50 protein-coding genes and 1 pseudogene (2 of these 51 only partly in view) are annotated in these 57,370 nt (G+C 55.3%); 21 read left to right on the top strand and 30 right to left on the bottom strand.

The window, feature by feature from the left end; translation table 11 throughout:
• The 3 genes in view from ACR0B7_RS11500 to ACR0B7_RS11490 are tightly spaced (each overlapping or abutting the next) and all read right to left on the bottom strand, a layout consistent with a single transcriptional unit that may run on beyond the window.
• Window positions 1-890, bottom strand: partial view of an acetoacetate--CoA ligase gene (locus ACR0B7_RS11500; protein WP_480681512.1) — the beginning only. 1,093 nt of this gene lie to the left of the window's left edge; the window shows 890 of its 1,983 coding nt (coding positions 1-890); the start codon lies at window positions 888-890; the stop codon falls past the left edge of the window.
• Window positions 887-2,107, bottom strand: a complete 1,221-nt coding sequence (locus tag ACR0B7_RS11495) for a serine hydrolase domain-containing protein (RefSeq protein WP_170416090.1) — start codon at window positions 2,105-2,107, stop codon at window positions 887-889. Before ACR0B7_RS11495 ends, ACR0B7_RS11500 begins: the two co-directional genes overlap by 4 nt.
• On the bottom strand, window positions 2,104-2,406 hold the full coding sequence (locus tag ACR0B7_RS11490; RefSeq protein WP_170416088.1) for a Clp protease/crotonase-like domain-containing protein: 303 nt from the start codon (window positions 2,404-2,406) through the stop codon (window positions 2,104-2,106). The genes ACR0B7_RS11495 and ACR0B7_RS11490 overlap by 4 nt, the downstream gene beginning before the upstream one ends.
• 146 nt (window positions 2,407-2,552) lie before the next feature.
• Between ACR0B7_RS11490 and ACR0B7_RS11485 the strand changes: the two genes are divergently transcribed.
• Complete coding sequence (locus tag ACR0B7_RS11485; RefSeq protein ID WP_170576778.1) at window positions 2,553-2,843, top strand: hypothetical protein; 291 nt, start codon at window positions 2,553-2,555, stop codon at window positions 2,841-2,843.
• A gap of 107 nt (window positions 2,844-2,950) precedes the next feature.
• On the opposite strand, the gene ACR0B7_RS11480 is transcribed toward ACR0B7_RS11485, so the two are convergent.
• From ACR0B7_RS11480 to ACR0B7_RS11460, 5 genes and pseudogenes are all read right to left on the bottom strand, one after another.
• Window positions 2,951-3,112 (bottom strand): molybdopterin-binding domain-containing protein, encoded by a 162-nt coding sequence (locus ACR0B7_RS11480; RefSeq protein ID WP_170416084.1) that lies wholly within the window; start codon window positions 3,110-3,112, stop codon window positions 2,951-2,953.
• A gap of 293 nt (window positions 3,113-3,405) precedes the next feature.
• A complete protein-coding gene (locus ACR0B7_RS11475) occupies window positions 3,406-3,891 on the bottom strand; it encodes a winged helix-turn-helix transcriptional regulator (RefSeq protein ID WP_170416082.1) in 486 nt (161 codons plus the stop codon).
• Between the two features lie 171 nt (window positions 3,892-4,062).
• Window positions 4,063-4,304 (bottom strand): annotated as a pseudogene (locus ACR0B7_RS11470) (IS6 family transposase); the annotation flags it as partial.
• A gap of 278 nt (window positions 4,305-4,582) precedes the next feature.
• Window positions 4,583-5,650, bottom strand: a complete 1,068-nt coding sequence (locus ACR0B7_RS11465; RefSeq protein ID WP_170485920.1) for a ParB N-terminal domain-containing protein — start codon at window positions 5,648-5,650, stop codon at window positions 4,583-4,585.
• On the bottom strand, window positions 5,643-7,028 hold the full coding sequence (locus ACR0B7_RS11460; RefSeq protein ID WP_170485919.1) for an AAA family ATPase: 1,386 nt from the start codon (window positions 7,026-7,028) through the stop codon (window positions 5,643-5,645). The genes ACR0B7_RS11465 and ACR0B7_RS11460 overlap by 8 nt, the downstream gene beginning before the upstream one ends.
• A gap of 579 nt (window positions 7,029-7,607) precedes the next feature.
• Here ACR0B7_RS11460 and ACR0B7_RS11455 point away from each other — a divergent pair.
• Window positions 7,608-8,867, top strand: coding sequence for a replication initiation protein (locus ACR0B7_RS11455; protein ID WP_170485918.1), 1,260 nt, complete (start codon window positions 7,608-7,610; stop codon window positions 8,865-8,867).
• 15 nt (window positions 8,868-8,882) lie between these two features.
• On the opposite strand, the gene ACR0B7_RS11450 is transcribed toward ACR0B7_RS11455, so the two are convergent.
• Window positions 8,883-11,189, bottom strand: coding sequence for a Tex family protein (locus ACR0B7_RS11450; protein ID WP_170485917.1), 2,307 nt, complete (start codon window positions 11,187-11,189; stop codon window positions 8,883-8,885).
• Between the two features lie 64 nt (window positions 11,190-11,253).
• Entirely contained in the window at window positions 11,254-12,276 is a 1,023-nt protein-coding gene (locus ACR0B7_RS11445; protein ID WP_170485916.1) for an Ldh family oxidoreductase, read from the bottom strand.
• Window positions 12,277-12,459: 183 nt separating this feature from the next.
• On the opposite strand from ACR0B7_RS11445, the gene ACR0B7_RS11440 reads away from it, so the two are divergent.
• Window positions 12,460-13,542 carry a helix-turn-helix domain-containing protein gene (locus ACR0B7_RS11440; protein WP_170570524.1) on the top strand — a complete coding sequence of 361 codons (1,083 nt, stop codon included), beginning with the start codon at window positions 12,460-12,462 and terminating at the stop codon, window positions 13,540-13,542.
• Here ACR0B7_RS11440 and ACR0B7_RS11435 read toward each other — a convergent pair.
• A complete protein-coding gene (locus ACR0B7_RS11435) occupies window positions 13,515-14,405 on the bottom strand; it encodes a LysR family transcriptional regulator (protein WP_170576779.1) in 891 nt (296 codons plus the stop codon). The two genes, ACR0B7_RS11440 and ACR0B7_RS11435, sit on opposite strands and share 28 nt — an antisense overlap.
• Before the next feature lie 105 nt (window positions 14,406-14,510).
• Between ACR0B7_RS11435 and ACR0B7_RS11430 the strand changes: the two genes are divergently transcribed.
• Entirely contained in the window at window positions 14,511-15,395 is an 885-nt protein-coding gene (locus ACR0B7_RS11430; protein ID WP_170485913.1) for a phytanoyl-CoA dioxygenase family protein, read from the top strand.
• Window positions 15,396-15,403: 8 nt separating this feature from the next.
• On the opposite strand, the gene ACR0B7_RS11425 is transcribed toward ACR0B7_RS11430, so the two are convergent.
• Window positions 15,404-16,708 carry a UDP-glucose dehydrogenase family protein gene (locus tag ACR0B7_RS11425; RefSeq protein ID WP_170559551.1) on the bottom strand — a complete coding sequence of 435 codons (1,305 nt, stop codon included), beginning with the start codon at window positions 16,706-16,708 and terminating at the stop codon, window positions 15,404-15,406.
• A 158-nt stretch (window positions 16,709-16,866) separates the two neighbouring features.
• On the opposite strand from ACR0B7_RS11425, the gene gmd reads away from it, so the two are divergent.
• Both gmd and fcl read left to right on the top strand, forming a co-directional pair.
• On the top strand, window positions 16,867-17,991 hold the full coding sequence (gmd, locus tag ACR0B7_RS11420) for a GDP-mannose 4,6-dehydratase (RefSeq protein WP_170485911.1): 1,125 nt from the start codon (window positions 16,867-16,869) through the stop codon (window positions 17,989-17,991).
• On the top strand, window positions 17,954-18,979 hold the full coding sequence (gene fcl, locus ACR0B7_RS11415) for a GDP-L-fucose synthase (protein WP_480681506.1): 1,026 nt from the start codon (window positions 17,954-17,956) through the stop codon (window positions 18,977-18,979). The genes gmd and fcl overlap by 38 nt, the downstream gene beginning before the upstream one ends.
• A 33-nt stretch (window positions 18,980-19,012) precedes the next feature.
• Here fcl and ACR0B7_RS11410 read toward each other — a convergent pair whose 3' ends face one another.
• From ACR0B7_RS11410 to ACR0B7_RS11380, 7 genes are all read right to left on the bottom strand, one after another.
• Window positions 19,013-20,089 carry a DUF2793 domain-containing protein gene (locus ACR0B7_RS11410; RefSeq protein ID WP_170576780.1) on the bottom strand — a complete coding sequence of 359 codons (1,077 nt, stop codon included), beginning with the start codon at window positions 20,087-20,089 and terminating at the stop codon, window positions 19,013-19,015.
• A gap of 327 nt (window positions 20,090-20,416) precedes the next feature.
• On the bottom strand, window positions 20,417-21,310 hold the full coding sequence (gene galU, locus ACR0B7_RS11405; RefSeq protein ID WP_170416057.1) for a UTP--glucose-1-phosphate uridylyltransferase GalU: 894 nt from the start codon (window positions 21,308-21,310) through the stop codon (window positions 20,417-20,419).
• Between the two features lie 315 nt (window positions 21,311-21,625).
• The gene (locus ACR0B7_RS11400) at window positions 21,626-23,431 is read right to left on the bottom strand and encodes an ABC transporter ATP-binding protein (RefSeq protein ID WP_170485909.1); all 1,806 of its coding nucleotides are present in this window, start codon (window positions 23,429-23,431) and stop codon (window positions 21,626-21,628) included.
• A gap of 1 nt (window position 23,432) precedes the next feature.
• Window positions 23,433-24,362 (bottom strand): ABC transporter permease subunit, encoded by a 930-nt coding sequence (locus ACR0B7_RS11395; protein WP_170416053.1) that lies wholly within the window; start codon window positions 24,360-24,362, stop codon window positions 23,433-23,435.
• Window positions 24,363-24,372: 10 nt separating this feature from the next.
• The gene (gene oppB / locus ACR0B7_RS11390) at window positions 24,373-25,296 is read right to left on the bottom strand and encodes an oligopeptide ABC transporter permease OppB (protein ID WP_170389023.1); all 924 of its coding nucleotides are present in this window, start codon (window positions 25,294-25,296) and stop codon (window positions 24,373-24,375) included.
• Window positions 25,297-25,362: 66 nt separating this feature from the next.
• Complete coding sequence (locus tag ACR0B7_RS11385) at window positions 25,363-26,991, bottom strand: peptide ABC transporter substrate-binding protein (protein ID WP_170416051.1); 1,629 nt, start codon at window positions 26,989-26,991, stop codon at window positions 25,363-25,365.
• 399 nt (window positions 26,992-27,390) lie between these two features.
• The gene (locus ACR0B7_RS11380; protein WP_170485908.1) at window positions 27,391-28,626 is read right to left on the bottom strand and encodes a lytic murein transglycosylase; all 1,236 of its coding nucleotides are present in this window, start codon (window positions 28,624-28,626) and stop codon (window positions 27,391-27,393) included.
• Between the two features lie 185 nt (window positions 28,627-28,811).
• On the opposite strand from ACR0B7_RS11380, the gene ACR0B7_RS11375 reads away from it, so the two are divergent.
• Genes ACR0B7_RS11375 through ACR0B7_RS11350 form a run of 6 tightly spaced genes read left to right on the top strand, consistent with a single transcriptional unit; the run spans window position 28,812 to window position 35,344 of the window.
• Window positions 28,812-29,774 carry a cytochrome ubiquinol oxidase subunit II family protein gene (locus ACR0B7_RS11375; RefSeq protein WP_480681502.1) on the top strand — a complete coding sequence of 321 codons (963 nt, stop codon included), beginning with the start codon at window positions 28,812-28,814 and terminating at the stop codon, window positions 29,772-29,774.
• Complete coding sequence (locus ACR0B7_RS11370) at window positions 29,771-31,861, top strand: cbb3-type cytochrome c oxidase subunit I (RefSeq protein ID WP_170485907.1); 2,091 nt, start codon at window positions 29,771-29,773, stop codon at window positions 31,859-31,861. The genes ACR0B7_RS11375 and ACR0B7_RS11370 overlap by 4 nt, the downstream gene beginning before the upstream one ends.
• On the top strand, window positions 31,858-32,490 hold the full coding sequence (locus tag ACR0B7_RS11365) for a cytochrome c oxidase subunit 3 (protein WP_170485906.1): 633 nt from the start codon (window positions 31,858-31,860) through the stop codon (window positions 32,488-32,490). Before ACR0B7_RS11370 ends, ACR0B7_RS11365 begins: the two co-directional genes overlap by 4 nt.
• Window positions 32,483-32,809, top strand: coding sequence for a cytochrome o ubiquinol oxidase subunit IV (locus ACR0B7_RS11360; protein WP_480681499.1), 327 nt, complete (start codon window positions 32,483-32,485; stop codon window positions 32,807-32,809). Before ACR0B7_RS11365 ends, ACR0B7_RS11360 begins: the two co-directional genes overlap by 8 nt.
• Window positions 32,810-32,840: 31 nt before the next feature.
• The gene (locus ACR0B7_RS11355; protein ID WP_170416043.1) at window positions 32,841-33,824 is read left to right on the top strand and encodes an HlyD family secretion protein; all 984 of its coding nucleotides are present in this window, start codon (window positions 32,841-32,843) and stop codon (window positions 33,822-33,824) included.
• Window positions 33,821-35,344: a DHA2 family efflux MFS transporter permease subunit gene (locus ACR0B7_RS11350; protein ID WP_170416039.1), complete on the top strand. Its 1,524-nt coding sequence runs from the start codon at window positions 33,821-33,823 to the stop codon at window positions 35,342-35,344. The genes ACR0B7_RS11355 and ACR0B7_RS11350 overlap by 4 nt, the downstream gene beginning before the upstream one ends.
• On the opposite strand, the gene ACR0B7_RS11345 is transcribed toward ACR0B7_RS11350, so the two are convergent.
• Window positions 35,341-35,703 carry a FluC/FEX family fluoride channel gene (locus ACR0B7_RS11345; protein WP_170559543.1) on the bottom strand — a complete coding sequence of 121 codons (363 nt, stop codon included), beginning with the start codon at window positions 35,701-35,703 and terminating at the stop codon, window positions 35,341-35,343. The two genes, ACR0B7_RS11350 and ACR0B7_RS11345, sit on opposite strands and share 4 nt — an antisense overlap.
• A complete protein-coding gene (locus ACR0B7_RS11340; protein ID WP_480681497.1) occupies window positions 35,700-36,107 on the bottom strand; it encodes a fluoride efflux transporter FluC in 408 nt (135 codons plus the stop codon). Before ACR0B7_RS11340 ends, ACR0B7_RS11345 begins: the two co-directional genes overlap by 4 nt.
• 179 nt (window positions 36,108-36,286) lie before the next feature.
• Here ACR0B7_RS11340 and ACR0B7_RS11335 point away from each other — a divergent pair, with 179 nt between their 5' ends.
• From ACR0B7_RS11335 to ACR0B7_RS11325, 3 genes are all read left to right on the top strand, one after another.
• The gene (locus ACR0B7_RS11335) at window positions 36,287-37,867 is read left to right on the top strand and encodes an FMN-binding glutamate synthase family protein (protein WP_170559541.1); all 1,581 of its coding nucleotides are present in this window, start codon (window positions 36,287-36,289) and stop codon (window positions 37,865-37,867) included.
• A 61-nt stretch (window positions 37,868-37,928) separates the two neighbouring features.
• A complete protein-coding gene (locus ACR0B7_RS11330) occupies window positions 37,929-38,468 on the top strand; it encodes an RNA polymerase sigma factor (RefSeq protein ID WP_170416033.1) in 540 nt (179 codons plus the stop codon).
• Window positions 38,465-40,402, top strand: a complete 1,938-nt coding sequence (locus ACR0B7_RS11325; protein WP_170576781.1) for a VWA domain-containing protein — start codon at window positions 38,465-38,467, stop codon at window positions 40,400-40,402. The genes ACR0B7_RS11330 and ACR0B7_RS11325 overlap by 4 nt, the downstream gene beginning before the upstream one ends.
• A 29-nt stretch (window positions 40,403-40,431) precedes the next feature.
• On the opposite strand, the gene ACR0B7_RS11320 is transcribed toward ACR0B7_RS11325, so the two are convergent.
• From ACR0B7_RS11320 to ACR0B7_RS11305, 4 genes are read right to left on the bottom strand one after another with little or no spacing between them, the layout of a single operon-like run.
• The gene (locus tag ACR0B7_RS11320) at window positions 40,432-41,082 is read right to left on the bottom strand and encodes an ABC-type transport auxiliary lipoprotein family protein (protein WP_480681494.1); all 651 of its coding nucleotides are present in this window, start codon (window positions 41,080-41,082) and stop codon (window positions 40,432-40,434) included.
• On the bottom strand, window positions 41,079-42,395 hold the full coding sequence (locus ACR0B7_RS11315; protein ID WP_170416029.1) for an MlaD family protein: 1,317 nt from the start codon (window positions 42,393-42,395) through the stop codon (window positions 41,079-41,081). Before ACR0B7_RS11315 ends, ACR0B7_RS11320 begins: the two co-directional genes overlap by 4 nt.
• Window positions 42,396-42,400: 5 nt before the next feature.
• On the bottom strand, window positions 42,401-43,216 hold the full coding sequence (locus ACR0B7_RS11310; protein ID WP_170389034.1) for an ATP-binding cassette domain-containing protein: 816 nt from the start codon (window positions 43,214-43,216) through the stop codon (window positions 42,401-42,403).
• 1 nt (window position 43,217) lies between these two features.
• The gene (locus ACR0B7_RS11305; protein ID WP_170416025.1) at window positions 43,218-44,342 is read right to left on the bottom strand and encodes an ABC transporter permease; all 1,125 of its coding nucleotides are present in this window, start codon (window positions 44,340-44,342) and stop codon (window positions 43,218-43,220) included.
• A 237-nt stretch (window positions 44,343-44,579) separates the two neighbouring features.
• Here ACR0B7_RS11305 and ACR0B7_RS11300 point away from each other — a divergent pair, with 237 nt between their 5' ends.
• The 3 genes from ACR0B7_RS11300 to ACR0B7_RS11290 all read left to right on the top strand — a co-directional run bounded on the left by ACR0B7_RS11300 (window position 44,580) and on the right by ACR0B7_RS11290 (window position 48,803).
• Window positions 44,580-46,112, top strand: coding sequence for a sulfatase-like hydrolase/transferase (locus tag ACR0B7_RS11300; RefSeq protein ID WP_170416023.1), 1,533 nt, complete (start codon window positions 44,580-44,582; stop codon window positions 46,110-46,112).
• Window positions 46,113-46,236: 124 nt separating this feature from the next.
• Complete coding sequence (locus tag ACR0B7_RS11295) at window positions 46,237-48,102, top strand: PAS-domain containing protein (protein ID WP_480681611.1); 1,866 nt, start codon at window positions 46,237-46,239, stop codon at window positions 48,100-48,102.
• The gene (locus ACR0B7_RS11290) at window positions 48,102-48,803 is read left to right on the top strand and encodes a response regulator transcription factor (protein ID WP_170389038.1); all 702 of its coding nucleotides are present in this window, start codon (window positions 48,102-48,104) and stop codon (window positions 48,801-48,803) included. Before ACR0B7_RS11295 ends, ACR0B7_RS11290 begins: the two co-directional genes overlap by 1 nt.
• A 118-nt stretch (window positions 48,804-48,921) precedes the next feature.
• Here ACR0B7_RS11290 and ACR0B7_RS11285 read toward each other — a convergent pair whose 3' ends face one another.
• Window positions 48,922-49,470 carry a beta-barrel domain-containing protein gene (locus ACR0B7_RS11285; RefSeq protein ID WP_480681491.1) on the bottom strand — a complete coding sequence of 183 codons (549 nt, stop codon included), beginning with the start codon at window positions 49,468-49,470 and terminating at the stop codon, window positions 48,922-48,924.
• On the opposite strand from ACR0B7_RS11285, the gene ACR0B7_RS11280 reads away from it, so the two are divergent.
• Window positions 49,469-50,314, top strand: a complete 846-nt coding sequence (locus tag ACR0B7_RS11280) for a dockerin type I domain-containing protein (RefSeq protein ID WP_170485901.1) — start codon at window positions 49,469-49,471, stop codon at window positions 50,312-50,314. The genes ACR0B7_RS11285 and ACR0B7_RS11280 overlap by 2 nt on opposite strands.
• A 49-nt stretch (window positions 50,315-50,363) precedes the next feature.
• Here the strand turns inward: ACR0B7_RS11280 and ACR0B7_RS11275 are convergent, their stop codons facing one another.
• From ACR0B7_RS11275 to ACR0B7_RS11260, 4 genes are all read right to left on the bottom strand, one after another.
• The gene (locus tag ACR0B7_RS11275) at window positions 50,364-51,374 is read right to left on the bottom strand and encodes a DUF2955 domain-containing protein (RefSeq protein ID WP_170576782.1); all 1,011 of its coding nucleotides are present in this window, start codon (window positions 51,372-51,374) and stop codon (window positions 50,364-50,366) included.
• The gene (locus ACR0B7_RS11270; protein WP_170416016.1) at window positions 51,364-52,428 is read right to left on the bottom strand and encodes an HlyD family secretion protein; all 1,065 of its coding nucleotides are present in this window, start codon (window positions 52,426-52,428) and stop codon (window positions 51,364-51,366) included. Before ACR0B7_RS11270 ends, ACR0B7_RS11275 begins: the two co-directional genes overlap by 11 nt.
• Window positions 52,425-53,504, bottom strand: coding sequence for an AI-2E family transporter (locus tag ACR0B7_RS11265; RefSeq protein ID WP_170416014.1), 1,080 nt, complete (start codon window positions 53,502-53,504; stop codon window positions 52,425-52,427). The genes ACR0B7_RS11270 and ACR0B7_RS11265 overlap by 4 nt, the downstream gene beginning before the upstream one ends.
• A 188-nt stretch (window positions 53,505-53,692) precedes the next feature.
• Complete coding sequence (locus ACR0B7_RS11260) at window positions 53,693-54,019, bottom strand: potassium channel family protein (protein WP_170416012.1); 327 nt, start codon at window positions 54,017-54,019, stop codon at window positions 53,693-53,695.
• Window positions 54,020-54,278: 259 nt separating this feature from the next.
• On the opposite strand from ACR0B7_RS11260, the gene ACR0B7_RS11255 reads away from it, so the two are divergent.
• Together ACR0B7_RS11255 and ACR0B7_RS11250 are read left to right on the top strand one after the other, a co-directional pair.
• Window positions 54,279-56,690 carry a DUF3141 domain-containing protein gene (locus ACR0B7_RS11255; protein WP_480681488.1) on the top strand — a complete coding sequence of 804 codons (2,412 nt, stop codon included), beginning with the start codon at window positions 54,279-54,281 and terminating at the stop codon, window positions 56,688-56,690.
• Window positions 56,687-57,370, top strand: partial view of a bifunctional enoyl-CoA hydratase/phosphate acetyltransferase gene (locus tag ACR0B7_RS11250; RefSeq protein WP_170416010.1) — the beginning only. The gene runs 711 nt beyond the window's last position; 684 of the gene's 1,395 nt are visible here — the first part of the coding sequence; the start codon lies at window positions 56,687-56,689; the stop codon falls past the right edge of the window. Before ACR0B7_RS11255 ends, ACR0B7_RS11250 begins: the two co-directional genes overlap by 4 nt.

Genomic DNA, 57,370 nt, shown 5'->3' with positions numbered 1-57,370 from the left:
CGCTTGGCGTTTTCCAGCAGCACGCCGCCATGGCCATGCACGATGGGTTTCGGGTTGCCGGTGGTGCCCGAGGAATAGACGATCCACAACGGATGATCGAAAGGCACTGGTGTCGCAGCGTATTCTGCATCGCCCTGCGTTAGCGGGGCAAACTCCTGCGCACCCTCGGGGGCGGCGCCTGCCACGGGCACCCACAGCGTCTGCTCAAGAGATGGCAACCCAGCGCGGATGGTTTCCAGCAAAGGACGGCGGTCAATGTCCTTGCCTGCATGGGTATAGCCATCTTGGACGATCAGCACCTTTGGTTCGATTTGTTGGAACCGGTCCAGAATTGCGACGTGGCCCATATCCAGTGCGCAAAGAGACCAGATCGCACCAAGGCTGGCGGTCGCGAGGCACGCAATCAGAGAGGTTTCAGTATTGGGCAACACTGCGACGACCCGGTCGCCTTTTCCCACCCCCATGTCCCGCAGGTTTGCCGCCAGGTTGGCGACCCGGTCGCGCAGTTCGGCCCAGGTCAGGGACGAAGCCCCAAAGGTTTCAGATTCAACGATCACCGCAGTCCTGTCAGGCTGTTCCTCGGCCCATCGCATAACCTGATCGCTATAGTTCAGCATGGTTCCGGGGCACCAGACAGCGTCGGGCATTTTGCGCTCGGCCATGAATATCGTCGGCGGCACGCTGGCGCGCAGATCAAAATACGACCAGATCGCAGACCAGAATCCTTCCAGGTCAGAAACGCTCCAGTCCCACAGTGCGGGATAATCTGAGAATGACAGACCGCGCTCTGCCTCGAGCCAGCGAATAAAGGCCGCCATGGTCGTGGCTTCGGCCTGCTCGGGCGAGGGCTGCCAAAGGATCGGGCGGCGGCTGGTGTCATCTGCTGTCATGCAATCAGGGCTCCGTGGATCAGGGCACGCAGTTCGGCGCGTGAAGGGTAAGAAGAGCTGGGGGAAAGCTGGGTGAAAAATACGACACTCATCTGATGGAGCGTATCGACCCAGAAATAGGTTGAGGCCATACCGCCCCATGCGAAATCACCGACACTGCCCGGCACACCGGTCCGGCCCGGGTTCAATGTCACCGATCCACCAATGCCAAAGCCTGTGCCGACCATCGGCTGTTCGGCAAAGCTGGGCATACCCATGTCGGCAATGTCACCTTTCAGGTGGTTCGACATCATAAATGCCATTGTTTTGGGTGACAGAATACGGTGTTCGCCTGCATCGCCACCCCGACGAAGCATCTCGGCAAACTTCATGTAATCGTCGATCGTGCCAACCAGCCCGCCCCCGCCTGAGCGCTGCTGCGTGGTCAAATAAGGAGAGAGCTTGCGATCATCGGCGAGGCGCAGTGTTCCCGCGCTGCCCTTTGCGGCGTTCAGCGCCATGGGGTCATCCAGCGGCGTGTAGAGATTGGCAAAGCGGTCGCCTGCATGCACCGGCACATTGAATGCGGTTTCGGTCATGCCAAGGGGCTGAAAGATCTCCAGGTCAAAAAACGCATCCAGGGATTTCCCCGAAACAACCTCGACCACCCGACCCGCGATGTCGATTCCGACAGAGTACATCCAACGCCTGCCGGGTTGAAAAGCCAAAGGCAGCGCTGCAACTTTGTCCGTCACCTCGGCCAGCGTTCCGCGTTTTGGGGCAAAGTCGAGACGTTGTTCAGCCATTACCTCGGCCACCAGACCGGGGTTGAACGAATAGCTCAACCCGCTTGTGTGGGTCAGCAGTTGTTGCAGGGTCGGGGCGTTAGCAGGCTCGGTCTGATCCAAACGCGCGGCATCGGGGATCAAAGCCTGCATGTCCGCAAAGCCGGGAATGAAATCCGACACGGGCTGACCCAGATGGATCAATCCGCGTTCCACCAGCGTCATGAGCGCAACCGACGTCACCGGTTTGGTCATCGAATAGATACGCGCGATGGTATCACGCGAAAAAGGCAGGTTTTCTTCGATGTTGCGCAACCCACAATCGGCAAAAAAGACTTCGGTTCCATTGCGTTGAACCAAGACCGACGCGCCAGGATACTTGCGTGTGTCAACATAGCTTTGCATCCAAGGCCGGATACGATCTAGCCGCGCGGCGTCAAAGCCATGGGTCATTTCAACATCCTTTGCATCGCGTCGCGGGTTTCATCCGTGAACCAGCCGCGGTCGGCGTCGTCCACCAGCCGGGCCATTTCTGTTTCGATCACGGAAATGGCAGGCCCGCGGAGCTGTTGCTTGATCCGGCCAAACGCCGAAGCCGGCAGGTCGGCCATTTCGCGGGCTTTGGCGAGTGCCGTCTCGTTTACGGCTTCAGCTTCGACTAACTCATCAACAATCCCCTGCGTGACGGCCACCTCGGCGCGGATCGGCTGACCCGTAAGCAGAAGCCGGCGCAAGGTGTTGGCATCAATCATTGCACGGGCGACCACCAGAGGGCCAACGGGCAGATCGCCCGCATCAGTGGGGGCGCGGTCTCAAAAGCAACCGCGCCGCATGTACATGTCCCGTTCATTGACTCTCTCGTGTTACAGTTTCTGTTGCCACCACAGAGTCAAACAGGATGCAGTTCTTTTTCAACCTGTTCCGTTGCACCGCCGAGGTTTGCGACGTCACGGACCTTGATAATTTTACGCGGCAGGCCACCGGATTTGCCAACCCCTTTGGACAGCCACCAGCCATGCGGCACCCAAACCAGCCCGTCGGCCACATATTTACGCAGACCCTAGACATGCCTGTGGCCGGTCTGGAAAAACGCCGGTTCCCGCACCCCGGTGAACAGTCGCAGCGATCAGTCCTTGCCCTCTTCGGGTTCGTCGCGCCAATAGGCAACGGGTCGAAGCCGAATTCCTGAGCGTCTCTGAATAAAGCTCCACCTTGCCCGAGGGCGTGGCAAAACCGGTTTCTTCGTGTTCGCGGAATTTCAGCTTTTCCATTTGAACCGGCGATTTCTCCGCCATTTCATCGAATGTCGTGCCCATGGGTGCGGAACTGGTCGAACCCAACGGTCCAGTTGGCGACAAACTCCTTGTCATACAGTCCCTCGTCCAGAGTGACCTTGAGCCACCCGAACATCATCACCGCATCGGTCACGGCCTTAAGCGGCAACCACAGGTCGGCCACATTTGCATTGTCGGTTTAGCGCGGATCCAAAACGATAAGCTTGGCACCCCGTTCGCGGGCGCGCTGGACAGCCCCGTCTTCGACGTCAACGTCCACGTGTCAATAGATGCAACACGATGCGCACAAAACTCGCTTTTCCTGCATTGGAATCTTCCGAGAAGCTGACTATATTTTTTATATCGCTGAAAAAATCGAATACCAATGTCACTGACTCCGTCGCAAGGGCCGTGTTGCCACAACACTAAAGGCACAGGGGCGGTGTGACACAAGCGCGTTTTTAAGCCGAAAATATCTCAGACAGCTTCGGCGGCGTCACGCTCGGCTTGCATGCACTTGGACAGAACTGCGTGCGTCGTATGCGTGGACACAGGCTCGCCGCAGGTATGGCACACCAGAACCGCGTACATTTCGTGGTCAGTCCCGCGGTGCATCGTGCGCAAGGCCGCGCCGTCATCCGCCCAGGGGCCGCACCATTCCTCGCCCCATTGCTTCAGGGTGATCAATGTCGGCCACAAACCGTGCCCCTTGGGCGTGAGCGCATACACCTTTGCCGCTATACCCTCTTCCGAGGCCCGCCGCTCAAGAATGCCTTCTTCCTCCAGCTTACGCAGCCGAAGCGTCAGGGATCGGGGTGACATGCCGGATTGTTTCTGCAAACCCGAAAACCGCGCATTCCCAAGAAAGATCTCCCGCAGGATGATAAACGTCCAGCTATCCACGATCTGGGCGCCGGCGCGGGCAACCGGACAATATTTTTCAGCGAGATGGCGACGTTTCATAACTTATGAAGTATCCTCATCTGTCATGTAAGTCCATGTCGGGCATGAATATCGCGCACGCGACCCGGCGAGATTGGGTCATTTCCAGACAGTTTTGCGGGTTCTGTCGCAAGTTCCTTTGAAAACTGAGGAGATGGCGCGATAGAGATAAACCCACTCACCCTTCACTTAAGCATAGGCCTCATCCATGCGCCCCGAACGGTCGGTGGACACTTCTTGTGCCGCAAAGCATCAGCTACAAGACCGGCATATCGGCTCACCCAACGGTTCAGCCTCGCGTGATCCAGTTCAACGCCTATTTCCGCCATGATTTCTTCCAGATCCCGATATGACATGCCGTATCGGAGATAGAAGAATACAGCGTACAAAATCACTTCTTTTGGAAAGTGCGCGCCCTTGAATGAGATCGTCACGGTCTGCTTCTGCTATTTTGAGCACGCGCTACCAGAACCACGCTCGACCTGACAGATGAGAACAAAGCCTGCGAAAACCCCCCAAGGTTGACGACCAACACTCGGTTGTTGGCAGGCCCAACATTCCACATACAAGCCCTCGCTGAGAATAACGGTCATTATATGGCAATTTTGCTCATTACATGTGAGTTCGGCTTGAAAGTCCAATTTGGGCTCTTGGCAGAATGCTTCGCTAGCTTGGCATCACTTGCATTGGTAAGGTAGGTTTCGCAGCGAAACTAGCTTAGGTGAACCGCAATTTGACGAAGGAGTTCTTGTGCATCGTCAGTTGAAACATCCTCCAAGCGAACTCGAATTCGCACTTCAGTCGCGGTTAGTTCACCCGCGACATCCCCCCCTCCCGGAAGGGCGACTGGCTTCAAACGCTTCACCTGCTGCGGCCGACCTCCACGCGCTTTGTTTTTGACCGGTTCTGAGGTTGATTTCAGCGCCGCTTCAAGCAATGCCCATTCCTCTCTTGGCTCAAGCACCCCTGCCCCGGCCAATACCTGGCGCAACATGGGTTGCGCACCTGCTCTCAATGCTGAGGCCAACTTCAGGCCAGCCTTTTCTGTGAGAACAATGGGGTGTTGAAGTAGATCTCCTAGTGCCTCATGCACGACCGCGAAACTTCGTACTTTTGAACGTTTTGCCTTGGAAGATGCGGCAAACAATACGTCAACAGCGCTTTCGGTTGAATCGAAAACGCCCTGCCCTGCCGCCAAAACAGCAATGCGGCCCCTCTCATAGGGGCTCAGGTTGGACCGAAGTTCATTTTCCTCGACCATCGAGACATACGCACTTTGACCCGAATCTGCTTCTCGCACGAAAGCCGGAATCTCGGAAAATCTCGAGTCGGTTTCCGCCAATTTACGGAATGCACCCAGCCTTCTAAAACCTGAGATCAAGCCATAGCCGTCACCATCTCGGGCTACTTCGATCGGAGTTCTCAGGCCATGAACACGCAACGATTCCAAGAGTTCGTCCATGGCCTCTTCATCTTCGACCATTCGATCTCTGCGGATAAAATCCTCGTCAATCGCGGATAAGGACAGCATCTGCGCAATCAGCCCCGCGTCCTGAGCATCGCGCCACCGCTCGGCATCCCCTTGGTCCTGAGCCAGAGCAACACGATCTGTTACTGAAGCCATACCGTTGAGGGAAGCGGCCTCGGCAGCAACCTGCGCGATAGGGGGAGCGGCCCCTTTTGCATCGAAGGGATTCATGGACGGTTTCGCCGCGAAACCAGCCTCTAATTGCTCGAGCTCGGTTGTATCTGGGGCTGTCAGCCTTCTGCGTTTAGCCATCTTGCTTTCCCTCCATTTGAGCGTCGCGCCACCAGCATCCGATCAGCACTTCCTTGAATTCCGCGTAGGTCCTATCGAAGGTTTCTCGACCACGGACATAAGTGTCACGGTTGAAGTCACGATAATCAGCCTCGTAAATTCCATTAACCTGCTCACCGGCCTGCCCGACCAAAGCCGTGTAATCTTGCCGGTATGCATTCATGAAGTCGCCAAAATAAGCTTGAATAACATTGGCCATGTCCGTCTGCTGACTGGCGTCAAACCGAGTTATAATTGCCCGAACAACATCCCACTCGAATTTGAGCTCTGGAAGCCCCGCGGCGCGTTGTGCTGCATTCTCGCCATCCTCAATGCTGGCAAAAGTAGTATAGAGCATGTCGAAGAAGCGGCCTGTTGAATCAAACTCAAGAAACGACGCACCAAGCGGCACCAGCAAAATATCGGCCGCGGCAAGGGCGTTGATTGTTAGGTACCCAAGTGCAGGAGGGGTATCGAGAAAGACGATATCGTAGTCATCCAAGACGCCATCATCGTGAAGGAAGTTCGTCAAACCATCCCATAGTGGCCAACTCCTTAGCCCCATTCTCCATACAGGTATTTGGAACTCTGCCCAATATAGGTTCAACTGTGCGCCCAACAAATCTATGTTGGGCCAGTGGGTTTTTTGGATAACATCACCAGGAGTTGTTTTCAGAGCTTCATTCAAAGTCTCATCCAAAGGAATCTCGGCTTGCCCCGCCGCATTTCGCACTCGATTCTCTTCTTGCACAGCCTTTGCGTAATCTTTTGCTATCAAGGGGAAAACGGTCTGCCATTCATCCGCAACACTTCCCCCAAGTATTGACGTCATGGATCCCTGACTATCCAAATCGACCACCAATACCCGATACCCGTCCAGAGCAGCAGACATCGCCAGATGCGCTGCCGTAGACGTTTTCCCTACACCGCCCTTAAAGTTGGCTACCGCGACCACTTTTGCAGGCAACCCTTCAGGTCTGTACGGCAAATACTCCTTAGTACTTACTCCCTCGGCCGCAAAATGCTTGCGTAGTAACAACACTTCTTCAAGTGAAAACCATTTTGAGCCTGTTTCACCTTCTCCTTGTGGTAAATCTGGATTGGCTTTCAAAACACGCCGCAAATGCGCTGGCGCCACTGGGATTAGGTACTTTGTTATCTCCCAAATCGAAAACCGGCGAAGTCTCTTTTCACCGTCTGGAGCATATCCTCTCCGAGCTAGGTCCTCTCGGCCTTTAGCGCAAAAAGCAGCAGCTTTGGCGAATCGAGTCGTTCCGATAGGATCAGGCAACTTGCCAGCAGACGTTCTGGGGTCGAGATTCAGGTACGGCGGTAGATGAGGTTGGTTGGTTTTTTTCACTGTCGGTGCCTCGGGTAATGTTCGCCTTTGCGACGTATGTATGACAATATAACGCACATTTTTACCTGAGGCTATCTCAAGAATGGCTAATTCTAGAAGAAAGTGCTTTCGGTGTCTGGTTTCGTGGCGAAACTGATTAAAAATCCAGAATTGGACACAACAAAACGTTTAATTTGTTTAGTTAGTTTAGACTCTTTGTGATCATTTTATTGTTCGAAAACAAAAACATAAATAGACTAAGGTACCTGGTTTCGGTATGTAGGGTACCTGTATTCAGGATCAAAGGCACCCGTATACAGGGCTAAACGGACCAAGAGTCAGTATGACGAGGCCCGATTCTCAGTATTCTTGGAGATCATCGAAAAAAGACCCTGAATATAGGTTTTTCGAGATGCTGGTAGCGTCCATTACACGCGTATCGACTCTCTACACATGCCTTTCCGAGGGTAGCTGGATTCGATTTGCTTAAAGGTACCCATTCACGGGAGGGGGCCAATCCTGTATTTGGGCACCCAAAATAGATTGATGCGCAGGTACCTTTCGTGTCAGAAATGTCTAAACGAGCAGTCAGGCAGAATCATGCCGCAAACTAAATTGGATATGGATAACCTTTCCGGTGCGCTGCGCCGCGAGACGGTCAAAAAGAACGTTGCTGCTATTCACATTAGCGGTAAGCTGACGCTGCTCCAACGCAAGCTGTCAAATGTACTTCTGCTTAACGCATATGATACGCTGACATCTGCCGCAACGCATACAATTGATGCTCGTACCCTGGCGTTGATGGTTGGCTACAATTCCAACGACTTCGACACATTACGGTCCAGTCTGCGTGCTTTGGCCGAAACCGTAGCGGAATGGGATATGTTGGACGAACAAGGCAGACAGGAGTGGGGTGTTTCGTCACTACTAAGTTTTGCCAAGCTAAAGAACGGTGTCTGCGAGTACGCCTATTCTCCTGCGTTGGCGCAAAAGCTCTATGATCCAAAAATCTATGCTTTGATCAATGTCCAGATCCAGCGAAATTTCAGTTCAGGTCACGGTCTGGCACTCTATGAAAATTGTTACCGCTTCGTAAGGACTGGTTCCACAGGTTGGTGGACATTGGATGTGTTCAGAAAGCTCATGGGGGTGGATGGAAGTGACTACTACAGCAGCTTCAAACACCTGAATGCCAAGATAATAAAACCTGCGGTTGCCGAAGTGAATAAGAGCTCGGACATTCTCATTGAGCCCGAGTTCCAAAAGAAGGGGCGCACAGTAACCGATATAAGATTTCGAATAAGGGGCAACCCGCAAAAAGCGATGTTTGAGATCGATGACAGTGACGGTGTTCGTAATCTCCCTGTGTACAAAGCTCTGCGACAGCAAGGAGTGTCTGACAGATTGGCCCGCCAGTGGATCGCCGAGCATGGTGAAACTTATGTTCAGCAAAAGATTGACTACATGAAAGGGCAGGGGGCTGTTAAGTCCACTCTCGGGTATCTGTCAGCAGCGCTTAGAGACGACTATCAAGCCCCGACTGAGGAAAAGGCATTGCCTCCGAGTCCCGAAGCTATTGAAGCTGCTCGACTGAGACAGGAAAAGAAGGCTCTGGAAGACCGGGAGTACGCGGCTCGGTCGGCGGAGCGTTCAGAAAGGTCCAGAAAGCTCTCCATCGTTGAAGAGTTGGTTTCGCGGCGAAACCCTACTCAGAAGGATGCAGACAAACGTCTGTTTTTGGCCGGCCTAGATAATGACCTGGACCGAGAGCATTTCAGAGCACACGGGTGGCGATCGGGTCTGAACGCCACCAGAATCTTTGAATTCTGGGAGGAGTTGGAGCCCGAAGCCTTTGATTAGGTCGAGCTGGCAAGATCAGCGGTTCTTCATCGCCGACTTTAGCGCATCGCCTAACGCGCTGTAGTGTGCATTTTTGCCAAATTTTGACCGTTGCGATCCCTTCGTCCCGGGTGCGGTTTGACTCTTCAACCGATCATGCGTTCCGAGTTTTTTGCTGCCTGTCGGCTTTCCATCCTTCCGCATGCTCAGTCCAATTCGCTTTCGACTAACATCAACCTCAACCACAGTGACCTTCACCACTTGCCCGGTTTTGACGACTTCGTGCGGATCTTCGACGAATCGATCGGCGAGTTGACTGACGTGGACCAATCCATCCTGGTGGACCCCAACGTCAACGAAAGCACCAAAGGCTGCAACGTTGGTCACTGTTCCTTCCAACGTCATACCTGGTTTCAGATCGGAAATATCTTCAACCCCATCTGCGAACGAGGCTGTCACGAAGCTTGGCCTCGGATCACGGCCGGGCTTCTCCAATTCAGAGAAAATGTCCCGAACAGTGGGCAAACCGAAGGTGCCATCCACGAATTGTTCGGCGCGCAATCCTTTTAGTGCACCTTCCTGGCCCATTATTTGACGAATGTCCCTCCCACAGGCCGCGACCACACGCCGAGCGACTTCATATGCCTCGGGGTGAACTGAAGACGCATCCAAAGGGTCTGCTCCGTCTCGGATACGTAGAAAACCAGCGCACTGCTCATACGCCCTCGGGCCAAGCCGTGAGACTTTCAAAAGCTCTTTCCTCGATTTAAACGCGCCATTTTGATCGCGGTGGGCAATAATGGCCTCGGCCAGCCCGGGGCCCAGGCCCGAGACATGTGAGAGCAAAGGGGCAGACGCGGTGTTCAGATCAACGCCAACAGCGTTCACAACATCCTCAATTACAGACTCCAGCGATTGCGACAAGCGATGCTGGTCAACATCATGTTGATATTGGCCAACGCCGATTGACTTCGGTTCAATCTTGACCAGTTCCGCCAGAGGGTCCTGCAAGCGGCGCGCAATTGAAACCGCGCCTCGCAGTGAAACGTCCAGATCGGGAAACTCTCGCGCGGCAAGTTCGGATGCAGAATACACAGAAGCCCCAGCCTCTGACACAACGACTTTGGTGGGGACTTTCGTCGATTTCGGCAACAGCTTGAGTGTATCTGAGACAAGCTTTTCTGTTTCGCGGCTTGCAGTTCCATTGCCTATCGCAATCAATTCAATTCCATGTGCCGCAACAAGGCTCAGAATTGCATGCTGCGCACCCCGTAGATCGTTTCGCGGTTGGAAAGGGTAGAGCGTATCCGTTGCCAAAACTTTTCCGGTCGCGTCAACCACTGCCGCTTTGACACCGGTCCGAATTCCTGGGTCCAACCCAAGCGTTGGTTTTTCCCCTGCGGGCGCTGCAAACAGTAAGTCCTTGAGGTTGCGAGAAAAAACCTGAATGGCATCCTCTTGGGCACGACTTCTCAACTCTGCCATAAGTTCGACCATCATCGACAAAGACAACTTGACCCGCCAAGTCCATCCGGCCACCTTGCGCAGCCAAACATCACCAGGTGCTTCCGTGCGGGTGTGTAGATGCGCCGCCACGATCGCCTCCGCCCGTGCGGCACCTGTTTCAGGGTCGGGCGCGATGTCCAACGTCACGATGCCTTCCTTCGAGGCACGCAACATGGCCAGTGCCCGATGAGATGGAGTTTTTGCCCACTGTTCCGAATGGCTGAAATAGTCGCTGAATTTCGCGCCCTCAGTCTGTTTGCCGTCAACGACTTTGGATGACAGCAATGCCTCTTTCTGCATAAATGTCCTGAGCTCACCCAGCAGCACAGCATTTTCTGTTAGCCGCTCGGTTATAATATCCCGCGCACCGTTCAGTGCGTCTTTGGGTGTCGCGACGGCCTCTGTCAGATAATCCCGAGCGAAGGTTTCCGGATCGGCGGCCCGATCCTCAAGAATTGCGTCGGCTAGCGGCTCAAGTCCGTTTTCCCGCGCAATCATCGCTTTGGTTCGACGCTTGGGTTTGTACGGCAGATAAATATCTTCCAACTGCGCCTTGGTATCCGCGCGTGAAATGGAACGCGCAAGATCCTCGGTCAATTTCCCTTGATCCTTGATCGAGTTCAGGATCGTCTCGCGTCGTGCGTCCATTTCCCGAAGGTACGTTAGACGGTCAGAAAGGTCGCGCAGTTGGGTGTCATCCAGCCCGCCTGTCGCCTCCTTGCGATAGCGAGCCACAAACGGGACAGTCGCACCTTCGTCCAGCAGCTTGACCGCTGCACCGACCTGTTCCGGGCGGGCGTTAATTTCAGTTGCGATAGTGCGGGTAATGCGGTCCAAGGGGGTCTCCTGAAAACGTTTGGAAAACCTTCTTAGCCAGCCACCTCAGCAAGTAAAAGAGGGGTCAAATCTGATGGGCGAGCGCTTGCAGATCATCATACAGAGATTTTGAGATTTCGACATAGCCGCGTGCCGCGTTCCGGGCGCGTGCCTCAAACCTTCGTTGGGACGGCAATCGAGCGCCCTGGTCGGTTATGTCAGCAAACAGACGCTCGGCCCGAGCGTCGTTTTCATGGATCTTTCCATCGCTGAATTGGGCTGGGTCAAAGGCCAGAATGATCTCGCCATGATAGGGGGCACCCCCTGTACCATCAGCGAATTCCATGCTTTCAAGACTGGTCAAATCGTCGATTAGCGGACCGGCCAGCAACTCGATCATGATTGACAGGGCAGAGCCCTTATAGCTGCCAAAGGTCAGCATCGCCCCGTCCATTGCAGCTTGGGGGTCGGTGGTCGGGTTTCCTTCACTGTCAATCGCGACACCCTCGGGCAACGGTTTTCCTGCGCGACGATAAAGCTCGATCTCGCCGCGCGCAAAGGCGCTTGTGGCGAAGTCAAAGGTAAACGGGTCTTTGTTCTGGCGTGGCCAGCTAAAGGCCAGGGGATTTGTGCCCAGGCTTCCGCGTGTCCCTCCGGCTGGCGCAACCCATGAATGGCTCGGTACCATTGCCATTGCAGCCAGCCCAGCAGAGGACAAACGTTCCACTTCGGGCCAGAGCGCAGAGAAATGAAAGCAGCGATTGATAACCATCGCCGCGATTCCGTGTCTGCGGGTTTTGTCTATCAAGACGGGCAGGGCGCTTTGGAACGCCAGCAGAGACATGCCGCCCTGCGCGTTCACTCGTACGATTGCCGTGTCAGACGCGGTAACCGCGGGTTTTGCCATGCCGTCGATTTTTCCGGATTTCATCGTGTCTGCACACATGAACAGGCGGAATAGCCCGTGGGATTGGCAGTCGTCGAACTGACATGTGATCAGGGTTTCCGCGATGGCCTCTGCATGGTCGGAACCAAACCCTGAACTGGTCAGTACAGTCAGGCACAGGTTTCGGGCTTCATCCGCTGTTAATTTGACCGTTTCGCTCATGCCCTGTGTCTCTCTCATTGCTTTGTGACAAGGGATAGCGCGGTGGGGTAGTCAAAGGGAACTACATAATTTTGGACAATGCGAATTTGTCTGGCCGTGCTGTCCAGAGGTTTTGCCGGCCGCTTTCGTGGTGCCACAGAAAACGCCTTGTGAACTGGTTGAAATAGCCGAATTATACCGGTCATGACTTCAAACTCTGACAGGCCAGGTCAAGACGAGGACGACGAAACACTCGGTCCTCCCAGTATCTATGATGCTGACCCGCCGGAGGATGAGGATCTGTGGTTCATGCCGTTTGACGGCGAGGCAGAACCTGAGGACAACTTTCTGCCGCCCGGACCAAGGGCGGACCGCCGCCTGTTGTTTGATCCGCGAGACTGGCGTGCGGCTCAGGCTGAATTGTCATACGAATTGGCGGACCTGGCTGCGACATTCGGCGCGTTGGACGAACGTCTAAGAGCTGGTCCAAGAGGGTGGACCCACCGGCTTGCCCTTATGGATGTGTCGGATCTTGGGTGGTGGACGGGTGATCGCATCAGTGTTGATCGACTGGCTTTGTGGACCGGGCTGAGAATTGGCGCGACCGGTGATGACGTACAGGCGTTGTTCCGTGCTGGCTGGGCAGTGCGTCGTTTGACCTCGGGTGCTGGTCCCTCGGAAGGGGGATGGAGTACAGGTCTGACCGCGTTTCTGGATCGCATGGCACAAGGTCTGGACGATGTGCCCGAAGCGGTTGCTGACTTGGCCGAAGTGTTGGGCACTACCGAAGGTTTGCATCCGGTCACGCAGGCCGCGATTGGATTTCATGCGTGGCGTGCCTTGTCCGAGGGGGTTGGACAGGACACCGAGGCCGCGATCATAGCAGCAAGGCATGGCGCAACGATGGGCCGTGGCGGAGCGATGTTCATGCCTTTGGCTTTGTCCGGACCCGGTGCTCTGCGCGGTGTGGGTGCACCTGATGAAAAACTTTCCGCGTGGATCAGGGGGGCAGGACAGGCGGTTTTGGCAGGTCTGTTGCACCTTGATCGTGTGAACGCATGGGAGCAGCGCGCACGGGAGTCCATCCACGACCTAAGCGGACGCACGCCACCCTTGTTGATTGATGTTCTCAGGTCATGGCCAATGGTTTCAGCACCTCTGGCGGAGGAGTTGACCCAAGCGTCCCGGGCTGCAGTTCAACGCAATATCGCTCGCTTTACCGACCGTGGCTTGATCCGCGAAGTGACAGGGCAGGGGCGTTACAGGGTCTGGACGGCCGCGCTGTAGTCCATGATCCAATCGCGAAAGGCGCGGGCAGGGGGGCGAAGGGCCGAGCGTGACTGGTATATTAGGTGATACGCCTCCTGGCCCGGAACCGTGACATCTTCCAGACATGGGACAAGACCGGACAACGACATGATCCGGTCAGACGCCGGGGCGCGGGCCAAGGCAATGCCACCTCCGCTGGCGGACAGCTCTGCTGCCATGATCGAGTTATCGGCGAAGAAGTACTTGGCTTGCCCCGCTGGTAGTCGAAGGGTTTCAAACAGGTATGGCCAGCTTGCGCGGTGGGTGGATACCTCGATGAGTGTGAATCTGAACAAGTCTTGAGGCTCATTTATCTGGGCAGCCACTTCCAGAGGCGCAACAGGGTAGAGCTGCTCGCGAAACAGCTCGTCGCCTTCCGTGCCAAACAAGGATGGGTTTCCAAAAACGACCTGGAGGTCAGTGAACCGGTTGGCAAAGTCCAAGGTCGCGTTTCCGGTGGTTAGAGACAAGTTGATCTGGGGATATGACCCATGAAAATCCGGCAAGCCTGCTGCCAATATCCCATGCGCAAACAACAGCACGGATTGAACATAAAGCCGTTGTTCGCGGGTTTCCCCAAACATTCCGGTCGTCGCAGTTTCAAGCATCAAAAGGGATTGCTGAACCGAAGGTAAATAGGCACGGCCAGCTTCGGTCAAGGTGACGGAATGTGGGTGTCGATGGAACAAGGGTGTCCCAAGCTGCGTTTCCAGCGCCTTGACCTGTTGGCTGACGGCTGCGGCCGACATGTTCAATTGCGTGGCCGCGCGGGAAAAGCTTTCGGTTCGCGCGGCTGCTTCAAACACGCGCAGCCAATTCAGGGAGGGGATACGGGTTGCCATGTGAAGCAGGCTAAGCTGAACTTAGTCTAACGGGCAAGAGTTCGCGTTCTGCCGATATCGAATTCTGCTTTAGCCTCTCCAATCATGCATCGGGGAGGAACGCGCATGTCTGATCAAACCGCTAAACACCAGTCCACTTTGACCCAGGCGCAATCGGCCCGGTACTGGGAAGACGGCTTCCTGTTTCCTCTAAGTGTATTTTCCGAGCAAGAAGCGTCCGAGATACGCGCCGAGTTTGAAGGGATTGAACGTGACTGGCGAGAAGCGAATCTTCCGCTGCCGTTGAATACATACAAGCGGGTGAACGCGCATCTCGTCATGCCCATCGCCGCGCGCATTGCGCTGGACGCCCGCGTTCTGGATGTGGTTCAGGGCGTCTTGGGGCCAGATATCATGGTCTGGTCAGCCGAGTTCTTTGTCAAAGAGCCGCACACCAAGCACACAGTCGGCATGCATCAGGACCTGACATATTGGGGTATGGGCGAAACACCGGATCAGGTGACCGCGTGGATTGCGCTGTCGCCCGCAACCGTGGAAAGCGGATGTATGGATTTTGTGCGGGAAAGCCACAAGAATCCAATTCTGCCGCATAACGATACGTATTCGGAAACCAACCTGCTGTCGCGCGGACAGGAGATCGCCGTCGAGGTCGCCGATGGAGACAAGACCCACATCGAATTGAAGCCCGGACAGATGTCCTTGCACCATGGGCTGACGATACATGGCTCAGGCCCGAACCGGTCAGATGACCGGCGAATTGGTCTGGCGATCCGATATCTAAATCCGAATGCAAGGCAACTGGTCGCTGAACGGGATTACGCCATGCCAGCGCGAGGCCGGGACGCACAAGGTAATTTTGTACATGTGGAACCCCCGAATGGGTTGTTCTCGAATGAGGCTCTGACCTTGTATGAGCAAGTCCGACAAGATCAAAGCAAGGCATTGGCGCAAGGCGCTGACAATTCGGTTCCGCTTTATGCCGCGACCTGAGCCGAGGATTACCGGCCGACGCCAACGTAGCTTTGAAAACCTGCTTTCTTGGCGGCCTCTTTGGAATAGATGTTGCGCAAATCGACCATCCGGGGCGATTTCATTGCTGATGCCAGTTCAGGCAGGTTGAGCGCGCGGAATTCATTCCATTCGGTCAGCAACACAACAACATCGGCTCCTTCAGCGGCAGAGTAGGGGTCGTTGTGCCACTCAACGCCGGGCAGCAGAGCCTCGCCTTCTGCATGACCTTGCGGGTCTACGACGCGAACCTTCGCTCCTCCGCCGATCAGGGCGGGCACGATCGTCAATGACGGCGCATCGCGCATGTCGTCCGTGTTGGGTTTGAAGGTGACGCCAAGGATAGCGACAGTTTTTTGATTAAAACGATCGTCGCAGGCGTCGCGAATCTTCTCGATCATCCGCTTTTTGACCCCCTCATTCACGCGAATAACCGTTTCGGTGATTTGCATGGGATACGCGTGTTCTTGTCCGATCCGAGCCAGAGCAGCGGTGTCCTTGGGGAAACAGGAGCCTCCGTAGCCGGGGCCGGCGTGCAGGAACTTGTTCCCGATCCGGCCGTCCAACCCTATGCCGCGCGCAACCTCTTTGACATCTGCATTCACACGTTCGCACAGCCCCGCTATTTCATTGATGAAGGTGATCTTGGTCGCCAGAAATGCGTTCGCCGCATATTTTATCATCTCGGCGCTTTCCAAATCCGTTGTCAAAATCGGAAAATCCCGCAGATAGAGAGGGCGATAAATCTCGGCCATGACTTCAGCGGCACGATCGTTTTCAACTCCGACGACAACTCGATCAGGTCGCATGAAATCGTCAATCGCCGCACCTTCGCGCAGGAATTCCGGATTCGAGGCGACGTCGAAATCGGCGTCGGGGTTGGCACCAGAAACAACCGCGTGAACCTGTCGGTTCGTTCCGACCGGGACCGTCGATTTGGTTACAATAACGGTATAGCCGGTTACGGCCCGTGCAATTTCTTCAGCAGCAGCCATGACATAAGTCAGATCAGCATGCCCATCCCCGCGGCGGGTTGGAGTACCGACTGCAATAAAAACGGCATCCGCCCCGTCCACGGCAGCGGCAAGATCAGTGGTGAAAGTCAGACGACCCGCAGCCACATTCTTGGCCATCAGCACATCAAGACCGGGTTCATATATCGGTATGTTTCCAGCCTTTAGTGTCTCGATCTTCTGGGCGGCTTTGTCGACACAAACCACGTCATGACCGAAATCCGAAAAACACACACCCGACACCAAACCGACATATCCGGTCCCGATCATCGCTATACGCATTTTTCATTCCCTTTCTCCGAAATGCCGGACTTGGCGCGTGCTCGCTCAGGAAAGTTCCGCTGCTTTCAGCGCATGCAGACGACCTTGGCTTGCAATCCGGGGTATCTTGCTGTTTCTGAGAGTGCAATCAGCCAGATTGAGTTTTGTGGAACACGACAATGACAAAAACTGCACTAATAACCGGTATCACAGGGCAGGATGGGTCATATCTGGCCGAATTTTTGCTTGAGAAGGGCTATGAAGTTCACGGTATCAAGCGTCGGGCGTCCTCGTTCAATACCCAACGTATTGACCATATTTACCAAGACCCGCATGTCCCCAACCCAAGGCTGCACCTGCATTATGGTGACCTGAGCGATACATCCAACCTGACTCGAATCATTCAGGAGGTTCAGCCGGACGAGGTATATAACCTTGGGGCGCAATCTCACGTTGCGGTTAGTTTTGAATCGCCCGAATACACGGCCGACGTGGACGCGATCGGCACTTTGCGGTTGCTGGAAGCCATCCGGTTTCTTGGTCTGGAAAAGAAAACCCGTTTCTATCAGGCGTCGACATCCGAACTGTATGGTCTGGTTCAGGAAACCCCTCAGCGTGAAACCACGCCGTTTCACCCGCGTTCGCCTTATGCCGTTGCCAAATTGTACTCTTACTGGATCACGGTGAACTACCGCGAAGCGTATGGCATGTATGCGTGCAATGGAATCTTGTTCAATCATGAAAGCCCGCGCCGGGGTGAAACCTTTGTGACGCGCAAGATTACACGCGGTCTGGCAAATATCGCGCAGGGTCTCGAAGAGTGTCTGTACATGGGCAATATCGACAGCCTGCGGGATTGGGGCCACGCCAAGGACTATGTGCGGATGCAGTGGCTGATGTTGCAACAGGATCAGCCCGAAGACTTTGTGATCGCGACCGGCGTTCAATATTCCGTTCGGCAGTTTATCGAATGGTCTGCTGACGAGCTGGGTGTCTCGCTCGAATTCACAGGCGACGGCGTGGATGAGATCGCCACCGTCAAATCTGTTCGCGGTGACAAGGCTCCGGCGTTGAAACAGGGTGACGTGGTCATGCGCATTGATCCTCAGTACTTCCGCCCAGCCGAAGTCGAAACCCTGTTGGGCGACCCATCAAATGCCAAGAACAAACTGGGGTGGGAACCCGAGCTGACCGTTCAGGAAATGTGTGCCGAGATGGTGTCGGAAGACCTTAAAACAGCCAAACGCCACGCGCTGTTGAAAGAGCATGGGTTCGATCTCCCTGTCAGTCTGGAAAATGGCTGAGGTGGGGCGCGTGCGCAAAATATACGTTGCCGGGCATCGCGGTATGGTCGGGGGCGCAATCCTGCGCCGCCTACAGGACCGGCAAGCGGCGGGTGAAGCGCTTGAGTTGATCACGCGCACACATTCCGAACTTGATCTCACCGATCAGGCCGCAGTGCGTGATTTCATGCAGGCGGAACGCCCCGATGTGGTCATTCTCGCGGCTGCCAAAGTGGGTGGAATTCACGCGAATAATACATATCCCGCTGACTTTATTTATGAAAACCTGATGATCGAGTGCAACGTCATTCATCAGGCATTTGCCGCAGGCGTTACCTCTCTGCTGCAACTGGGTAGCTCGTGCATCTATCCGCGTGCTGTTGCACAGCCTATGCGCGAAGACGCCTTGCTGACCGGCGTGTTGGAGCCGACCAATGAGCCTTACGCAGTGGCCAAAATTGCCGGGATCAAACTGTGCGAAAGTTATAACCGCCAGCATGGGGTCGACTATCGATCGGTCATGCCCACAAATCTTTATGGACCCGGTGATAACTTTCACCCGGAAAACAGCCACGTTCTGCCCGCTTTGATCCGCCGTTTTCACGAGGCAAAGCAGGATGGTCTGGACGAAGTGGTGATTTGGGGATCAGGAAAACCACGCCGCGAATTCCTTCATGTAGACGATATGGCCGAGGCGTCGTTGTTTGTGCTCGACCTGCCGCGGGATGTTTACCAAGCGAACACTCAGCCCATGCTCAGCCACATTAACGTTGGCTGCGGTGAGGATGTATCCATCGCTGAACTGGCAGCGCTGGTGGCGAAAACGACAGGCTTCACTGGGCGGATTACGCAAGATGTCAGCAAGCCGGACGGGACCATGCGCAAATTGATGGATGTATCCCGGCTTGCTGATATGGGCTGGCGTTCTGAGGTCAGCCTTGAGGACGGTATTCGCGAAACCTACGCGTGGTTTCTGGATCAGGCCGAATCCGAACTTAGATCTAAGTAGTCGCCCAAACCAAGCGTTGGGCGAAACTGAAACTCAATTCCAACGACCGATCGCGGTGACCGTCGGAGCGCGGGGCGTTGTGTCGGACGCAGTGGAAAGCACTTTGTAGGAGACTTCAGTTTCGGTCGGGGCGTCGAATCCCAGGAACCGGCTGGTGCTGCTGCCGCTGCCGCTGACAGATGGTGTGGACCCGGAAGCAAACGCAATCGGAAAGGCCCAAACCTCTGATCCACTGGCGAACAAGGCCCCTTCGCTGGTGGTACAGTCAACCAGCCCAAGGACGGCGGTGCAGATCTGAGTTCCGTCCGCAAACCGGATATATTCCGCGTTGGGTGTCGTTCCGCGTTCGATGACAGCCCCGGTTGGTACGCCGCCACTTGCGGATACTGTGCCTAGCAAATTTCCGGGTCCGTATCCGAAATCCGCTCTCATCAAGCGGCCGGGGGTTGTGTCATCGGGGCTGGCCTGAATCGCCGCGCTGCTGGCAAGTGCGGTCGAGGGGTCAACGCTAAGTGCCTCGGTCCATGTGCCGCCGTCAGGTGAGACCTTGATGGAAAATCCTGTACTACCCGACAAACCCATCTCGGCGTGTCCTGTCCAGTTCGACTGAAACAGCAAGGAGGCGGTGTCAGCAGCGCTTGCCTTGTTGATTTTCAACTGATGCCCAGCTCCGTCGTGGCTGAACAAAGAGGCCGATGAACGCACAGACAGTCGGTTCGTCTCGTCGAAAACCGTCGCGATGCCCACACCGTTCAGATTCTGAGAAACGATAGGAGCGTCAATCCACTCGGCACCGTCCCATACAATCAGGCGGTGCTGGCTTTCGTCCCAAGCGCGCCATCCTGTGGCTGGTGTTGTGAAGTGCCACGCATTGTCCAGCCAAGCGGCCAGCTTTCCATCCTGACCGGCCCATTCCCCCGTAGAAGCAACGCCCAAGGCATAGACATCGCCTTGATCAGGGGCTGCGGGCGGATTGGTTGCTTCGGTTGACGAGAGGCTTAGTTGGACGATCAGATCCAGTTGCCGCAGGGCTTCGTTGTGGGTGACATGTTTCTGGGCTTGCGAGGGTTGAATGAACGGCAAGTCCAGTCGGGGCGAATTCTGTGACATGGTTGTCCTCCTGTGGCTGTCGCGCTGACATGTGTCGCGGGACACACTGGGCCGAGACGGATTAAACCGTTCTGATTGATGCGCACGCGCAGGAAGGATTCTGCTAATCCTTCTGATTTGCTTGGAAGGTTTCCAATCAAAGACAGAAAATTGGACCAATTCTGATCAGCATCGCCATTCGGCACTGAGCCTGACAATGAAGATATTGACTGACAATCGTGGGGGAAGTTTTTGTCAAAAGGGACGCGGTAGTCCGCGCCCCCATTGCGAGTTGAAGGTCTCTGTGGCGCTAGCCTTAGGCAAGTAGCGCGTTAAACGGCGGACACCTTACTGGGCCGCTTTATCTGCAGAGATAACTTCGTGAAGGTATTCGCGCAGGTCGTCGCGCAAATCTGGGCGAGAAAGCGCATAGGCGACGGTCGCCTGGAGGAAACCGGATTTTGAGCCGCAGTCAAATCGCTGACCTTCAAACTTGTAGCCAAAGACCGGAACGCCGTTGCCGATGTCTTCGGCAATCGCGTCGGTCAACTGGATTTCTCCGCCGCTGCCTTTTTTCTTCTGGTTCAGGTTGTACAGAACCGACGGTCCCAGGATATAGCGGCCGATAACAGCCAGATTTGAAGGCGCATCCTCGGGGTTGGGCTTTTCGACCATGCCTCGCGTGCGCACGACGGATCCGATGTTTTCACCAACGTCCAACACACCGTACGAGCGGGTTTTTTCTGGTGGAACCTCCATGGCCGCAACCATGTTGCCGCCCGTTTCCTCATATGCCTCTACCATTTGCTGCAGGCAGGGTTTGTCGGCTGCGATTACATCGTCCGGCAGCATCACGGCAAAAGGTTCGTCCCCAATAAGACGCCGTGCACACCAGACAGCGTGACCCAGACCCAGCGCTTTATGCTGGCGAATATACGCAATCGCGCCGCTTTCCATGTTGGTTGCGTTAAGGGTTTCCAACAGATCGGTTTTGCCCTTGGACTTCAGTTCTTGCTCTAGAATGTGGTTGTGATCGAAGTAATCTTCGAGTGCAGATTTCCCACGCGACGTCACGAAAATGAACTCGGTAATACCGGCTGCGCGCGCCTCATCGATGGCATATTGAACAAGAGGGCGATCGACCAGGGTCATAATCTCTTTTGGAACCGACTTTGTTGCGGGCAAAAACCGGGTACCCAGTCCCGCAACCGGGAAAATCGCCTTGGTGACCTTGCGTGCCATGTTACCTCTCAAGTTAATAAATTATTGCCCGAAAATCATAATGCTTTCGCGGCTTCCTCTTAGGCTGTGCGCCCAAAATGATCAACGTCATTCGGCGCGGTAAACTGTGTCAGGAGAAATCGTGCCACTGTGAGGAATGGGAGTCAAAACGATCTGCAGCACCATGCAGCAGTGGAGCCTTACTTTAGCGCAGGAATGGAAACAATAATATCAATTGATGGGAAATTGATCGCTAAAATGTAGGCAATGCGGTCAATTTTTAGGCATAGTGAGAAGGAAGCCCAAAGCCAAAAGGCTGGCTCTGGGCTGGGTTGACTAGGCTTTGGCCATGATTGCCTCAAGCGGGTCGTGTTCAGCTACGAAATGATCAGGCTTTACCTCATTCAATTGAGGCACGTAATCCGTCTGCCCGGCAGATAAACGACTGGGCAAAAACCGTAGGGCAGCCTTTGGATCCATCGGAGACGGAAGCTCGCCCGGCAATTTCAGCCTCTGCCGACTGCGCTCTACATCCGGGTCCGGGATCGGCACGGCCGAAATCAACGACTTTGTGTACGGATGAATGGGGTCCGAACAAATGGTTTCACCATCACCCAGTTCGACGATTCGGCCGAGATACAGAACCATGATCCGATTAGATACGGCGCGAACCACGGACAGATCGTGGCTGATGAAGATCATCGACAGGCCAAACTCCTGCTGCAGTTCCCGCAGCAATTCGACAATCTGGGCCTGAATCGAGACGTCCAGCGCGGATACCGCCTCATCGCAAATGATCAGTTTCGGCTTGTTGATCATCGCCCGCGCGATTCCAACCCGCTGGTTTTGCCCTCCGGAAAGCTCATGCGGGTAGCGGTTGATCATGTTGGCCTTCAGGCCAACCCTCTCCATCATCTCGGCAACCATCTTTTTACGCTCCCGCTCGGTAAGGTCGGGGCGGTAGGTTTTAAGTGGTTCAGCGATCGAAGCTGAAATTGTCATCCGGGGATCCAGACTGGCCAGCGGGTCTTGGAACACGATCTGCAAATCCTTGCGGTACTTGTTCAGCTCGGCCCGTTTCAGCCCAACGATGGGGTGACCCAGCCAGCTAACATTGCCGCCGCTGGGTTCGATCAGCTGCAGTACGGCCCGCGCCAATGTCGATTTGCCACAACCCGACTCACCCACGACACCCAGGGTCTCGCCCTTGCGGATGTCAAAAGTCACACCATCAACAGCTTTCAGAGGTACCTTGCGACCAAACAAGCCGCCAGAGACGTGGATCGGGAAATGCACTTTGACGTCATCGACCTCAAGCAGAGGTTCTTCGGTCTTGCCCAGAGCCTTGGGTGCGTCCCCGGCATCGATGCGCGGCATCGCTTCCAGCAGGGTGCGGGTGTATTCGTGCTGCGGAGCGCGAAAGATTTCACGCGTCTCGCCAGCTTCGACAAACTGCCCCAGACGCATCACCTGAATTCGATCGCACATGCGGGCGACAACGCCCATGTCATGCGTGATCAGGGCGATGGCCGTGCCTTCGTCCTTTTGCAGGCGGACCATCAGGTCCAGAATGTCTGCCTGAACCGTCACATCCAGCGCAGTTGTCGGTTCGTCCGCGATCAGCAGTTTGGGACTGCACAGCATCGACATTGCAATCATGACCCGCTGACGCATGCCGCCTGACAGTTCATGCGGGTATTGGTCCAGACGTCGTTTCGCCTCGGGGATGCGAACGCGATCCAGCCACTCGAGGCATCGGGCGCGGGCCGCATTTCCCTGCAACCCTTCGTGGACCTGCAGCACTTCGCGCATTTGCTGACCGATGCGCAAATGCGGGGTCAATGCTGTCAGCGGATCCTGAAAGATCATACCAACATCGTCGCCCCGAATCTGGTTCAGCTTGTTAACGGGCAGGTTCAGGATCTCTTTGCCGTTCAGCAAGGCCGACCCGGTGGCGCGCCCGGCCGGAGGCAGCAACCCCATCGCAGCCATAAATGTCTGGCTTTTACCGGATCCGCTTTCGCCAACGATGCCGAGGCACTCGCCTGGATTGATGTCAAAGCTGATGCCCTTGACGGCTTCGACAACACCATCCGGTGTATCGAATTGCACACTCAGGTCCTTTACAGAAAACAGACTCATATCAGCGATCCTTCGGGTCCAGAGCGTCACGCAGGCCATCCCCGATGAAGAACATCGTGATGATGATGGCGACGTAGAATGTCAGGGGGAATATCAATTGCCAGAGGGTTCCGTAGCCCATAGTACCAGCACCCTCGGCGATCAGACGGCCAAGTGAGGTATAGGGTTCCGAAATTCCCAATCCAAGGAATGAGATGAAACTTTCGGTCAGGATCATCTCGGGCACCAGCAACGAGGCATAGACGATCACAACACCCAGCAGGTTCGGCAGGATGTGGCGATACATGATGGTGAACTCACTGACGCCAGCGGCGCGGGCGGCCTCGATGAATTCACGGTTCTTCAGGGTTAGTGTCTGCCCGCGAACGATCCGCGCCATGGTCAGCCACCCCACCGCGCCAAGAGCGATGAACAGCATGAAGAACGACCGGCCTGCCACGACCAGAAGCAGGATGATGACCAGCGTGGCCGGAATCGCCAGCAAGATGTCAACGAAACGCATCATGATGCCGTCGGTACGGCCACCGATATATCCAGCCGCAATCCCATAGCAGGTTCCCACGATCAGCGCGGTTGCGGCCCCGATCAGCCCCACCAAAAGCGACGTGGTGGTCGCCTGAATGACTCGGCTATAGAGGTCGCGCCCCAGATCATCGACGCCAAAGAAATGCCCGGTCTCGACCGAGGGCATCCCCATGCCCCGGACGTCACCCATGACGTTCCAGTCGATTTCTTCGTTGTTCCAGACGGCAAAATAAGGCCCGATAAGGGTGAACAGTACGATCAGACCCAGAATGAACAGACTGGCCATTGCAGCCTTGTTTCGGACAAATCGCATACGCGCGTCCTGCCAGAGCGAGCGGCCCTGAATAACCGTGTAGTCGGTGATATCCTCGGCCAGATGCGCGGCTTTTTGTGATTTTCCAAGCATAGCCGGCCCCTCAGTAACGAATTTTCGGATCGAACCAGGCGTAGGCCAGGTCGGTCAGCAGGTTTACCAGCACGGTCAGGACGCCATAAAGGATAGTGACGCCCAATAGCACGGCATAGTCTCGCGAAAGGGCGGACCCCACATAGGCTTGGCCCAACCCACCGGTTGAGAAGTAGATGTCGACGAAGACCGAACCGGTCAGAACGTAGACAAAAACCGGCCCAAGATAGGATACGACCGGCAGAAGTGTAGGTTTCAGCGCGTGCCGCCAAATGACGGTCCTTGTCGGTAAGCCCTTGGCACGTGCGGTGCGGATGAAGTTCGAGTTCAGAACTTCCAGCATCGAGGACCGGGTGATCCGTGCGATCGACCCCATGTAAGAGGTCGCCAATGCGATCACCGGCATGATCAGGTACTGCCATTGCCCGCCATTCCAGCCGCCCCCGGGCAACCAGCCCAGCCAAAGGGTGAAGGTCAGGATCAGGATCGGCCCCATGATGAAGTTCGGCAGCGCTTGTGCCGCGATCCCCAGACCAACTGCGAAATAGTCGATCCAGCTGTTGTGCTTGATCGCGGCGGCGATTCCAAGACTGACACCCACGGCAGTGGCGACAAGGAAGGACAGCGAGCCATAGGTCAGCGAGATCGGAAAGCCCTGCGCGATGATGTCATTCACGTCGCGGTCCTTGAACTTGAAGGACGGGCCGAAATCGAAATGCACGACGATGTTGTACAGATAGTCCCAAAGCTGTTTCCACAGCGGTTGGTCCAGCCCGTAGCGCGCCTCGATATTGGCCAGAACCGCCGGCGGCAGGGGCCGCTCTGACGTGAATGGCCCGCCGGGTGCGAAGTGCATCAAAAAGAAACTTGCAACGATCAGCAAAAGGATCGTTGGGACGGCGATCAGTAACCGCCGGACGATATAGGCAAGCATTTCATGCCCCCAAATATTGGCTTTGCCCCAAAGAAGTCTCCGGGGCAAAGCGTGATCAACAGATGATTACTCAGCGATTTTGTAGAGGTTCTTGGAATACCAGTTCTGCTCTACGTTATTGACCGGCCAGTTCCCGACATCGCTGTCCATCATGTAGACGCCAGCATAGTGATAGATCGGGATTACAGGGGTCTCTTGTGCGATGATCCGCTCGACCTCGGTGTACAGAGGTGCTGCGTCATCGGCGGTTTTGGCTGAAGCCAGAAGTTCATCAACCTTGGCGTTGTTGTATTTGCCGTCGTTGTAGCCGGAATCCGACTGCAGCAAATCCAGGAAGGTTGAGGCTTCGTTATAGTCGCCACACCAAGCGCCACGGGCCAGATCGAAGTTCTGGTTGCCGCGCTCCTCCAGGAAGATCTTCCATTCCATGTTGGCAAGTTCGGCGTTTACACCCAGTTTCTGCTTCCACATCTGGCTGAGCGCCACAGCGACTTTCTTATGAGCTTCCGAGGTGTTGTAGACCATCTCAAAGCTCAGCGGATTGTCAGGACCGTAACCTGCGGCAGCCAGCAGTTCCTTGGCCAGCTCGTCGCGTTCCTGCTGAGACATCGAGGCCATTTCAACTTCGGGAACCGTAAACCCGGCGGTTGCCTCAGGCGCAAAGGTGTAAGCCTGAGGCTGGCCACCTGCCATGATGTTTTCAGTGATGATCTTGCGATCTACGGCCAGCGACAGCGCTTGGCGGACATTCGGGTCCTTGAACGCTTCGGGGCCACCGTCGGACAGGTTGAACGTGTAGTAATAGTTGCACAGACGCGGGAAGCTGATGGCTTCGTCGGGGTGCTCTTTCTGAAGGCGTGGGAACTGACCTGCGGGAACCTCGGTGCGGTCCAGCTCACCGGCCAGATAACGGGTCAGGGCGACGTTTTCGTCGTTGATCACCAATGCGACAACCTTGTCGACGATGGTGTTGTCATTGTCCCAGTACATCTCGTTGCGCTCACGAACCGAGCGTTCCTGCGGCAGGTGTTCGGTCAGAACATATGCCCCGTTCGAGACGATGTTTTCAGGCTTGGTCCACGCGTCGCCGAATTCTTCGATGACTTTCTGCGGGGCGGGGAAAGTCGTGGAATGCGTGGTCATCTGCGCGAAATAGGGCAGAGGGGCGCTCAGCTTGACTTCAAGCGTGTGGTCGTCGATCGCTGTGACGCCCAGCTCATCCACTGGCTTGTCGCCTGCAATGATTTCGGCCGCGTTTTCAATCGACATCAGTTCCATGAACCATGCGTAAGGCGAGGACAGGGCCGGATCGACAGCGCGCTTCCAGGCAAAGACAAAGTCACCAGCGGTTACCGGGTCGCCGTTGGACCACTTGGCGTCATCGCGCAGGGTAAATGTGTAGACGTCTTTGGTATCGTTGGTGGTGAATTCGGTGGCTACGCCGGGAACCAGATTGCCGTCTTCGTCCTGATTCATCAGACCTTCAAACAGGTCGCGCACAATCTCGGCGCCCGATACGTCCTCGACGACCTGCGGATCGACCGAGCTGTGTTCGTCCAGAATACGATAGGTGAATGTCTGGTCATCCGCCAATGCTTCGCCGGTTTCAGGATGAGTGCCGGCGGCGAATGCCGCGCCGGTGATCATGGTCGAGGTCAGCAGCCCCGCCAGCGTTGTCCGAATGTGCTTGTTCATGTTTTTCTCCCATTTTTTGGCGGAAATTCGCGCGCGTTCGATCACGATCGCGGCGGGCCACCTTGTTTGCCCGACGTTGAAAGGGTTCTGAGCGGGTTCAAGTTCTGCTTCGTCAGATCGCAAGGAACACCGCGCGGCAGTCTTTCGGTTTTCAGTCGGGAACGCAGTTGCGAAAGTCGCCTTTCACTGACGCTGACGTTGGCATTATTTAAAAAAAGGTTAAAGCCTCTGCCTGCAAATTAGGCAGTTGTATGCGAATTGTGAAGAAAACCGGGGATTGCTGGAAATATTATGATGAAACTTGGCGGCTTCCAGACACATTTGTGAAAGGCTTCGATAAGGGATCGGTCGGTTACGCAAGGTAAGACTTTTTGGCGAGGGTGGCTCAAGCGCGAATCGCTAGGGTACCAATGCTGATTTCATGCTCTTGTCCGGGAAACATGTTGGCGATTGGCCCGTCGCCTGCTGCCAGCGTCCGATTGACCGCCGCGTCTTGAAGCCCGGTAAGCCATCCGCGCCGCCAACGTCATGGCCTTGCTGTTCCAGGGCGATTTGCATCGCTGCGATATCAGACCTGTAAAGATTTCCGACTTTGCCCCAACGCCCCTGGAAATCTCCGACACCGTATTGAATTCGATCACCGACATGTCCGACAAAAAGGGCGTAAAGATCGCTCTTGTTGTATTCTTTCAGCACATAGAAATTTTCGGTCACCAGAAATGCGGGACCATTTCGACCGGCAGGCATCATTAGGAAGCCTTGACCCGAAAGTTCATGCTTGGGAAAGGGTCTGCCAGAAACCCGCGAAATACCCATCTTGGCCCAGTCCTTGATTGGGCGCCCCTGATCCGGCCCTTCAAGGGCGCAAGATACCGAGCTGGGGACAGTGACCTCAAACCCCCAGTCGCGATCTGCGATCCAGCCATGTTGGTCAAGGTAGTTGGCTATGGACGCGATCGTGTCCTCGGGCGAAGCCCAGATGTCGGCGCGCCCGTCACCGTTTCCGTCCTTGGCATAGGTTAGAAAATTCGATGGCATGAACTGCGGCTGACCCAGCGCACCGGCCCAGCTGCTTTTCATCACCCCCGGAGGAGCATGTCCGGCTTCGGCAATCTGCAAGGCAGAGATCAGCTCGCTGGTGAAATAATCTGCTCGGGTGCTCATGAACCCTTTGGTCCCAAGAACTCGAAAAACATTGTGGCGGATTGGAACCTGACCGTAACCGCTCTCACGGCCCCAGATGGCCAGAACGATGCGTGACGGAACACCGGTTTTTGCCTCTACCCGAGAAAGCGTCGTTGCATGGCGTTGCGCCATCTGGCGCCCTATGGACGTGGCCCCTTGTACGGTGCCTGCCTTGAAGTATCGACCAGGTGACCCAAACTCTGCCTGTTTTTGCTGTTTGGGTATTTGGGCTGACCCTCCCGGAGGCACGAGATCGGGCAATTTCCAGTTAAGGGTCACTCCATCGAAAGCACGGTTCATCGTCTGCTTGGAGACACCCTTGGCTTTGGCCTGTGGCCATATGGTTTTAGTCAACCAATCCTGAAACTGCTGTTCGACCGCCCCGCGATCCAGGGCAGCCGCGTTCGTGGAAAGAAACAACAGGCCAAGGGTGAAAAGAAGCCAACGCATCGGAAAAAGGTCTCGCGCCCAAAAGAGTAAGTCAACAGTGCCGTTTTCCACGATTTGATTGTGCGTATTTCCGCGGTTGATCACACAAAGTGGCGAACAATTTCCGGTTTCGCAAAAAACCTTGAGAAAACTTGGAACTCTGCCGATAGTTGGCTGCAAATGGAGGCAGGAGAGGATCGTAAGGAGTGGCCAGTTACAGGTTTTCATTTGCCTTGCAGCCTATCCTGATCGCCATCGTGCTGATTTCAGCCTGCGCGCAAGCATCTTGGGCCAGTGACAGTTTTCTGGACCCTGTTGGCCCAATTGCGGAAGTTCAGAGGCTTCATCTGCTACGCGCAACGGTTTTGATTTTGATTGCTGTCGTTCCAGTCTTGGTTTTTGTGCCAGTGATTGTTTGGCGCTATAGACGGCGCACTACCGCTAGCTCAACCTATCGACCCAAGTGGGATTTTTCGGCCCGTCTGGAATTCGTCATGTGGGGCGTTCCGGTTCTCATCGTTGCGATCCTGTCATTTTACCTATGGAAAGCAACGCATCGTTTAGATCCTTATTCTGCGGAATTCGGTGAAACGCCTGCCTTGAACGTGCAGGTCGTAGGATTGGATTGGAAGTGGTTGTTCATCTATCCGGACCTTGGGATCGCCAGCGTCGGAGAAATGGCAGTACCTGTCAAACAACAGGTTGCGCTGACACTGACAACGGACACAGTGATGCAGTCCTTCATGATCCCCGCTCTGGCCGGTCAAATCTACGCTATGCCGGGAATGACAACCAAGCTGCACATCGTGGCGGATACCCCGGCGACCATGCAGGGCGAAAACACGCAGTATAATGGCCGCGGGTTCACCAAGCAGAAGTTTCAGACTCTTGCCATGTCGCCACAGGATTTCGATCACTGGGTTGAAACCGTGCGCACCAGCGGTATTCCCTTGGCCGCGGACACCTACAGGGTACTGGCCATGCGTTCTGACCGGGATGAAGTTCAGGCCGCGCTTGGCACGCCGGAAATGCCTGACAAAGCGCTGTATTTCACCCTTGAGGAAAGCGATCTATTCGCATCCATCCTGCATCGGTATCACCAAGGTGCACCTTTGACCGCCGATCAGCAGCCCGGAACCGCACAATTCGGGCAGGAGGCACAGCAATGAGCTTTGCGGACAGTGGTTTCTTTGGCCGACTAAGCTGGGAGTCGTTCCCTCTGGCGGGCCTTATACAAACTCCGAACGCGAATGAGATCGTCGCCAATGCCGCTGCGGGCGTTGTGATTATCGGTATTCTGGTCGTTGTCGGCGCCCTGACATGGTTCCGCCTTTGGGGACTGCTTTGGCGCGATTGGCTGACAAGTGCAGACCACAAGAAAATCGGCATCATGTACATTGTCTTCGCAATTGTGATGCTGGCGCGCGGTGTTCTTGAAGGTGTTGTCATGCGCGCGCAACAAGCAGCGGGTCCGGGGGACGGATTTCTGGAAGCGGACCACTTTGCCGAATTGTTCAGTACGCATGGCACTATCATGATCTTTTTCGTGGCCGTGCCATTTGTCTTCGGATTGGCGAATTTTCTGGTTCCCTTGATGATTGGCGCGCGCGACGTCGCTTTTCCCGTGATGAACCAGATCAGTCTTGGCCTGACGGTCTCGGCCGGGATGATGCTGATGGTTTCTTTGCTTGTAGGCGAATTCTCGACCGGGGGCTGGACGGCTTACCCGCCCTATACGGGGGCCGCTTTCAATCCGGGCGTTGGGCCGGACTACTGGATATGGGCAATCGTTGTTTCCGGTATCGGTACGACGCTGACCGGGATCAATTTCGCGGTCACGATCTATAAGTTGCGTGCACCGGGCATGAAATTCATGCGTTTGCCGATGTACTGCTGGACGATTATCTGCAGCTCTATCCTGATCGTGTTTGCGATGCCACCGCTGGGTGTCGCGGCGCTGATGCTGGCCGCCGACCGGTATCTGGATTTCCACTTCTTCACCAATGACCTTGGCGGCAACATGATGAACTATGCCAATCTGTTCTGGCTGTTTGGGCACCCCGAGGTCTATTTGCTGGTCCTGCCCGCATACGGGATTTATTCCGAGGTGTTCGCAACGTTCTCGGCCAAGCGGCTTTATGGCTACAACTCGCTGGTCATTGCGACGATGTCCATTGCCGTGCTGTCGTTCACCGTCTGGCTGCACCACTTCTTTACAATGGGTCAAAGCGCGCTGATCAATGCGGTCTTTGGCATTGCGACCATGCTGATCGCCATCCCCACCGGGGTAAAAGTGTATGATTGGATGGCGACCCTGTTCCGTGGGCGTATTCGGTTCTCAGTGCCGATGCTCTATGGTTTGGCGTTTCTGATGCTCTTTGTCATCGGGGGTCTTTCGGGGGTGATCCTTGCGAACCCAACCGTGGATTATCAGGTTCACAACACGCTGTTTCTGGTTGCCCATTTCCACAACGTCCTGCTGCCCGGGGTCCTGTTTGGCCTACTGGCAGGGTATAATTACTGGTTCCCCAAAGCCTTCGGGTTCCGCCTGAACGAATCCTGGGGCCGCATCACGGTTGTCCTGTGGACGGTCGGTTTCATGCTGACGTTCCTACCCCTCTACTTTGTCGGCCTGATGGGGATGCCACGTCGGTCTTTCAGTTGGGAAGACCCGAGTTTTCATCCCTATATGATCGTGGCCGTTTTGGGGTCGGTGGTCATCTTGTGTGCCCTGCTTGCGGTGGTGGTGCAATTGTGGGTCAGCATTCGAGACCGTGAGAAAACCCGCGTGCCTGTTGGCGACCCGTGGGATGCGCGTACGCTGGAATGGTCCATCCCAGCACCGCCACCGCCGTATAACTTTGCCATTATTCCGCATGTCACCGACCGCGATGACTTTGCCGCCGCAAAGGAAAGGGGCGAGGCTTATCCAGCACCCGAAGCCTATGAGGACATCAGCCTGCCGCGCAATACGCGGATTGGTTTCACGCTCTGCGTCCTCAGCGGTGTCTGGATGTTTGCCTTGGTGTGGTGGATCTGGTGGTTGGCAGCGCTGGTCACCATTCTGATGCTGTTGTCCTTCGTTGCGTGGACTTTCAAAACGGATATCGAAGAGGTTATTCCGGCAGCTCAGGTGCAAAGGGAACATGAGGCCTGGCTGGATCTTGTCCACGCCTCTGCTCCGATCAATCGGGACTTTGAATTCTCTTCGGATAACCGGGGGCGCGCGGGTCCGGACTTGGAGGTCGCCACATGAAGCGCGCTCCAACACACAGTTATCCCGGCCTGAACCTTGGTCGGCGGCATCCGGGCGCTGACAAAGCCAGCGAAGTCGTCACGTTTGGCTTCTGGGTCTTTCTGATGAGCGATCTGGTCTATTTCGGGCTGATGTTCGCCATATACATCACAATGATCGACGCACAGGCGGGCGGGCCGGGACCGCACGAACTTTTTGACCTCAAAAGCATCTTTGCACAGACCCTGATCCTGTTGACCAGCAGCCTGACGGTCGGGCTGGCAATGCTGGCATTGAAATACAACCTGCCGCGTTCGCGCATCGTTTTGTGGTTTTGCGTGACCTTGGTTCTGGGACTCAGCTTTCTGGTGTTGGAAATCCGGGACTTTATCGCGATGGCGGACAAAGGCGGTATCCCACAACGCAGTGGGTTTTTGTCCGCGTTTTACGGTCTTGTTCCGCTGCATGGTTTGCACGTTGCTGCCGGGTGTCTGTGGCTGATCGTGTTGGGTGTCCAACTGCGACTGATGGGGCTGACGGATTTGCTGATGTCGCGCGTGGTCCGGCTGGCGCTGTTCTGGCATTTCCTCGACCTGATCTGGATCGGGATAATTACGATCGTTTATTTCGGAGGTCTGACCTATGGATAGACGCAGCGAAATGCACAGGCGAGAGAGGCGGCGCTATGTGATTGGCTACGGCGGTTCACTGTTCCTGACCATAGCCGTCTTCACCGTCGCTTATGTCTTCGGGATCGAGACAAAGGGCGTCTACCTGACAATCGGCTTACTGGGGTTGGCGCAGCTTGTCCTTCAACTGGTCTATTTCCTTCATATCGACCGTCGACGCAGCAGTCGCGAAGACTTGGACTTGGTGCTGTTTTCTACATTGGTCCTGCTGATCATTATCGTCGGAACCGTATGGATCATGGGCAACCTTGCGGTCCGCATGCATACCTATCCAATGTGATCAAAACGCGATTGAGCAAGGAGATCGACCCATGAAGTCCCTCAAAACTGTCGCTGCCGTGACAATGTTGATCGCTATCGCTGTTGGCCTGCTTCTGTTTTGGCGGCATGAAGAAAGGTATCCGTCAACCAAGGACGCCTATGTGGGGGCAAATATCATCAATGTGGCCGCGCAGGTGACTGGCCAGGTGGATGATGTCTCGGTGTTAGAAAACCAGGCAGTCAAAGCCGGCGATCTGCTGTTTACGATTGATGAGACTCAGTTCCGGGCGGCCGTGGACCAGTCCAGGGCAAACCTGGACAGTGCCGTACAGCAGGCTGAATCCTACGCCACTCAGATCGCTGCGGCCGAAGCGTCGGTTGCATCCGCGCAATCCGTTTTCGATACATCCCAAAAAAGCCTCGAACGAGCCAAGGCGCTTTTCTCGACCGGTGATCTGGCCCAGGCGTCGTTGGATCAGGCGACCTCGGATTTTGCGCAGGCTTCGGCTGGGCTTACCACCAGTCAATCCAGCCTTTTGGCTTTGCAAAGCGGATTGCAGGCCAAGCAGGATGATGTTCTGTCGGCGCGCGCGCAGTTGGAAATCGATCAGGCCAATCTTGCTTGGACCAAAGTGTTTGCAACTGCTGACGGATGGATTGCGAACCTGACATTGCGCCCCGGTTCCGCCGTATCAGCGAACGCGCCCCAGTTTTCGATTGTCGAGTCTTCCGATTGGTGGGTGGACGCGAATTTCAAGGAAACATCGCTGCCCCGTATTCGACCCGGTCAGCCGGTGAAAGTGCAGATCGACATGTTGCCTGGGGTGACGCTGAGCGGGAAAGTGCAATCCATTGGCCGCGGATCGGGGGATACGTTTTCCTTGCTGCCGTCCGAGAATGCCAGCGGTAATTGGGTCAAGGTCACCCGCCGGTTTCCCGTGCGGGTGTCTCTTGACCCGACGGATGCTCCGCTGCGGGCAGGCGGCAGCAGCAAAGTCACGGTGGATACGACTTCGGAACGGGCAGGAGAATGAGCCTTTCGGCTACAGGCCATGTCAATCCGGTGATTGTCATTGCCGTGGTGCTGAGTGCCATTCTCGAAGTTTTGGATAGCACGATCGTCAATGTCGCGCTGCCTCATATTCAAGCGGCCTTCGGAGCTACAACCGATCAGGCGACGTGGATATTAACAAGCTACATCGTCTCGGCCGTCGTAGTTATGCCCCTGACCGGATTTGTCGCCCGCAGGGTAGGGCGACGCCGGTTGATCCTGACGGCCGTGACTGGTTTTGCGACAATGTCGGTCATGTGCGGATTGTCCTGGAGCCTTGAGACGATCGTGGCCTTTCGACTTGCACAGGGCATGTTCGGAGCCTTTCTTATTCCATTATCACAATCCATTCTTTTTGATGCTTTCCCGCGCGAGAAACGAGGTCAGGCGATGGCAGTTTTCGGCCTCGGGGTGGTTGTTGCACCGGTTCTGGGTCCGACAATTGGCGCGATATTGACCGAGTATTTCTCGTGGCGGATGGTGTTTTTCGTGAACCTTCCGGTGGCGGCGATGGCGCTGCTGTTGCTGGCCGGAGAGTTGCCTGACGACAAAACCGAAGATGTTCGCATCGACTGGAAGGGCTTGGCATTGCTGGCAGTGGGAATCGGGTGCCTGCAATTCATTCTGGATCAGGGCGAAACCAAGGACTGGTTGTCATCGCGCGTCATTCAGGTTGCCCTAATCGCTTCGGTGCTTGGCGCTGTTGGTTTCGTCGTTCACGCCCTGTCCTCAAAGACACCGGTCGTTGATCTTCGCCTTTTTGCCGACCGGAATTTTGCCCTGTGCAATCTGGTCATTGCTGGGTTTGCCATTTCGCTGTTCGGTGGAATTGCCATACTGCCGACCTTTGTTCAAAGTCTGTTGGACTATCCGGTCATCGAATCTGGCCATCTGTTCATTCCCCGAGGGATTGCGGCCGGCGCATCAATGGTTCTTACAGGCGCAGTTTTGTCTACACGGTTTGATCCTCGTGTTCTGGCCGGGCTGGGGATGCTTTTGACGGCTGTCGGTAATTTCATGCTTGGTGCACTCAATCTGGATGCCGGGTTCTGGCAGTTGGCCTGGCCTGGTGCCGTAAGCGGCTTGGGCATGGGTCTTGTCTTCGTTCCCATGTCCATCCTTGCGTTTGAAAGCATTTCTCAAGCGCGTCAGGACGAAGCCTCTGGTCTGTTCAATGTTACGCGGCAGCTTGGATCATCCATCGGAATTTCTCTGGTCGGGACGTGGGTTGTTCGTGGGTTACAGACCAATACAGCGGTGTTGAGCCAGAATGTGACGCCATACAACACCGCCGCTCAAAATTATCTGCAACCGCTGGGCCTGACACCGGACAGCGCCGAAGGTGCGGCAATTCTGGGTCAGGAGATCAACCGTCAGGCCGAGCTGATTTCTTACCTGACCGTATTTAATAATCTGGGCTTGCTGGCTTTGGCCTCAATACCGCTTCTGCTGTTCTGTAAGGCGCCTAAGCCGGGAACTCAGGCTACGGTTCACGCTCATTAGCGGGTGAGGAAAAGCCCTAGCCAAAGTGCGGACCAACACAAAAATATGCTTATAAGAATGTTGCCGGCGGCCAACGCGATCGTGCGCTCTCGTCTTAGTTCCAGCGATTGATAGGCGAAACTGGAAAACGTTGTGAAGCCACCGCAGAAACCGAAAACCAAGCGCCGTTCCTGCTCGCCCATATCCGCTGGTCCACCCAGATAGCCAACCCACAAGCCCAACAGCAGGCTGCCCAGCACGTTCACGATTAGCGTCGACAAGGGAAGGTCGTGCCTGATTGTCAACGCGATCGCATGACGTAGAACCGCGCCCAATCCGCCGCCCAAACCAAACATCGCGTGAAGGTAGAGATCATTCAACCGCCCGCCCTCCGACCAAGGCCGCGTCTTCCGATCGCTTCGCCGAGGATGGCCGCCGCGAGACCGATTGCGATCTCGAGACCGGCCGCTGTTGCGGCGGTCAGAAAGTTCGCCTCGGCGAGGCGTTCAAGTTCGGCGACAAATGACGAAAAAGTGGACAATCCCCCGCAGAACCCAACAGCACCCAGGTGCAGGACATGGGCGTGCACGCAGTGGCGGATGGAGAACAGCCAACCCAGAACAAAGCACGCCACAATGTTGATCCCGAACGTTGCAGTCAAAACCGGAATTCCAGGGATCGTGACGGATAGACTTTCGCGCAGAAGCGAACCCGCGGCCCCACCTACAAAAACGGCCAAGAACATAAGGGCCGTGGATCGAACCGCCGGTCGCGTTATTTTCAAAGCCAATGATCCTGCCCAAGTTCACCTGTCTTTCCAGATACAGGCGGCAACCATTCGGATCAACAGAAGACCCAGCTTCGCGATTAAGCCCTTTTTGGTGTAGAACGGCGTAAACTCTTGCAACTAAACGTCGTTTTGCCCAACGATTGGTTAAGCCTATCTCGGTATCGGAGATCACGATGATTGTACGCAGACTCTATTACTTCCTCAGCTATGTGTGCCTGCCGTTAACTCTGCTTTGGGGTTATTTCTGGCCGCCGGCCTATTGGCTGCTTGTGATACTCGTGCCCTACGCCGTGGTTGGCCTCTACGATATTCTGACGACCAAGCATAACGTGCTGAACAATTACCCTGTTCTAGGCCATTTCCGCTATATGCTGGAATTTGTGAGCCCCGAAATCCGCCAGTACTTTGTTGAAACAAACGAAAGCGGGCGCCCCTTCAACCGAATTATCCGGGGTCTGGTGTATGCGCGCGCCAAGGGACAAGTCGATACTCAGGCATTTGGCACCCAATACGACATTTTGTCCGTAGGCTATCACCGGGCAAACCATTCTCTTGCACCCAAGGACGTGCCGGAAAGCGAAGGGCGGATTGTGTTGGGCGGCCCGCAATGCAAGCAACCTTACAGCGCGTCCCGCCTGAACGTTTCGGCGATGAGTTTCGGGGCGCTTAGCGCCAATGCAATCCGGGCTTTGAATGGCGGCGCAAAGGACGGAGGCTTTGCGCACAACACCGGTGAAGGTGGCCTGTCGCCGCATCACTTGGCCGAAGGTGGCGACATCATCTGGCAGATCGGGACAGGTTATTTTGGGTGTCGCACCGACGATGGTGGATTCGACAGGGTTCAATTCGCTGAAAAGGCAGGAAATCCAGTTGTAAAAGCGATTGAGATAAAACTGTCTCAAGGGGCAAAGCCCTCGCATGGCGGCGTTTTGCCAGCGGCCAAGGTTGATCAGGAGATCGCTGATATTCGCGGTGTTCCGTTGCATCAGGACGTTATTTCCCCGCCCGTCCATTCCGCGTTTGACGGACCGAAAGGTCTGCTGGAGTTTGTACAGCATTTGCGCGAACTGTCGGACGGCAAGCCTATCGGGTTCAAGCTGTGTATTGGTCGCCCCTCGGAATTCATGGCGATCTGCAAGGCGATGCTGGAAACAGGTATCTTGCCCGATTTTATCACCGTTGATGGCTCGGAAGGGGGAACCGGCGCAGCCCCGGTCGAGTTTACGAACCGTCTGGGCATGCCACTGAACGAAGCGCTGATCTTTGTGAACAACTGTCTGCGCGGCGCCGGTTTGCGTGACGAGATACGTATCATTTGCTCGGGCAAGGTGGCGACTGGTTATGACATGGTCGAGAAATGCGCGCTTGGGGCCGATATGTGCAACGCAGCGCGTGCAATGATGTTCGCTGTCGGGTGCATCCAGGCGTTGCACTGCAATACCAACCGCTGTCCATCAGGTGTCGCAACGCAAGACCCGGTGCGGGGGCGCGCCGTGAACGTTCAGCAAAAGCGCCAAAGGGTGCATCGCTATCACGACTCTACGCTTGAAAGTTTCCGTGAACTGCTTGGGGCTATGGGAAAAAGCCGCGTGTCCCAGTTGCAACCGTCAGATATTCACCGCCGGACCGCTGATGAACGTGAACGGTCCTACGGAGAACTGTATACGTTTCTGGATCAAGGCGTGCTGCTGACCGATGCTATCCCGGATGAATACAAGCTGGACTGGAATATGGCTTCGGCTGATCGGTTCTAATTTTTTTTCTGTTTTGGCCAAGGATTGACCTTCCTGATCCGTCTTACCAATCGTGATGCGTATGAAAACATCGGATGAGGACTTGGCAATGGCTGCTGCCAATGGCGACGCTGAGGCGTTTGCCACCCTTTTGGCGCGGCACTACGACAGGATATTCCGATTGGCGTTTCGGCTGTCCGGGCGTGCGGATCTCGCTGAAGATTTGACGCAGGATATCTGCTTGGCGTTGCCTGGGAAAATAACCGGATTCCGTGCACAGGCGCAGTTCACAACATGGTTATACCGTGTCGTTGTAAACGCAGCGGAGGACACGCGCCGCCGCCGTGCCAGTCACACCCGTGCGGCCGCCAGTTGGGGCGATGTCGAGAAAATGCGCCGCGCCGAGGCTGCAGAGACGGCCGAGGCAGTGGACTGGTTGGTGCGGGCGATGCGCTCTTTGCCCTGCGAGTTGCAGGACACGTTGGCGCTGACGTTGGAAGACGAAATGACACATGCCCAAGCTGCTGAGGTGCTGGGTGTTTCAGAAGGCACCGTGTCCTGGCGAATGTCGGAAATCCGAAAGCGCCTGCGCGTCATGCGGCAGGAGGAGCTGGCCCAATGACAGATGAACTTGAAAAGCTGAAGGCCACAATAAGTGCGGCCACCCCGGCACCGGATGCGGGACGGCGCGCTGCAAACCTGGCTCATGCGCAAAAAAGTTTCCTTGATGCCCAAGGAAATGCGACCGAGGCACGTCCCACTGTCGAGCGAGGCCATTTGGCCCGTCTGATAGAAGGAGCGAAGCCCATGTTAAATGCCCTGACCCATCGCGGCGTACTGACCGCAACTACGGCCGTTGCAGCCGTTGCCCTGATCGTGATCCTCCCGCAAACGCGGGACTACGTTATCCAACCGACAAGCTGGGTTGAAAGCCGTTTTTCCTCGCCAAGCACAGGGTTGGATCAGGAAGAAGCCGCCACGCTCCTTTCGCAAGAGCAGTTTGCCGATGAGGGGGCGACCTCGGCCGTTCAGAGAAAGCGGCAGGAAAGAGCGTTGGTTCCGGCGGATCAGCCGTCTGCCATCGTTACTGGCGGCGCGTTGATGGAGGCACCGGTGATCGCCGCTACGCCGTCAGAACGATCGCTGGTCGTGCAGCCGGATCAGGACACAGAAGCATTTTCAAACGCAGATACCAATCCGCTAAAGGTCACTTCGGAAGACCCTGTTTCGACGTTTTCGATCGACGTGGATACAGCCTCTTATTCGATCGCGCGTTCATCGCTTTTAAGTGGACATTTGCCGCCGCGGGACGCCATTCGGGTCGAGGAGATGGTGAATTATTTCCCCTATGCGTACCCTGCCCCGGAAGGAGCCGCACCGTTTCGACCTACCATTGCTGTAAGCCCGACACCTTGGAACAATGACACGCAGCTTGTTCATATCGGTATTCAAGGTGCCATACCCGAAATTGCCGATCGGCCGCCGCTGAATCTGGTCTTTCTGATTGATACGTCTGGGTCGATGCAGGATGCGAACAAGTTGCCCTTGCTCAAACAGTCGTTCCGCCTGCTGCTGTCCGAGTTGCGACCCGAAGATCAGGTTTCGATCGTCACCTATGCCGGTAGTGCGGGGCAGGTACTTGAGCCAACGACAGTTGCGGAAAAGTCCAAGATCATGTCCGCGCTGGACAGGCTTGAGGCCGGAGGGTCAACTGCGGGACAGGCAGGATTGCAGCAAGCGTATCAAGTTGCTGAAGCTATGGCCGCGGAAGGAGAAGTAACGCGGGTTGTTCTCGCCACGGACGGCGACTTTAACGTCGGCCTATCCGACCCCGAGGCTTTGACGGATTTCATCGCAGACAAGCGAGATAGCGGCACTTTCCTGAGTGTTTTGGGTTTTGGTCGTGGCAACCTGGACGACGCAACGATGCAGGCGCTGGCGCAGAACGGCAACGGTCAGGCGGCCTATATCGACACGCTGAGCGAGGCGCGCAAAGTTCTGGTCGATCAACTGACGGGTGTTTTGTTTCCGATTGCCAACGACGTCAAAATCCAGGTCGAGTTCAATCCGGCGCAAATCGCCGAGTACCGGTTGATTGGTTACGAGACACGGGCGTTGCGTCGCGAAGACTTCTCGAATGACAGGGTGGACGCTGGCGATATTGGCGCTGGCCACAACGTAACAGCCATATACGAAGTGACTCCGGTCGGATCGGATGCCGTCAGGAATGGTCCGCTGCGCTATGCCGAACAGGTTGAGACCGCAGGGTCAGATGAAATCGGGTATTTTAAATTGCGTTACAAATCACCAGGGACCGCCCAAAGTGAGTTGATCGAGCAACCCATCGTTTTCCGGCAAGGCGAAGTCACGGATGACGTACGCTTTTCATACGCAATAGCCGGTTTCGGGCAGTTGATGCGAGACGACACGTTTTTGGGAGATTGGACCTATGAGGATGCTATAAACTTGGCCAGTTCCGCGCGGGGTAAAGACCCGTTTGGCTATAGGGCCGAGGCGATTACCCTGATGCGCCTTGCGCAAACACTGGCTCAATAAGCTGGACGGTGCTGATCCGGGTTATAGGGTCAAAACGAACTTGGATTGTTAGCGGCGTGGGTGTGGATTTTGCGAATGCTCCATTCAACCGCGTCGCGCATCGTTCTCCCAAGCGCGGTGTCGAACGCAGTGACCAGATCCGCAGTCTGGTCACTTGCTGAGACTACGTTTTCCTGAAAGGAACTCGACGCAATAATCTTATCCTCAAACTCGTCGATAATCTTGATGTTCATGCGAACTTCAACTCGAATGTTTGACGAATTGTCCGCTTCGCTAACGACGATTCCCTGAAATTCGCGCAGATCGGGAACGATCACATAGTCTGCCCTCAAGCCGACAGTCGATCTGCCGACAGCAGCAACTTTCCCGCTATTCTCGAAACTTTCAACCAACAGAGTTTGAACGATCAGCGGCGCGCGATCCACCCACCGCGCGCGGGCCAGATATTGCACTTGCAAGGGGGTGGGCTGCACTGCGATCTGATCCGTGTTGACCGCAGCCGTTGCCGTCGGTTCTTCCACGACGATCTGTCGTTGAACGCGCGGCAGAGAGGGCGAAAAGGTACTTTTGGGTGACAAAAGGTAAAGGTCGTTTGGCTTGGACGCCTGCTGAAGCGTTCCCAGCCCGGTGCAGCCAGCCATCGAAACGATCGCCAGCATGGCAATAAATGACCTGATCATTGGCGAAACTCCGATGCTTGGGTACCCAGTAAGAAGCGCGCGGGGTCTCGTTCAACCCTATCCACCAATCGGTCCAGACTGACGACCAGCCGTTGAGATTCTTCGATGAAGCGTGTGAATTGAGGCAGCCCCACACGCAGGAAATCAGACAACTGACGCCGGTTGTCCTGCACAATTCCGTCGATCGTCCCCAAAAGTTCAGAAGCGGATTGAGACGCGCTGAGGATGTCGGCCGAAATCTCGTCCAGCCTGTCTGTCACTTTGGTGACGGTCGTGGCAACTTGATTTGCCGCATTGCGAATGTCTTCGACCACCTTGCCGACGTCCTCATCGATCACGCGATTGGCCGAGTCGAACGCGCGCTCTGCCGAGGTCAATGTGCTGTGGGCTGTGTCCATTGCTCTGTCAATGTAGTCCAGCGTCTCGTTTGCGTTCAGAAAGGTTTCGGTGACCATCGTCAATGCTACAGACCCTTCACCGGTAAGTTCGGTCAAGTCTTCTGCCAATGCTGAGGCTCGGTCCAGAAAGGGTTTCAGGTCCTGCTTGATCACGGTGTCAGCCGCCTCGATTGTGACTTTCGCACTATCCAGCGCGGCCGTGGCGGACTCGGACGCTGTTTTCACACTGTTCAGTGTATCGGTTCCGGTGGTCAAAGTTGTTTCCGCGGTGTCGGCCAGTTGGCCCAGACGAGATGAAAAAGCGGAAATGTCTTTGGCGGCCCCGCCCAGATCGGATGACAAAGACTCAAAGTCCGACAACGTCTTGTCCAGCCGCCCCGTCGCCGAGGCGACATTTTCGAGAATATCCGCAACGGCTTTGCGGTTCTTTTCGTCGACGATTTCGTTGACGTCCTCCAGTAGGGTTATTGCTTTTTCCATCAACTGCGGCGCGCCTTCAAAAAGGGACTGGATTGCGCTGCGTTTGCTTTTGATCAAGCTGTCTTGGGGAAGTCTCTCGGCTTCTGGTGAGCCTCCTGTCAGTTCAACATAGCTGACACCAGTGACGCCAAGCGACTGAAGCTGCGCAATCGTTTCTGTTGTCACCGGAATGTCTGCATCAATTTCAATGCGGACCCTGACTTTGGACGGGTCGTCGTCATCCAAATCCAGCGATATGACCTGCCCGACCGGCAAGCCGTTATAGCTGACGCCCCCAGCCGCCGACAGGCCAGATACGTTTTCAAACAGGACCTCGTAGTAAGCGTATTGTCGCGTCACCTCGAATTTTGCCAGCCATAGAAAAAATCCGAACGCGCCCAGAATACCCGCAAGGGTAAACGCGCCGATCAGGATATAGTTCGCTCGGGTTTCCATGGCTTCTACCTGTCCTGCCCCTTCTCTTGCGCAGCGCGCGCGCGGGGGCCCGTGAAATATTCCTGCACCCAAGGATGATCGACTTTGGTCATTTCTTCAATCGGACCTTCAACAAGCACGCGTTTTTCCGCAAGAACTGCGATGCGATCGCAAATGGCGTACAGGCTGTCCAGATCATGTGTGACCATAAAGACGGTTAAGCCAAGTGCGTGCTGCAACTCGCCGATCAACTCGTCATAGGCTGCAGCTCCGATCGGGTCCAAACCAGCAGTAGGTTCGTCAAGAAAAACGATTTCCGGGTCCAGAGCGAGCGCCCGCGCAAGTGCCGCGCGCTTGCGCATCCCGCCGGACAATTCGGACGGGAACTTGCCGCAACTCAACTGAGGCAGGCCAACCAAGCTGATCTTGAGGCCCCCAAGCGCACGCATCAGGCTTTCGCTCAGCCGTGTGTGTTCACGCAGCGGTGCCATCACGTTCTGCAAAACGGTCAGTGACGAAAACAGAGCGCCGTCCTGAAACGCAACGCCCCAGCGCTGTTCGATCCGGCGTCTTTCCTGTTCGGGGCCGTTCAGAACGTCAACGCCCAGCACGTCGATGCTGCCGGCCGCAGGTTTGTTCAGCCCAACGATTGTACGCAATAGAACTGACTTGCCCGTGCCGGAGCCGCCGACAATGCCCAGCACTTCGCCACGCCAGACATCGAGGTTCAGGTTCTGGTGGACAACTTGCGGGCCGAACTGATTGGTCAGATTGCGAACGCGGATGACTGCCTCGCGTTTTGCGTCGGATTTTGTTGCCTGTTCAAGGGGTGTTCCGTCCATATCAGACCCCCATGACCGAGAAGAAGATCGAGAACAGGGCATCAAGTGCGATAACCATGAAAATGGATTGCACCACCGAGGCGGTCGTGCGTTGCCCGACACTCTGGGCCGAGCCTTTGACCTGCAGCGCCTGCCAACAGGCGACGACGCCAATGACCAGCGCAAAGAAAGGCGCTTTGATCATGCCGATTGCAAAATGCCAGATGCCAGTGTTCTCTTTCAGCCGGGTCGCAAACATGCCAGGGCTGACGTCAAGATCAATCCAACTCATCAATCCCCCGCCCACCAGAGCGGCCATATCTGCAACAAAGCCGAGGATTGGCAGCATAATCAACAGGGCAACGACACGCGGGATCACCAGAACCTCGATAGGGTCTAGTCCGAGTGTCCGCATGGCGTCGATTTCTTCCTGTACCTTCATCGAGCCGATGGAGGCCGTGAATGCTGATCCTGACCGGCCAGCAACAATGATCGCAGTCAGCAGAATGCCAAGCTCTCTCAGCACTGAGATCGAGATCAGTTCGACCACGAAAATCTCGGCTCCGAATTGCTTTAGCTGTGTCGCGCCCTGAAATGCCAGAACGACGCCGATCAGGAACCCCATCAGGGCAACAATGGGGATTGCCTTGAACCCGGTTTCTTCCATCTGCGAAACCAAGGCGGCCCGGCGCAGACGATGTGGCATCAGAATGGTTCGGACAAGCCGGTGTAGGGTGAGGCCAAGAAACTCAAGCATCGAAAGGGTGTCATTCCAACCTCCGACGGTTCGTTTGCCGATGCTTTCAACCCAGTCGGTAAAGCTGCGGCGATCTGCTTCGGTGCCCGGTTCTTGTGGGATGTTTTGCGAAACCGTTTCAATCAGGTCGGAATAGGCAGGTAGAACGCCTTGAATGTGGACCTGGGCCCCAGACGTCTGGACGCGCCGGGCCAAGTCTGCGACCAGCCACGCGCCTCCGGTATCCAATGCGTGAACGTCGGTAAGGTCCACGACGACGTCGCTGCCGTCCGGCTGGAAAGCCGAGAAGGTTTTTTCGACGCTGCTCAGCGATTGTGTCAGCAGGTCGCCAGACACTTTGAAGTAAACGCCGTTGGCATCCCTGTCAGATTGTATCGTTGGCTGCGTCATGGCCGTATGTGATGTGAAACGGCGGTGTGCTGCAACGCATTTTTTGAAGGCGAACTCATTTCTGTGGCTTGGGAATGACGTTTGCAAGAAGGGCCAAGTGCCCGGCACAAGCGGCATATCAGATCCTTGTGCCTTTCATAGGTAATCGGATTGAGGCGATGACAATCCTGTTGCCCGAAATACGGAACCGCGACAGAGTTCGCCCAAGACCACGTCTACGGAATCATGGAGAGTGGAATGAGGCGCGCGGGGAATGTCCTGTTCATCATCATCGATCAATTGCGGGCGGATTGCCTGAACGGAGCATTGGCAGCGCATGTTGAACTGCCGAATTTGCGCGAGTTCATGGCGGACTCGGTTTCCTTTGACCGACATTTCTCGGTGACGAACCCATGTGGGCCGTCCCGGGCGTCAATTTTGACCGGGCAATATGCGATGAACCATCGATCCGTGCGAAACGGGACACCGCTGCGTCACGACACCCCAAACATCGCGACAGAGATGCGAAAGGCAGGGTATCTTCCGCTGCTGTTTGGGTACACTGACACGTCGGCTGACCCACGGGTTCACGATCCATCCGACCCTATCCTGAGGTCATACGAAAACGCCATGTCCGGGTTTGAAGAAGTGGTCGAGATGAGGCTGGAGGAATCCTATCCTTGGCGGTCTCATTTGATGCAGAAAGGGTATGAATTCGACGACTACTGGGATGTGCATAAACCGGCTGCCCCGGACGGAAGCCCGGCCCGTCTCAACGACCCCGCGATTTACGCGGCTGAGGACAGCGACACCGCTTTTCTGACGAACGCCTTTTTGGACAATATGGCACCTCGTGCGGGGCAGGGCTGGTTCGCGCATCTGACCTATATCAGACCCCATCCGCCACTTGTGGCTCCGGCGCCGTATAACGACATGTATGACCCGTCCACGTTGCCCTTGCCAGCCGGTTATCCCGATGCAGCCAGCGAGCTGGCGCTTCACCCCTTTTTTGGGCCGACAATGGCCAAGCAGTCAGTTTCGGATTTCGTTCTGGGCTTTGACCAAGTCGAACCGACGCCCGAGAACGTGCGCATCTTGCGTTCGGTCTATCTGGGGCTGGCGAGCGAGGTGGACCATCACATTGGTCGAGTCGTCCGGTTCCTAAAGGAAAGCGGTCAGTATGATGACACATTGATCGTCATCACTGCCGATCACGGAGAGATGTTGGGTGATCGGCACAGCTGGGGCAAGATGACGGTCTATGATGCGGCATTTCACACCCCCTTGATGATCCGAGTGCCGGGCAATCAGTCCCAGGCCGGCAAACTTGTTTCTGCGCCCACTGAGTCAATCGACATCACCCCCACCATTTTGGACTGGGTTGGGCAATCGGTGCCCAACGCGATGGACGGCAGATCCCTGATGCCTTTGCTGCAAGGGGCGGTTCCAGACGACTGGCGCGACTATTCCTTTAGCGAGCTTGACTTCTCTGAGCCGGAAAAGGCGACGATCTGGCAAAAGACCTTGGGCACTGGAAACAGCGAGTCGTGCCTGGGAATTTTGCGGGACGAAAAGTTCACGCTGGTTGAGTTCGCCGCCGATCTTCCGCCGATCTTGTTTGATCACAGCAAAAATGGAGAAATGGAGAACGTCGCCACAAAACCGGAATACGCGCCAGAGCTGGCTCGACTAGGGCGTTTGATGCTGCGACACCGGATGCGGAATATGGACCACACGTTGTCGCTCCATTCGATTACGGCGAATGGGCCAATGTCAAAATCCCGGTATTGAACAATTGCGCGGCTGTTAGCCCTATTTGTCGCGTTCATGCCCCCTACACCTGCGCTGGAACCGGTGTTACGCATGTGACGCGGGGAGGGCGGAATTGAACATCACGGACGAACAGATCAAGACTATGACGACTGCCGGTCTTAACCTGATTGGTCAGGGCTTGTCGATTTATGACAGCAATCTCAGGCTGGTCGTCAGCAATCGTCCGTTTCAGGTCATGTTCAATCTGCCGGATCATCTGGTCGAGCCGGGATCAATGTTTCGGGATACCATCCAGTTTCTTGCCGAAAATGGCGAATATGGTGAAGACGTCGACGTCGATGACGTAGTCGATACTCGGGTTGCGCAGGCTTTGACGTTTGAACCCCATTACCTAGAGCGTGTTCGCGCCAACGGTCAGGTTATCTCGGTTGAAGGGGCTCCGTTGCCCAAAGGGGGGTGGGTTGCCGTCTATACAGACATAACCAATACCAAACAGGCCGAGGCGCTGTTGCGCGCTCGATCCGTCGAGCTGTCAAGCCAGCTATTGGACAGAGCCGAAGAACTTTCGGCAGCAAACCGAAAACTGGCTGCGACGAACTCGGCTTTGGAAGAGGCCAAGCGTCAGTTGACCGAAATCGAAGCCCGAACGCGTATGACGACCGAGATGATGCCAGCTCATATCGCGCATTTGGATTCCGAGGGCCGGTACGACTATTCAAACCGCCGCTTAAACTCTGTCATGACAGGTCGTCCATCTGAAATTCTGGGAATGCATGTTTCTCAGGCGTTGGGATCGGCGGCATATCTGCGCGTCGAGCCACATCTGCAAAAAGCCTATGACGGCGAAACCTCGGTGTTCGAATTCACCGAGGATCAAGGCTCAAGACGGATTCGTGTATCCTTTACGCCGGACGGTGAAGGTGGTGTCTATGTCATGTCCGTTGACATAACCGAAGAAACGCAAGCCCGCGTTGCGCTGCAACAAACCCGTCGACGCGCTATGGCCGCTCAGATGACGAGCGGTTTGGCGCATGACTTTTCCAACTTGCTGACGATTATTCTTGGGATGCAGTCTCGAATGGAAAAGATGGACCTGCCCGAATCCGCCCGCGAATTGGTGTCCGCAACCCAGCAAACTGCCCGCCGGGGCGGGCAGCTTTTGAACCGCATTGCAGATATGACCGGAAATCGGACGCCGCAGCCTAAGGCAACCGATATGCGTGGATTGCTGGAAGATTTGCGTATCCTTGCGTCGCCGTCCCTTCCGCGAGGGGTGGGCCTTTCCGTAGTGAACACGCTTCCGGATGAGGCGATGATGTTGGACCCTGGAATGGTGCAGGACGCGCTACTCAATCTTGTTCTCAACGCAAGGGACGCCTGCGGAGGGACTGGTCAGATAACGATCAGCGCCCATACGGTGGGATCAATCTGGATAGAGATTACCGTGTCCGACACAGGTCCGGGGTTTTCCAACGAAGCGCTTGAGAAAGCGCTGAATCCGTTTTTTACGACAAAAGGCAGCGAGGGTTCTGGGTTGGGCTTGCCCATGGTCTACGACACAGTGAAATTGGCCGGTGGCGATTTGAACCTGCGGAACACGCCATCCGGTGCCTCTGTCGTTCTGCGATTGCCCTATCGTCCCGCCCCTCCTGTTCAAGAAGGCTTGGTTCTCTTGGTCGAAGACAGTGATGATCTGCGAAGTCAGTTCCGGGATATGCTGGTTGAATTGGGCTTTTCGGTGATCGAGGCAACCTCAACGGACGAAGCGCTGGCGCTGACCGCTGATATCGAAGATATCGCGTTGGTCCTTTCAGATATTCGGCTTGAAGGGGAGGGAACTGGTTTGGATTTGCTGGGAAGGTTGAATTCCCGGCTTCCGTGCATCCTTATGACGTCTTTGCCGTATTCAGACCCATTGCACCGGCAGGCACTGACGCTTGCGCCGGTTCTGCGAAAACCATTCACACGGGCGCAACTGTCCGCCCTGATCCGAACCGAGGCTGCGTGATGACTCAACCGCTGGTGACCATTGTCGATGACGAGCCTGAAATTCGTCGAATTCTCACTGATGCGCTCGAAGATGCCGGGTTTAGAACCCAAAGCTTTTCACGCGCTCGCGAATTTGAGGCATCTCTAAAGCGCGTAACGCCGGATGTGTGCCTAGTGGACCTGTCTTTGCCGGACACTGATGGCCTTGCGCTGGTCCATCGTCTGGCCCTAGAGCAAGGCGCCGCGGTGATCATTATTTCGGGTCGGGCCCAGGTGCAGGACCGCGTGACGGGGCTGGAACTTGGGGCTGATGACTATATCACAAAGCCCTTTGATCCAGCCGAAGTCGTCGCACGAATTCGAGCGAGGTTAAGAACGCCGAGGTCGCAGATGACTCATTCTGACTCGGCTCGGTTCAATGGCTGGACAGCGCATTTTGACAGGTACGTACTAGAAGATACTTCTGGCGAGGAAACCCCGTTCAGCCATGCTGAAGGTGAAGTTTTGCGTCTGTTTCTTGAAAGCCCAAAAAGGCTAATTAGTCGCGCGCAGATGCAAGAAGCGTTGGGCGGAGCTGCGGGTGACAGTTTTGACCGAGCAATGGATGTCAGAATATCCCGTTTGCGAACTAAACTGGGTGAAGATCCCAAGAATCCCCGTTTGATCAAGACGATCTATGGGGCCGGATACATCTTTTTGGGCGATGTTGATTGGATGTAGTGCATCTTTCCGTTGATCAAACGCTCACGACCCCGGGGAATGAACGCTAGGTCGGGCCTGACACGCCGAGAAGTAGACTTTTGATTGACGGCTACAAGAGAAAAGGTCGTGGCCTAAGCTATTCACGCAATGCCTGATCTTTGATCTTCACTACAGGTTGCAACAAATACTCCAGAACCGTCTTTTTCCCGGCAAGTATGTCAACTTCGGCAATCATGCCCGGAATGATTTCAACGGCGACCCCGTTGGCATCCAGGATTGATTGACGGGTCTGCACTTCGACCACAAAAACTTCCTCATCGCTGTTTTCCGATCGCGTTAGTGTGTTTGCGCCAATTCGTGTGATTTTTCCGTCCAACGCTCCGTAGCGTGCGAAATCATAGGCAGTTATTTTCACTTTCACCGGTTGTCCCGCATATAGGAAAGCGATGTCTTCCGGGGGAACATATGCTTCGACCAGAAGCGCGTCGTCCAAGGGGACAATTTCTATCAATTCCTCTCCGCTGCGGGCCAGCCCCCCGATTGTCGTGCGATGAATTCTATTGACGATCCCGCGTATTGGCGACCGCACCAAAGCGCGATCCCGTAGCGCTGGTAATGCTGGCTTTAAAGCCGCAAGTTCTGCCGTTGTGACCGCCAGGTCTGTCAATGCCGGTGCGACAACCATGACCGGTGGGTCCGGCGCAGACATTTTCGTAATGCAGTTTGGCAGCGACCCGACCACGATTACGGATTTTCAGGCCGGAATAGATCGTCTGGATATGTATGACTATCCGCTCTTGCGCTCTCCGGGACAACTGGCGTTCACGTCCACGGTTCGGGGCGCAAAGATCGAATACCTTGATGAAAAGATCGAAGTGATATCCGCTTCCGGCGGACCCTTGACCGAGGCACAGGTGTTCGGGTCCGGATTTGAGGGGCCAGACCATATTCCAGTGGATTTCGGTGACTTCGGAGGACTGGATCCAGGCAGTTCAGACGGCGTTCAGGGTAACGTTACGCTTAATTCCAAGACCGACAACCCTGCGCTGACGGATGCCGAAATCAGGTTCTCATTGGATGGTGGCGGTACGGTCAGTGTCCGGGCTGATGACGAAGGACGGTTTGATCTTGGATTGCCGTCCGGCACATTCTCGGGCGAACTGGATATCGTGAAGTCCTATTCGGCTGCCAGTGCGGATATCAATGCTTTGGATGCTTTGCAGGTCTTGCGTATGTCTGTCGGCCTGAACCCAACCTGGGGTCCACCATCGCCTGAAAACCTGATTGCAGCCGACATAACGCAAGATGGAATGATAAACGCGCTGGATGCTTTGGCCATTTTGCAAACAGCGGTGGGTCAATCAACCGCGTACCGTGCAGAGTGGGTTTTCTTGGATGATAACGCCGAGCTTTCCGCCATTACCAGATCCAATGTAGACTACATGACCGGAGTGGGGGTCACAGCGGTTGATGGCGCGTTTGAAACCGACATGACCTCAATTCTTTTGGGAAACATCGAACCTTTCTAAGCCTTTTCCCCAAACCCTTGGCCCAACCTGAATTGGCGAAGAATGGTATTCACGGCGTAGCGCGCTGTTTTCGTTCTGGCCAGAATTCGTCGACGACGACATAGGCGATGATCACGAAAAACGCAGCGCTGGCGACCTGTAAGACGCGCGTAATGCTTTTGATGTCCGCCTCGTCGGAAAATGGTGCGATCGAGCCGCCGTAAACGATCAGAGCGGTCGTGATCGCCGACCCTGCAGCAGCGGCAAGCGGAATTTGTGTTTTTCCTAATGCGCCAAGGGCAATGCAAAAGAAAAAGCATAGCAGTACCGATGTCAGCATAACCGGTGCGATGACGTTTATTTCATAGCAGATTATGGATACCGCGGCCCCCAGCAAGTTCGCGGTCAACATTGCCTTGGCGACCGTTTTTCCAGCGGCGGGCAATGCAGCAAGCTGTTGGCTAAGAAGAGCCACGAAGAACAAAACAAGCAAGGCCGAAGCACCGTACACAAAGAATGCAATCGCAAACGGAACTGTGACCAGCGACATTCTGAAAATGCGGCGGCTGGTGTCAAAGTCCCGGTCGGCGGCGGCTTTCGTTTGTGCTTCGCTGGGTGGTTCGGCCGGGATCAGCACGAACATCAGAGTCGATACAAACCCCGCAAAGAACAGGTTCATTGGAATCCAGAACACCAGAACCAAGGCCAAATCCTGAGACTGTAGGACAAGGTTTGGGATCATCAACGCTCCCATTAGAGCGATGACGCCGGGCAGCACCCCGGCACCGGATACGGACCATGTAAAGGACAGCACGATCCCAATGGCGACCAACACCAGAAAAACGACTGGATAGGGCGCGAAAACCGACGATAAGAGGAAAGAGATAAACATCAATCCAATGGAAAACACGAACAGCTTTCCAAATGCCGCCAGTGGCAGGGCCATGGGTGCCTGTAGGAACAGCGCGGTGAATACCGCTCCGATAACCGCTAGCGGCCAGCCCAGGAACAGGCCCAATGCAAAAACGCCGGTTACCCCAAGCGCCAACCTGAGTACGGAGCGTTTGTCTTCAATACGCATAGGAAAGGATCGATACCAAGCGGATGTACGTGCGCCCCACAACGTTCAGCAACGCGTTGTCGCTGAGATACATGATCACATCAGCCTGCCCGTTCAACTGGAACCTAAGATCATCCTCGGCGTTTCCGGCCTCGTAGCCCGGCAAAACGATACGGACAGGAAATCGCTCGGGTTCGCGCAGAAATCCTTTGGTGCTCGGCGGGCTTGCAAGTTGGCCGGGCTCGTCACCGCCGCTGAGGGAAACAGCCGCGCTAAAGCTTTCGATTTTGCCCTGCACGATCTGACCGGGATGCATGTCCAATACGACGTCCACGGGTGACCCAATCCCGGCACGGCCAAGGTTGTTTTCGGTGAAATAGGCTTCGATCCAGACATCCGTTGCATCAAGAAAGGTCAACAGGTCTTGACCCGACCGAGCGTAAGTTCCCGGTGCGATCAGCAAGTTGGAAATCACCCCTGTTGCAGGCGCGCGCAGTTCTGTCCATTCCAGGTTCAGCTCTGCATCGGCCAAAGCTGCAAGCGCGCGCTGAATTTTGGGGTTTTCAAGCCCTTCATCCCCAAGCCGTTGTTTCGCCTTTTCCAAATCGGCCTTGGCATTTTCCAGATTTGCCTCGGACTCGGCCAACTGGCCGCGGGCGTCATCAGCCCGCGAGATAGAGATCAAACCTTTCTTCTCAAGTGCGAAAACACGCTCGGTCTGGATTCGCATCGTGTCCAAGTCGCTCTGTGCTCGGGCCAGTTTCGCCTGAGCCGCGCTCACTTCGGCTGACGACGCACCAACTTCCTGAGTGGCGGCCTCAAGATCGGCTTCGGCCTTTGCGCGCTCAATCTCATAAGGTCTGCGATCGATACGCACCAGAACATCTCCGGCGGATACGACCTGGCCGTTTTCCACCAATACCTCGGTAACAGTTCCGGTCACTTGGGGAACAATCTGAGTGGCCACCGCCTTTACCCGCGCATTGCCGGTAAACGGCGTTTTCCGGTCGGCGACCAGATACCAGATCAAAAATATGAGAATGACGGCCAGCGTCGTCCAGATTGTCTTTCTCATTCCGCAACCTCCTCGGCGGATTCCGAAGACTCTGGCGCCGGGTCGATCCAAACTTTGAACAGCTCATAGAACACTGCGAACAGTACTGGACCCATGAAAATGCCGATCAGACCATATGCCATCATCCCCCCAAGAACGCCGATCAGGATGACCAGCATCGGGGTTTCCAGCCCTTTCGAGATGAAAACAGGACGCAGAAAACTATCCATGATGCTTACAGGGATCGCAAGAACCGTAAACAACAAGGCCGCACCGCCGGACATCGAGCTCCAGGCGTAAATGATCACGGGCAGAAGAACCAAACCGGGCCCAATCTGAATGATTGAGAGAATTAGGCTCACAAAGGCCAGCGTTGCGGCGGACGAAATGCCAAAGACCGCAAGCAGAACCCAGACGACAACCGCTTGGATCGCCGCGACCCCGATTACACCTTTGGTGACGTTACGAATTGTGGCACCGGCCAGTGTCACAAACTCTCCGCCGCGTGGGGCAAAGACGCGATTGGCAAATCTTTGAAGCCCCTGAACCAGTTGAGGACCCGGCTTGAACAGAGCGCCCATGATTATGACGGATAGCGCAAGACCCAGAAGTCCGATGCCAATGCCCAACACTTTTCCGAACAGAGATTTGGTGACTTCCAAAATTTGCGCACCGTATTTGGCAAGCGCACCGTCCAGGTTTCGCTCGAACATGGTCCAGACATCCGCAATTTTGTCTCCGACCAATGGCAATTCCTTGAGCCCTTCCGGGGCCGGAGGAATTTTGAGTTCGCCGCTGTCTGCTTGTTCAGCGAAATCCGACCCCAGCTCAGCAGCCCCGGATACAGCAGTAGCGACCGGGCCAAGTGTCAGCAGAAGGCCAAGAAGAACCAAAACCGTCGCAGCCAGCGATTTTCGACCCCCCAGCTTTCCCTGCAGCCAATCGTATACTGGGTGCAGAGCTACGCAGAGAATTGCCGCCCAAATAACGACGCTTGCAAGAGGCGCGACCATGACCAAAGCGCTGTAGATGAACAATCCTAGAAACAGCAGGCGTATTGCCAGATCGACGATTTTTGCGTCTTGAGTCTTTTCCATTCCGTCCCTCCAAAGTTCTTCTTTTCTTGGATATTAGACTCAAAAAATTTTATATGTATATTTTTTAATTTTCTCGGTGATTTGTATGGGTTTGAAGAATAACCCAAAAAACCAAACGGCAATTGGTCGTTTGCGTGAGTGTCTGCACCCTCACGGTACCACCGGTAAAAGCCTTTGAACCTGACGGATTACTTGTTTTTGTCTTCGTCGTCCTGAGAAAGGATCGTGTCCGCAACTGTCGTTGCCGCTGTAACGAAGATGCCGAGGCCGACGATAATATAAACCATCGTAAAGACCTTTCCGGCGGCAGTTTCCGGCGAAAAATCCCCGTAACCAACTGTCGAAATTGTCACGACAGAAAAGTAGATCGAGTCGAGCCAGCTCCACCCTTCGATAAAATGGTAGAAAACGGATGCCCAAAGGATCATGCCGACTGTGAAAGCCAAGATGCCCTTCACTCGGCCATCTTTTAGTGCAACGCCAATGCCGCGTGTAATTCTGGTCAGTGATTTCATTGTGCCCTCGTTGTTTGTTGAAAGCACTGTAATCAGATTTTTGAATATTTCCAAAACGCCGTGTCAAAGGAAAGCTGCTTTCGCAGTTTCGCCTGTTCTGAAGCAGGCAGATGTCCGATTTTCGTCGAAGTGTCATATCGCCGCGTAAAGTTTGTGATAATCAGAAACGAAGGGTATGCTGCATCGCAGAAAAATTGAGAGAATCGGCCAATGTTCCGTTTGGATGGAACGAAAGCATCGTTTGAAAAAGGATTTTCTTGTGATACCGAACCCTCATTCAAAATCCCTTAAGCTTGGTTCGGATTTGGCCAAGGATGCAGCCGTCGTAAATGATCGCACCGTCGGGGCGGTCGCCAATGCCTTGGACCAGTCCGGCGTTCAGTGGAACTTGCTGTCACAATCGATGGCTTTGCAATCCAGCCGGATCGCGCAGGAACACTCAGAGCGGACCCGCAGACTGATTGAACGTGTCGTTGATGCTTCTGGCCGGATTTTGACCTCCCGCTCGTTCGTCAGTGACTGGTCTGAGTATCTGAGGGATGCTGGCCAGCGTGTCGCCCTGACTATGGATGTGCTGCGCGAGAGAGGAGACGTTTTTCTTGAACATGAGGCGCTAGGCTGCCCTCCAGTGCTGGCCTATGACTATGACGTCATCGTTGACGGCAAAGACCTGACACGCCCCTGCAACTATCAGCTTTTGAAGATCGTGCCCCCGAAGGGCGTGACGCTGGATGAACGAAAGCGCCCCTACATGATCATCGACCCCAGAGCGGGGCATGGGGGTGGCATCGGTGGTTTCAAAACGGACAGTCAGGTCGGTGTCGCCCTGGCCAAGGGGCATCCGGTTTATTTCGTCAGCTTTGGGCGTGATCCGGTTCCCGGTCAAACCCTTGCCGATGTGATGCATGCCGAGGCTGGATTTGTCCGAACAGTGCGCGCCCGTCATCCAGATAGCCCGCACCCTGTTGTCACAGGTAACTGCCAAGGGGGGTGGGCGACGTTGCTGATGGCTGCGTGCAATCCCGATCTAGCGGGTCCGTTGGTCTTGAACGGAGCGCCCGTTGCACCTTGGGCAGGGGCGGTTGGTGAAAACCCAATGCGCTATAATGCCGGGGTTCTGGGGGGGACGTGGCAGCCGATGTTCTGGTCGGACTTAGGCGCTGGTCAGTTTGACGGCGCCAATCTGGTGATGAACTTTGAGCAGCTAAACGCCAGTCGAAACTACTTTGGCAAGTATTTCGATCTCTACCGGGATCCCGAAGGTGGTCGTAGACGGTTTATCGATTTTGAACGTTGGTGGGGTGGGTACTTTATTCTGAACGAGGCCGAGATCCATTGGATCGTCGAACAGCTTTTCGTGGGCAATCGCCTGGTCAAGAATACTGCTCAGCTTGAGCCGGGTGTACCTATCGATATCAAGGCGATCAAAGGTCCGATTTTTGTTTTTGCCAGCCAGGGCGACAATATCACTCCGCCGCAGCAGGCGCTGAACTGGATTGCCGAAACCTATGCAGATGAAGAGGAGATTCGCCTGCGCGGGCAGCGCATTATCTACATGCTGCATGACGAGGTCGGGCATCTGGGGATATTTGTGTCTTCAAAGGTGGCCCGAAAGGAACATAGCGAACTGGCCTCGACGCTTGAAACGGTCGAAGCAATGGCGCCGGGCCTGTACGAAATGCAGATAGAAAATATCGAAGGCGAAGGCATCGACAAGAAATTTGAAGTTCGCTTTCATGAGCGAACACTGGCGGACGTATCGGCGCTGGACGACGGGAAACTGGATGAAGCGAGCTTTGCCGCTGTCGCTCATATGTCTGAAACTCAGGCCAATATTTATGAGACATTTGGCCGTCCGATCGTTCAGTCCCTTTCTACTCCTGCGACGGCAAAGGCGCTGCGTAATATGCATCCCCTTAGGGTACAGCGTGCGGCGATGTCTTCTGCCCAGCCTGCCGCCTTGGGCATGAAATATTGGGCTGACGTGGCGCGGGAAAATCGAACCTCTGCCGCGCCGGACAATCCATTTCTTGAATTGGAAAAAATCTCAGCGGATTGGATAGAGCAGGCGATGGACTATGGCCGTGACGTTCGAGACGCTTGGTACGAGTTAACGTTCTTTTCTCTTTGGGGCGGCCCCTTGGCCTCTTGGTTCGGTCAAAAGAATGCGGCACACAGAACGCTGGCCGATCCCGAAAGTTTGAAATCCCTGCCAGAGGTCGAAGCAGCCCTAGCGCACAAAAAGCAAGGGTGGGTTGCAGAAGCCGTGGTGCGGATGTTGATCCTTTTGGCGCGCAGCAATCAAAGTTTCAGGGCCGAAATCCTTGATCGCTGGGCGCACGTCTTCAAGCATGAAGATCCGTTCAAAAGCCTGACGGTCGATCAGCGTCATCGCCTGCTGCACGAACAATCGCTTATTGTGACATTTGACAGGCAAGGGGCAATCGATACTCTGCCGGACTTGCTGCCGCTGGAAAAAGATCGCAAACAAGCAGTCGATTTGATCCGCCGTATCACCGGTGAGGTACAAGAGCCTTCGCCGGAACTGACAGCGATGGTAGAGGATTTGAGCAACGTTCTTAACCTCGCAGAGCCTCAGCCTGCGTCAGAGCGCCAGCCTGAATCGCGGACCGTCCGGCCCTCTGACAAAAGCAAAGCCAGTTCAAAATGAAAATTTACGAAAACCGCACTTTTGCCCAATTGGAAGTTGGCGACGAAGCCCAACTGACACGCCTGTGTACGGTAGATGACCTCTATGCGTTTGCGTCTGCATCGGGCGACCACAATCCGTTGCATCTGGCAGCCTATGATGGCGACGGCGACGGGCAACCCGAAGCGGTAGCTCCGGCTTTGTGGCCTGCAGGTCTGGTCGCGGCTGTGCTGGGCAACGTGTTGCCGGGGGCAGGGACCCAAACCCGCCGCGCGGACCTGTCCTTTCACATTCCTGTTCTTGCTGGCGATGAGCTAACAGCGTTCGTCTCGGTGGCCGAAAAGCGCGATGATGGCGATCTGATCTGCGCCGCCGAAGTGCGCCGCGTTGGAGACAACGCCTTGGTTCTGAGCGGTACGGTTCAGGTCACACCTCCGGCCCAGCACATGGCGTTCGACTCGATCGAAGTTCCGGGCCTTGTTGTCCAGCGTCATCGTCATTTTGATGCGCTACTCGAAAAGGCAAAACCTTTGGACCCCATGCCGACGGCAGTGGTCGCGCCCGAAGACAGCAACTCATTGAGTGGCGCGATGCTAGGTCATGCCAACAGCATCATCACGCCGATCCTCGTCGGGGATCCTGACAAGATCATGGCCGCGGCAGCAGAGATAGGGGCGGATATCTCTGATCTCGAAATCGTC

The organism is Ruegeria sp. BB6, assembly GCF_056539385.1.
Note: the sequence above shows the minus strand (reverse complement) of the source record. Positions and strands in the feature narration are given on the sequence as shown.

Bases quoted from the DNA above. Each gene is read 5' to 3' on its own strand.
- ACR0B7_RS11495 (WP_170416090.1), bottom strand. From the start codon at position 2,107: ATGACCCATGGCTTTGACGCCGCGCGGCTAGATCGTATCCGGCCTTGG.
- ACR0B7_RS11490 (WP_170416088.1), bottom strand. From the start codon at position 2,406: ATGATTGATGCCAACACCTTGCGCCGGCTTCTGCTTACGGGTCAGCCG.
- ACR0B7_RS11485 (WP_170576778.1), top strand. From the start codon at position 2,553: ATGCAGTTCTTTTTCAACCTGTTCCGTTGCACCGCCGAGGTTTGCGAC.
- ACR0B7_RS11475 (WP_170416082.1), bottom strand. From the start codon at position 3,891: ATGAAACGTCGCCATCTCGCTGAAAAATATTGTCCGGTTGCCCGCGCC.
- ACR0B7_RS11465 (WP_170485920.1), bottom strand. From the start codon at position 5,650: ATGGCTAAACGCAGAAGGCTGACAGCCCCAGATACAACCGAGCTCGAG.
- ACR0B7_RS11455 (WP_170485918.1), top strand. From the start codon at position 7,608: ATGCCGCAAACTAAATTGGATATGGATAACCTTTCCGGTGCGCTGCGC.
- ACR0B7_RS11445 (WP_170485916.1), bottom strand. From the start codon at position 12,276: ATGAGCGAAACGGTCAAATTAACAGCGGATGAAGCCCGAAACCTGTGC.
- ACR0B7_RS11440 (WP_170570524.1), top strand. From the start codon at position 12,460: ATGACTTCAAACTCTGACAGGCCAGGTCAAGACGAGGACGACGAAACA.
- ACR0B7_RS11435 (WP_170576779.1), bottom strand. From the start codon at position 14,405: ATGGCAACCCGTATCCCCTCCCTGAATTGGCTGCGCGTGTTTGAAGCA.
- ACR0B7_RS11430 (WP_170485913.1), top strand. From the start codon at position 14,511: ATGTCTGATCAAACCGCTAAACACCAGTCCACTTTGACCCAGGCGCAA.
- ACR0B7_RS11425 (WP_170559551.1), bottom strand. From the start codon at position 16,708: ATGCGTATAGCGATGATCGGGACCGGATATGTCGGTTTGGTGTCGGGT.
- gmd (WP_170485911.1), top strand. From the start codon at position 16,867: ATGACAAAAACTGCACTAATAACCGGTATCACAGGGCAGGATGGGTCA.
- fcl (WP_480681506.1), top strand. From the start codon at position 17,954: ATGGGTTCGATCTCCCTGTCAGTCTGGAAAATGGCTGAGGTGGGGCGC.
- ACR0B7_RS11410 (WP_170576780.1), bottom strand. From the start codon at position 20,089: ATGTCACAGAATTCGCCCCGACTGGACTTGCCGTTCATTCAACCCTCG.
- galU (WP_170416057.1), bottom strand. From the start codon at position 21,310: ATGGCACGCAAGGTCACCAAGGCGATTTTCCCGGTTGCGGGACTGGGT.
- ACR0B7_RS11400 (WP_170485909.1), bottom strand. From the start codon at position 23,431: ATGAGTCTGTTTTCTGTAAAGGACCTGAGTGTGCAATTCGATACACCG.
- ACR0B7_RS11395 (WP_170416053.1), bottom strand. From the start codon at position 24,362: ATGCTTGGAAAATCACAAAAAGCCGCGCATCTGGCCGAGGATATCACC.
- oppB (WP_170389023.1), bottom strand. From the start codon at position 25,296: ATGCTTGCCTATATCGTCCGGCGGTTACTGATCGCCGTCCCAACGATC.
- ACR0B7_RS11385 (WP_170416051.1), bottom strand. From the start codon at position 26,991: ATGAACAAGCACATTCGGACAACGCTGGCGGGGCTGCTGACCTCGACC.
- ACR0B7_RS11380 (WP_170485908.1), bottom strand. From the start codon at position 28,626: ATGCGTTGGCTTCTTTTCACCCTTGGCCTGTTGTTTCTTTCCACGAAC.
- ACR0B7_RS11370 (WP_170485907.1), top strand. From the start codon at position 29,771: ATGAGCTTTGCGGACAGTGGTTTCTTTGGCCGACTAAGCTGGGAGTCG.
- ACR0B7_RS11365 (WP_170485906.1), top strand. From the start codon at position 31,858: ATGAAGCGCGCTCCAACACACAGTTATCCCGGCCTGAACCTTGGTCGG.
- ACR0B7_RS11360 (WP_480681499.1), top strand. From the start codon at position 32,483: ATGGATAGACGCAGCGAAATGCACAGGCGAGAGAGGCGGCGCTATGTG.
- ACR0B7_RS11355 (WP_170416043.1), top strand. From the start codon at position 32,841: ATGAAGTCCCTCAAAACTGTCGCTGCCGTGACAATGTTGATCGCTATC.
- ACR0B7_RS11350 (WP_170416039.1), top strand. From the start codon at position 33,821: ATGAGCCTTTCGGCTACAGGCCATGTCAATCCGGTGATTGTCATTGCC.
- ACR0B7_RS11335 (WP_170559541.1), top strand. From the start codon at position 36,287: ATGATTGTACGCAGACTCTATTACTTCCTCAGCTATGTGTGCCTGCCG.
- ACR0B7_RS11330 (WP_170416033.1), top strand. From the start codon at position 37,929: ATGAAAACATCGGATGAGGACTTGGCAATGGCTGCTGCCAATGGCGAC.
- ACR0B7_RS11325 (WP_170576781.1), top strand. From the start codon at position 38,465: ATGACAGATGAACTTGAAAAGCTGAAGGCCACAATAAGTGCGGCCACC.
- ACR0B7_RS11320 (WP_480681494.1), bottom strand. From the start codon at position 41,082: ATGATCAGGTCATTTATTGCCATGCTGGCGATCGTTTCGATGGCTGGC.
- ACR0B7_RS11315 (WP_170416029.1), bottom strand. From the start codon at position 42,395: ATGGAAACCCGAGCGAACTATATCCTGATCGGCGCGTTTACCCTTGCG.
- ACR0B7_RS11310 (WP_170389034.1), bottom strand. From the start codon at position 43,216: ATGGACGGAACACCCCTTGAACAGGCAACAAAATCCGACGCAAAACGC.
- ACR0B7_RS11305 (WP_170416025.1), bottom strand. From the start codon at position 44,342: ATGACGCAGCCAACGATACAATCTGACAGGGATGCCAACGGCGTTTAC.
- ACR0B7_RS11300 (WP_170416023.1), top strand. From the start codon at position 44,580: ATGAGGCGCGCGGGGAATGTCCTGTTCATCATCATCGATCAATTGCGG.
- ACR0B7_RS11295 (WP_480681611.1), top strand. From the start codon at position 46,237: ATGACGACTGCCGGTCTTAACCTGATTGGTCAGGGCTTGTCGATTTAT.
- ACR0B7_RS11290 (WP_170389038.1), top strand. From the start codon at position 48,102: ATGACTCAACCGCTGGTGACCATTGTCGATGACGAGCCTGAAATTCGT.
- ACR0B7_RS11280 (WP_170485901.1), top strand. From the start codon at position 49,469: ATGACCGGTGGGTCCGGCGCAGACATTTTCGTAATGCAGTTTGGCAGC.
- ACR0B7_RS11285 (WP_480681491.1), bottom strand. From the start codon at position 49,470: ATGGTTGTCGCACCGGCATTGACAGACCTGGCGGTCACAACGGCAGAA.
- ACR0B7_RS11275 (WP_170576782.1), bottom strand. From the start codon at position 51,374: ATGCGTATTGAAGACAAACGCTCCGTACTCAGGTTGGCGCTTGGGGTA.
- ACR0B7_RS11270 (WP_170416016.1), bottom strand. From the start codon at position 52,428: ATGAGAAAGACAATCTGGACGACGCTGGCCGTCATTCTCATATTTTTG.
- ACR0B7_RS11265 (WP_170416014.1), bottom strand. From the start codon at position 53,504: ATGGAAAAGACTCAAGACGCAAAAATCGTCGATCTGGCAATACGCCTG.
- ACR0B7_RS11260 (WP_170416012.1), bottom strand. From the start codon at position 54,019: ATGAAATCACTGACCAGAATTACACGCGGCATTGGCGTTGCACTAAAA.